Annotated in this window: 56 protein-coding genes and 2 tRNA genes (1 of these 58 running past the window's edge); 25 read left to right on the plus strand and 33 right to left on the minus strand. The window is 65.4% G+C overall.

Features of this window, described 5'->3' with window-relative positions:
• Positions 1-107: 107 nt before the first annotated feature.
• The 3 genes from QKY98_RS20680 (at position 108) to QKY98_RS20690 (ending at position 1777) form a co-directional block, all read left to right on the plus strand.
• Positions 108-183 (plus strand) — tRNA-Glu (locus QKY98_RS20680).
• Positions 184-311: 128 nt separating this feature from the next.
• On the plus strand, positions 312-1454 hold the full coding sequence (locus tag QKY98_RS20685) for a GNAT family N-acetyltransferase (RefSeq protein ID WP_284671510.1): 1143 nt from the start codon (positions 312-314) through the stop codon (positions 1452-1454).
• Positions 1448-1777, plus strand: coding sequence for a YnfA family protein (locus QKY98_RS20690; protein ID WP_007162734.1), 330 nt, complete (start codon positions 1448-1450; stop codon positions 1775-1777). Before QKY98_RS20685 ends, QKY98_RS20690 begins: the two co-directional genes overlap by 7 nt.
• Before the next feature lie 15 nt (positions 1778-1792).
• On the opposite strand, the gene QKY98_RS20695 is transcribed toward QKY98_RS20690, so the two are convergent.
• Genes QKY98_RS20695 through QKY98_RS20710 form a run of 4 tightly spaced genes read right to left on the minus strand, consistent with a single transcriptional unit; the run spans position 1793 to position 6787 of the window.
• Positions 1793-2023, minus strand: coding sequence for a YheU family protein (locus tag QKY98_RS20695; RefSeq protein ID WP_007162735.1), 231 nt, complete (start codon positions 2021-2023; stop codon positions 1793-1795).
• Between the two features lie 54 nt (positions 2024-2077).
• Positions 2078-3265, minus strand: a complete 1188-nt coding sequence (locus tag QKY98_RS20700; RefSeq protein WP_007162736.1) for an osmoprotectant NAGGN system M42 family peptidase — start codon at positions 3263-3265, stop codon at positions 2078-2080.
• A complete protein-coding gene (gene ngg / locus QKY98_RS20705; protein ID WP_284671511.1) occupies positions 3262-5001 on the minus strand; it encodes an N-acetylglutaminylglutamine synthetase in 1740 nt (579 codons plus the stop codon). Before ngg ends, QKY98_RS20700 begins: the two co-directional genes overlap by 4 nt.
• A gap of 13 nt (positions 5002-5014) precedes the next feature.
• Positions 5015-6787, minus strand: coding sequence for an N-acetylglutaminylglutamine amidotransferase (locus tag QKY98_RS20710; RefSeq protein ID WP_284671512.1), 1773 nt, complete (start codon positions 6785-6787; stop codon positions 5015-5017).
• A gap of 398 nt (positions 6788-7185) precedes the next feature.
• Here QKY98_RS20710 and QKY98_RS20715 point away from each other — a divergent pair, with 398 nt between their 5' ends.
• Positions 7186-7446 carry a type B 50S ribosomal protein L31 gene (locus QKY98_RS20715; protein ID WP_007162739.1) on the plus strand — a complete coding sequence of 87 codons (261 nt, stop codon included), beginning with the start codon at positions 7186-7188 and terminating at the stop codon, positions 7444-7446.
• 24 nt (positions 7447-7470) lie between these two features.
• Here the strand turns inward: QKY98_RS20715 and metR are convergent, their stop codons facing one another.
• From metR to QKY98_RS20740, 5 genes are all read right to left on the minus strand, one after another.
• Complete coding sequence (metR, locus tag QKY98_RS20720; RefSeq protein WP_007162740.1) at positions 7471-8388, minus strand: transcriptional regulator MetR; 918 nt, start codon at positions 8386-8388, stop codon at positions 7471-7473.
• 144 nt (positions 8389-8532) lie between these two features.
• The gene (gene glpD, locus QKY98_RS20725; RefSeq protein WP_284671513.1) at positions 8533-10062 is read right to left on the minus strand and encodes a glycerol-3-phosphate dehydrogenase; all 1530 of its coding nucleotides are present in this window, start codon (positions 10060-10062) and stop codon (positions 8533-8535) included.
• A 156-nt stretch (positions 10063-10218) separates the two neighbouring features.
• Entirely contained in the window at positions 10219-10983 is a 765-nt protein-coding gene (locus tag QKY98_RS20730) for a DeoR/GlpR family DNA-binding transcription regulator (RefSeq protein WP_007162742.1), read from the minus strand.
• Positions 10984-11153: 170 nt separating this feature from the next.
• Positions 11154-12662 (minus strand): glycerol kinase GlpK, encoded by a 1509-nt coding sequence (gene glpK, locus QKY98_RS20735; RefSeq protein WP_007162743.1) that lies wholly within the window; start codon positions 12660-12662, stop codon positions 11154-11156.
• Positions 12663-12692: 30 nt separating this feature from the next.
• Positions 12693-13565 carry an MIP/aquaporin family protein gene (locus QKY98_RS20740; protein ID WP_027601308.1) on the minus strand — a complete coding sequence of 291 codons (873 nt, stop codon included), beginning with the start codon at positions 13563-13565 and terminating at the stop codon, positions 12693-12695.
• Between the two features lie 296 nt (positions 13566-13861).
• Here QKY98_RS20740 and QKY98_RS20745 point away from each other — a divergent pair, with 296 nt between their 5' ends.
• The gene (locus QKY98_RS20745; protein ID WP_007162745.1) at positions 13862-14644 is read left to right on the plus strand and encodes a PhzF family phenazine biosynthesis protein; all 783 of its coding nucleotides are present in this window, start codon (positions 13862-13864) and stop codon (positions 14642-14644) included.
• A 48-nt stretch (positions 14645-14692) separates the two neighbouring features.
• Here the strand turns inward: QKY98_RS20745 and argF are convergent, their stop codons facing one another.
• Both argF and QKY98_RS20755 read right to left on the minus strand, forming a co-directional pair.
• On the minus strand, positions 14693-15610 hold the full coding sequence (gene argF, locus QKY98_RS20750) for an ornithine carbamoyltransferase (protein WP_007162746.1): 918 nt from the start codon (positions 15608-15610) through the stop codon (positions 14693-14695).
• A gap of 194 nt (positions 15611-15804) precedes the next feature.
• Positions 15805-16209 carry a DUF3597 domain-containing protein gene (locus QKY98_RS20755; protein WP_007162747.1) on the minus strand — a complete coding sequence of 135 codons (405 nt, stop codon included), beginning with the start codon at positions 16207-16209 and terminating at the stop codon, positions 15805-15807.
• A gap of 244 nt (positions 16210-16453) precedes the next feature.
• On the opposite strand from QKY98_RS20755, the gene grxD reads away from it, so the two are divergent.
• On the plus strand, positions 16454-16780 hold the full coding sequence (gene grxD, locus QKY98_RS20760; protein ID WP_007162748.1) for a Grx4 family monothiol glutaredoxin: 327 nt from the start codon (positions 16454-16456) through the stop codon (positions 16778-16780).
• Positions 16781-16839: 59 nt separating this feature from the next.
• Here grxD and bfr read toward each other — a convergent pair whose 3' ends face one another.
• The 4 genes from bfr to pyrC form a co-directional block, all read right to left on the minus strand.
• Positions 16840-17319: a bacterioferritin gene (gene bfr / locus QKY98_RS20765; protein WP_027601307.1), complete on the minus strand. Its 480-nt coding sequence runs from the start codon at positions 17317-17319 to the stop codon at positions 16840-16842.
• Between the two features lie 192 nt (positions 17320-17511).
• Positions 17512-17727 carry a bacterioferritin-associated ferredoxin gene (locus QKY98_RS20770; RefSeq protein ID WP_007162750.1) on the minus strand — a complete coding sequence of 72 codons (216 nt, stop codon included), beginning with the start codon at positions 17725-17727 and terminating at the stop codon, positions 17512-17514.
• A gap of 110 nt (positions 17728-17837) precedes the next feature.
• A complete protein-coding gene (gene rnt / locus QKY98_RS20775; RefSeq protein WP_371099723.1) occupies positions 17838-18509 on the minus strand; it encodes a ribonuclease T in 672 nt (223 codons plus the stop codon).
• Positions 18510-18511: 2 nt separating this feature from the next.
• Complete coding sequence (gene pyrC, locus QKY98_RS20780; RefSeq protein WP_042138456.1) at positions 18512-19555, minus strand: dihydroorotase; 1044 nt, start codon at positions 19553-19555, stop codon at positions 18512-18514.
• Between the two features lie 141 nt (positions 19556-19696).
• Between pyrC and QKY98_RS20785 the strand changes: the two genes are divergently transcribed.
• Positions 19697-20647, plus strand: a complete 951-nt coding sequence (locus QKY98_RS20785; protein WP_058792452.1) for a flagellar protein MotY — start codon at positions 19697-19699, stop codon at positions 20645-20647.
• A 117-nt stretch (positions 20648-20764) separates the two neighbouring features.
• Complete coding sequence (locus tag QKY98_RS20790; RefSeq protein WP_007162754.1) at positions 20765-21982, plus strand: argininosuccinate synthase; 1218 nt, start codon at positions 20765-20767, stop codon at positions 21980-21982.
• A gap of 50 nt (positions 21983-22032) precedes the next feature.
• On the opposite strand, the gene QKY98_RS20795 is transcribed toward QKY98_RS20790, so the two are convergent.
• From QKY98_RS20795 to QKY98_RS20815, 5 genes are all read right to left on the minus strand, one after another.
• A complete protein-coding gene (locus QKY98_RS20795; RefSeq protein ID WP_007162755.1) occupies positions 22033-22212 on the minus strand; it encodes a PA3496 family putative envelope integrity protein in 180 nt (59 codons plus the stop codon).
• Positions 22213-22353: 141 nt separating this feature from the next.
• On the minus strand, positions 22354-22992 hold the full coding sequence (nth, locus tag QKY98_RS20800; RefSeq protein WP_042138452.1) for an endonuclease III: 639 nt from the start codon (positions 22990-22992) through the stop codon (positions 22354-22356).
• Positions 22989-23963, minus strand: coding sequence for an RnfABCDGE type electron transport complex subunit B (locus QKY98_RS20805; protein WP_284671514.1), 975 nt, complete (start codon positions 23961-23963; stop codon positions 22989-22991). Before QKY98_RS20805 ends, nth begins: the two co-directional genes overlap by 4 nt.
• Before the next feature lie 42 nt (positions 23964-24005).
• Positions 24006-26045: a methionine--tRNA ligase gene (metG, locus tag QKY98_RS20810; RefSeq protein ID WP_144957192.1), complete on the minus strand. Its 2040-nt coding sequence runs from the start codon at positions 26043-26045 to the stop codon at positions 24006-24008.
• A 220-nt stretch (positions 26046-26265) separates the two neighbouring features.
• Positions 26266-27417 (minus strand): M14 family metallopeptidase, encoded by a 1152-nt coding sequence (locus QKY98_RS20815; protein WP_284671515.1) that lies wholly within the window; start codon positions 27415-27417, stop codon positions 26266-26268.
• Between the two features lie 122 nt (positions 27418-27539).
• Here QKY98_RS20815 and apbC point away from each other — a divergent pair, with 122 nt between their 5' ends.
• The 5 genes from apbC (at position 27540) to QKY98_RS20840 (ending at position 32091) form a co-directional block, all read left to right on the plus strand.
• Positions 27540-28634 (plus strand): iron-sulfur cluster carrier protein ApbC, encoded by a 1095-nt coding sequence (apbC, locus tag QKY98_RS20820; protein WP_027597613.1) that lies wholly within the window; start codon positions 27540-27542, stop codon positions 28632-28634.
• An 81-nt stretch (positions 28635-28715) separates the two neighbouring features.
• A complete protein-coding gene (dcd, locus tag QKY98_RS20825; protein WP_007162761.1) occupies positions 28716-29282 on the plus strand; it encodes a dCTP deaminase in 567 nt (188 codons plus the stop codon).
• A 116-nt stretch (positions 29283-29398) separates the two neighbouring features.
• Positions 29399-30328, plus strand: a complete 930-nt coding sequence (locus tag QKY98_RS20830) for a chemotaxis protein CheV (protein WP_007162762.1) — start codon at positions 29399-29401, stop codon at positions 30326-30328.
• Between the two features lie 72 nt (positions 30329-30400).
• A complete protein-coding gene (locus tag QKY98_RS20835; protein WP_284671516.1) occupies positions 30401-31204 on the plus strand; it encodes an MOSC domain-containing protein in 804 nt (267 codons plus the stop codon).
• On the plus strand, positions 31201-32091 hold the full coding sequence (locus QKY98_RS20840; protein ID WP_027597615.1) for a S66 peptidase family protein: 891 nt from the start codon (positions 31201-31203) through the stop codon (positions 32089-32091). The genes QKY98_RS20835 and QKY98_RS20840 overlap by 4 nt, the downstream gene beginning before the upstream one ends.
• Positions 32092-32112: 21 nt before the next feature.
• On the opposite strand, the gene QKY98_RS20845 is transcribed toward QKY98_RS20840, so the two are convergent.
• The gene (locus QKY98_RS20845; protein WP_284671517.1) at positions 32113-33966 is read right to left on the minus strand and encodes a pyruvate kinase; all 1854 of its coding nucleotides are present in this window, start codon (positions 33964-33966) and stop codon (positions 32113-32115) included.
• Positions 33967-34179: 213 nt separating this feature from the next.
• On the opposite strand from QKY98_RS20845, the gene nadA reads away from it, so the two are divergent.
• Positions 34180-35238: a quinolinate synthase NadA gene (gene nadA / locus QKY98_RS20850; protein ID WP_007162766.1), complete on the plus strand. Its 1059-nt coding sequence runs from the start codon at positions 34180-34182 to the stop codon at positions 35236-35238.
• A gap of 17 nt (positions 35239-35255) precedes the next feature.
• On the opposite strand, the gene QKY98_RS20855 is transcribed toward nadA, so the two are convergent.
• Entirely contained in the window at positions 35256-36695 is a 1440-nt protein-coding gene (locus tag QKY98_RS20855) for a M48 family metalloprotease (RefSeq protein WP_007162767.1), read from the minus strand.
• A 96-nt stretch (positions 36696-36791) separates the two neighbouring features.
• Here QKY98_RS20855 and QKY98_RS20860 point away from each other — a divergent pair, with 96 nt between their 5' ends.
• Positions 36792-37046: a sulfurtransferase TusA family protein gene (locus QKY98_RS20860; RefSeq protein WP_007162768.1), complete on the plus strand. Its 255-nt coding sequence runs from the start codon at positions 36792-36794 to the stop codon at positions 37044-37046.
• Here QKY98_RS20860 and QKY98_RS20865 read toward each other — a convergent pair whose 3' ends face one another.
• Entirely contained in the window at positions 37047-37520 is a 474-nt protein-coding gene (locus QKY98_RS20865; RefSeq protein ID WP_144946270.1) for a peroxiredoxin, read from the minus strand. It lies immediately after the preceding gene.
• A 22-nt stretch (positions 37521-37542) separates the two neighbouring features.
• Positions 37543-38103, minus strand: a complete 561-nt coding sequence (locus QKY98_RS20870; RefSeq protein WP_007162770.1) for a glycine cleavage system transcriptional repressor — start codon at positions 38101-38103, stop codon at positions 37543-37545.
• A 155-nt stretch (positions 38104-38258) separates the two neighbouring features.
• On the opposite strand from QKY98_RS20870, the gene dapA reads away from it, so the two are divergent.
• The 5 genes from dapA (at position 38259) to QKY98_RS20895 (ending at position 42071) form a co-directional block, all read left to right on the plus strand.
• Complete coding sequence (dapA, locus tag QKY98_RS20875) at positions 38259-39137, plus strand: 4-hydroxy-tetrahydrodipicolinate synthase (protein WP_007162771.1); 879 nt, start codon at positions 38259-38261, stop codon at positions 39135-39137.
• A 14-nt stretch (positions 39138-39151) separates the two neighbouring features.
• Complete coding sequence (bamC, locus tag QKY98_RS20880; protein WP_284671518.1) at positions 39152-40336, plus strand: NlpB/DapX family lipoprotein; 1185 nt, start codon at positions 39152-39154, stop codon at positions 40334-40336.
• Entirely contained in the window at positions 40275-41033 is a 759-nt protein-coding gene (locus QKY98_RS20885) for an MBL fold metallo-hydrolase (protein ID WP_284671519.1), read from the plus strand. The genes bamC and QKY98_RS20885 overlap by 62 nt, the downstream gene beginning before the upstream one ends.
• Before the next feature lie 156 nt (positions 41034-41189).
• Positions 41190-41900 carry a phosphoribosylaminoimidazolesuccinocarboxamide synthase gene (gene purC / locus QKY98_RS20890; protein ID WP_007162774.1) on the plus strand — a complete coding sequence of 237 codons (711 nt, stop codon included), beginning with the start codon at positions 41190-41192 and terminating at the stop codon, positions 41898-41900.
• Positions 41901-41981: 81 nt separating this feature from the next.
• A tRNA-Ser gene (locus tag QKY98_RS20895) sits at positions 41982-42071 on the plus strand.
• A gap of 59 nt (positions 42072-42130) precedes the next feature.
• Here the strand turns inward: QKY98_RS20895 and QKY98_RS20900 are convergent.
• Positions 42131-42409 (minus strand): hypothetical protein, encoded by a 279-nt coding sequence (locus QKY98_RS20900; RefSeq protein WP_284671520.1) that lies wholly within the window; start codon positions 42407-42409, stop codon positions 42131-42133.
• A 590-nt stretch (positions 42410-42999) separates the two neighbouring features.
• On the opposite strand from QKY98_RS20900, the gene QKY98_RS20905 reads away from it, so the two are divergent.
• On the plus strand, positions 43000-43470 hold the full coding sequence (locus QKY98_RS20905; protein ID WP_007162776.1) for a hypothetical protein: 471 nt from the start codon (positions 43000-43002) through the stop codon (positions 43468-43470).
• Positions 43471-43539: 69 nt separating this feature from the next.
• Here QKY98_RS20905 and QKY98_RS20910 read toward each other — a convergent pair whose 3' ends face one another.
• Together QKY98_RS20910 and QKY98_RS20915 are read right to left on the minus strand one after the other, a co-directional pair.
• A complete protein-coding gene (locus QKY98_RS20910) occupies positions 43540-43698 on the minus strand; it encodes a carbon storage regulator (RefSeq protein WP_284671521.1) in 159 nt (52 codons plus the stop codon).
• A gap of 88 nt (positions 43699-43786) precedes the next feature.
• Positions 43787-44047, minus strand: coding sequence for a hypothetical protein (locus QKY98_RS20915; RefSeq protein ID WP_042138434.1), 261 nt, complete (start codon positions 44045-44047; stop codon positions 43787-43789).
• Between the two features lie 260 nt (positions 44048-44307).
• On the opposite strand from QKY98_RS20915, the gene QKY98_RS20920 reads away from it, so the two are divergent.
• Positions 44308-45876 (plus strand): catalase, encoded by a 1569-nt coding sequence (locus tag QKY98_RS20920; RefSeq protein WP_284671522.1) that lies wholly within the window; start codon positions 44308-44310, stop codon positions 45874-45876.
• Positions 45877-45947: 71 nt separating this feature from the next.
• On the opposite strand, the gene rfbD is transcribed toward QKY98_RS20920, so the two are convergent.
• Both rfbD and QKY98_RS20930 read right to left on the minus strand, forming a co-directional pair.
• Positions 45948-46832: a dTDP-4-dehydrorhamnose reductase gene (gene rfbD / locus QKY98_RS20925; protein ID WP_027597622.1), complete on the minus strand. Its 885-nt coding sequence runs from the start codon at positions 46830-46832 to the stop codon at positions 45948-45950.
• Positions 46833-47082: 250 nt separating this feature from the next.
• Positions 47083-47928 (minus strand): sigma-54-dependent transcriptional regulator, encoded by an 846-nt coding sequence (locus QKY98_RS20930; protein ID WP_027597623.1) that lies wholly within the window; start codon positions 47926-47928, stop codon positions 47083-47085.
• 258 nt (positions 47929-48186) lie between these two features.
• Here QKY98_RS20930 and QKY98_RS20935 point away from each other — a divergent pair, with 258 nt between their 5' ends.
• The gene (locus tag QKY98_RS20935) at positions 48187-48579 is read left to right on the plus strand and encodes a hypothetical protein (protein WP_027597624.1); all 393 of its coding nucleotides are present in this window, start codon (positions 48187-48189) and stop codon (positions 48577-48579) included.
• Positions 48580-48585: 6 nt separating this feature from the next.
• Here the strand turns inward: QKY98_RS20935 and xth are convergent, their stop codons facing one another.
• A complete protein-coding gene (gene xth, locus QKY98_RS20940; protein WP_284671523.1) occupies positions 48586-49374 on the minus strand; it encodes an exodeoxyribonuclease III in 789 nt (262 codons plus the stop codon).
• A gap of 442 nt (positions 49375-49816) precedes the next feature.
• Here xth and QKY98_RS20945 point away from each other — a divergent pair, with 442 nt between their 5' ends.
• Both QKY98_RS20945 and QKY98_RS20950 read left to right on the plus strand, forming a co-directional pair.
• The gene (locus tag QKY98_RS20945; protein ID WP_284671524.1) at positions 49817-52501 is read left to right on the plus strand and encodes a glycoside hydrolase family 5 protein; all 2685 of its coding nucleotides are present in this window, start codon (positions 49817-49819) and stop codon (positions 52499-52501) included.
• Positions 52502-52725: 224 nt separating this feature from the next.
• Positions 52726-52914, plus strand: coding sequence for a hypothetical protein (locus QKY98_RS20950; protein ID WP_027597626.1), 189 nt, complete (start codon positions 52726-52728; stop codon positions 52912-52914).
• Between the two features lie 13 nt (positions 52915-52927).
• Here QKY98_RS20950 and QKY98_RS20955 read toward each other — a convergent pair whose 3' ends face one another.
• From QKY98_RS20955 to QKY98_RS20965, 3 genes are all read right to left on the minus strand, one after another.
• Positions 52928-53269 carry an FKBP-type peptidyl-prolyl cis-trans isomerase gene (locus QKY98_RS20955; protein WP_284671525.1) on the minus strand — a complete coding sequence of 114 codons (342 nt, stop codon included), beginning with the start codon at positions 53267-53269 and terminating at the stop codon, positions 52928-52930.
• A 59-nt stretch (positions 53270-53328) separates the two neighbouring features.
• On the minus strand, positions 53329-54189 hold the full coding sequence (locus tag QKY98_RS20960) for a pirin family protein (RefSeq protein WP_284671526.1): 861 nt from the start codon (positions 54187-54189) through the stop codon (positions 53329-53331).
• A 77-nt stretch (positions 54190-54266) separates the two neighbouring features.
• Positions 54267-54896 carry the 3' portion of a sigma-54 interaction domain-containing protein gene (locus tag QKY98_RS20965; protein WP_284671527.1) on the minus strand. Its footprint extends 456 nt past the window's final position, so the window shows 630 of its 1086 coding nt (coding positions 457-1086); its start codon lies beyond the right edge, outside the window; its stop codon occupies positions 54267-54269.

The raw sequence follows: 54896 nt of genomic DNA on the forward strand, positions 1-54896 counted from the left end.
GCTATAGCTCAGCTGGGAGAGCGCTTGCATGGCATGCAAGAGGTCGACGGTTCGATCCCGTCTAGCTCCACCAAATTCGTGATCCGCAAGGATTGCACCAGGGTATCGTCCCCTTCGTCTAGTGGCCTAGGACACCGCCCTTTCACGGCGGTAACAGGGGTTCGAGTCCCCTAGGGGACGCCACACTCGAAAGAAACCGCCTCACGGCGGTTTTTTTTCATCCGCACGAAAGCCAGCCGCCAGAGTCTTTCACAGGAGCCGTCCGGCTACTGTGTTAGATCTGTAGGCCGAGTCCAAGCAAGGGGAGTGGGATGATCGTCGAGTATCTCTACAGCCTGGCCCAGGTGCCTGCCGCCCAGTGGAACGCGCTGCTGGCGGACGATCAGCCCTTTCTGCGCCATGAATTCCTCGCCACCCTGGAAGACAGTGGCAGCCTCGGGCAGGGGACCGGCTGGCAACCGGCGCACCAGATCCTCAGGGATGAACAGGGGCAGCTGCGGGCCGCCATGCCGGCCTATCTCAAGATGCATTCCTATGGCGAATACGTCTTCGACTGGGCCTGGGCCGATGCCTGCCGCCGGGCCGGGATCGACTACTACCCCAAGCTGCTGGCCGCGGTGCCCTTCTCACCGGTACAGGGCGCGCGCCTGCTGGGCGATCCCGCCGCCTGCGCGACCCTGCTGGACGCCACCACCGGCAGCCTGGCCGGCCTGGAGCTCTCCAGCCTGCACGTCAACTTCACTGATCCCAAGGCCGATGCGCTGCTCGAGGATCGGGAGGGCTGGCTGGCGCGGCTTGGCTGCCAGTTCCACTGGCACAACCGCGGCTATGGCGACTACGGCGACTTCCTCGCCGCCCTGACCTCGCGCAAGCGCAAGCAGCTGCGCAAGGAGCGCGACCAGGTCGCCGGCCTGGGGGTGAGCTTCGAATGGCGCCAAGGCGGAGAGTTGAGCGAAGCGGAGTGGGATTTCGTCTATGCCTGCTACGCCAACACCTACGAGGTGCGCGGCCAGGATCCCTATCTGACCCGTGCCTTCTTCAGTCTGCTGGCCGAGCGGCTGCCTGCGGCGATCCGGGTGGTGCTGGTCCGCCAGGGCAGCCGGCCGGTGGCCATGGCCTTCTATCTCAAGGACGGCGACACCCTCTATGGCCGCTACTGGGGCTGCCTGCAGGAATTCGATCAGCTGCATTTCGAGACCTGTTTCTACCAGGGGATCGAATACGCCATCGCCGAGGGGCTGCAGCGCTTCGATGCCGGCGCCCAGGGCGAACACAAGCTGATTCGTGGCTTCGAGCCGACCCTGACCCGTTCCTGGCACTACCTGGTGCATCCGGGCCTGAGAGCGGCAGTGGCGGAGTTTCTCGAGCAGGAGCGCGACGGCGTCCAGGCCTATGCGCAGCGGGCTGCCGAGGCCTTGCCCTATCGCCAGGAGGACGGCGCGGCGCCATGCTGAACTATCTCTGGTTCCTGCTGGCCGCGCTGTTCGAGATCGCCGGCTGCTATGCCTTCTGGCTCTGGCTGCGGCTGGATCGCAGTCCCTGGTGGATAGCGCCGGGACTTGCCAGCCTGGTGCTCTTCGCCCTGTTGCTGACCCGTATCGAGGCGGCCTACGCCGGACGCGCCTATGCGGCCTACGGCGGCATCTATGTGGTGGCTTCGCTGGGCTGGCTGGCGCTGGTCGAGCGTACCCGACCGACCTGGACGGATCTGGCGGGCGGTTTGCTCTGCGTGGCCGGGGCGCTTGTAATCCTGCTGGCGCCGCGTGGCAGTGCCTAACAGGCGCGAGAGGCGCTAGTCGTCCAGCAGCTCGGGCGGCACGTCGCGGCGCAGCACCAGCTGGCAGAGGGCGCTGTCCGGATCGAAGAGGATGACGGCTTCGCCGGTTTCCAGGGCGCGGCGCGCGCGCTGGGTCCGGGTCGCCAGGGGCGTCTCGTCACCGTTGTCGGTGCCGTCGCGGGTGACGAAGTCTTCCAGCAGGTTGTCGAGGGTGGCAGCAGCGAGCTGGTCGTGGGGGATGATCATCGAGAGGTGCCTGGAAAAAGGCGCCCAGGATACCCCAGGCGCGTTGATCGAACGCTACTTGCTGCCGTCGCCGACGACCTCCTCCAGCGGCGGCAGGTGGGTCTGGTTGTCCATCTGGGTGTCTTCCGGCAGCAACTGGTGGCCGAAGCGGTCGAGGGAGCTGTCGGCCGGCTGGGCATCGCTGTCGAACACCGGCGGGCTGAGCATGTACCCGGTCAGCAGCTGGCTGAGCGCCGCCAGGCTGACGATATGGGTGCGCTCGTAGCCGTGGGTGGCGTCGCAGCCAAAGGCCAGCAGGGCGACCCGCACGTCCTGGCCGGAACTGATCGCCGAGTGGGCGTCGCTGTAGTAGTAGCGGAACAGGTCGCGACGCACCGGGATGTCGTTGCGTTGCGCCAGGCGCAGCAAATGTCGCGACAGGTGATAGTCGTAAGGCCCGGAGGAGTCCTGCATGGCCACGCTGACGCGGTGCTCGTCGGAGCGCTGGCCGGGCGCCACGGGGGCGATGTCGATACCGACGAATTCGCTGACGTCCCAGGGCAGGGCACCGGCGGCGCCCGAGCCCACCTCTTCGGTGATGGTGAACAACGGGTGGCAGTCGATCGGCGGGGTCTGACCGCTTTCCTTGAGCATCTTCAGGGCGGTGAGCAGGGCGGCGACGCCGGCCTTGTCGTCCAGATGGCGCGAACTGATGTAGCCGCTGTCGGTGAATTCCGGCAGCGGATCGAAGGCGACGAAGTCGCCGATCTGCACGCCCAGCTGCTCGGTCTCGTGGCGACTCTTGGTCACGGCATCCAGGCGCAGCTCGATGTGGTCCCAGGTCACCGGCATCTTGTCGATCTCGGTGTTGAAGGCATGGCCGGACGCTAGCAGGGGCAGCACGCTGCCCCTCAGGGTGCCGTCATCGGTGAACAGGCTGACGCGGCTGCCTTCGGCGAAACGGCTGGACCAGTGGCCCACGGCCGCCAGGCCCAGGCGACCGTTGTCCTTGATCTCGCGGACGATGGCGCCAATGGTGTCCAGGTGCGCGGAGACGGCCCGGTCCGGACTCTCCTTGTGGCCCTTGATGGTGGCGCGAATGGTGCCGCGGCGGGTCAGCTCGAAGGGGATGTCCAGTTCGTTGAGCCGTTCGGCGACGTACATGACGATGGTGTCGGTGAAACCCGTGGGACTGGGGATCGCCAGCATGTCCAGCAGGACCTTGCGCAGGTAATCCAGATCGGGCTCGGGCAAGCGATTCATAGCGGAACCTCCCGGGACAACGGGAACAGCAGGTCGATGAAGCGTTCGGCGGTGGGACGCGGTTCGTGATTGGCCAGGCCCGGCCGCTCGTTGGCTTCGATGATGACGTAGTCGGGCGCATCGGCGGCGGGCACCAGCAGGTCCATGCCGGTGACCGGGATGTCCAGCGCCCGGGCCGCCTGGACGGCGGCGTCGGCCAGCACCGGATGGAGGCTGTCGGTGACGTCCTCCAGAATGCCGCCGGTGTGCAGATTGGCGGTCTTGCGCACGGCCAGGTGGGTACCGGTCGGCAGGATGCTGTCCCACTCGTAGCCGGCGCTGCGGATGGCGCGTTCGGTTTCCTCGTCCACCGGGATGCGCGACTCGCCGCCGGTGGCGGCCTGGCGCCGACGACTCTGAGCTTCGATCAGGTCCCTGACGCTGTGCCGGCCATCGCCGACGATCTCCGCCGGACGGCGAATGGCGGCGGCCACCACCTCGTGGCCGATGACCACGACGCGCAGGTCGAGACCCTGGTGGAAGCTTTCCAGCAGTACCCTGTCGTCATATCGGCGCGCGGCCTGGATGGCCGCGGCGAGGTGCTCGGCGTCGCGGATGTCCACGGCCACGCCCTTGCCCTGTTCGCCGTTGACCGGCTTCACCACCAGGGCGCCGTGTTTCTCCAGAAAGGCGGCGTTGTCGTCGTCGCTGCCCGCCATTTGCTGTTCCGGCACCCGCAGCCCGGCCCGGGCCAGGGTACGGCTGGTCAGTACCTTGTCGGCGCAGAGGGTCATGGTCACCGCGGAGGTGAGGTCGGTCAGGGACTCGCGGCAGCGGATGCGCCGGTTGCCCTGGATCAGGGTGAAGAGACCGCCCTCGGCGTCATCCACCTGCACCTCGATGCCGCGCCTCAGGGCTTCGTCGACGATGATGCGCGCATAGGGATTGAGTTCGGCCGCCGGCCCCGGACCGAGGAACAGCGTCTGGTTGATGCCGTTCTTGCACTTGATCGCGAAGGTCTGCAGCGGCCGGAAGCCCAGCTTGTCGTAGAGCCGCTTGGCCTGCAGGTTGTCGTGCAGCACCGACAGGTCGAGAAAGGCCAGGCCGCGACTGGCGTAGTGTTCGATCAGATGGCGCACCAGCGCCTCGCCGACGCCGGGTCTGCTGCAGTCCGGGGAGACCGCCAGGCACCAGAGCGAAGAGCCGCCATCCGGGTCCTGGAAGGCCTTGACGTGATTGAGCCCCATCACCGAGCCGATGATGGCGCCACTGTCGTCGTCCTGCGCCAGCCAGTACACCGGGCCACCCTTGTGCCGCGGGGTCAGTCGCTCGGTGTCGACGGGCAGCATGTGACGCTGCTGGTAGAGGCGGTTGATCTCGCTCCAGTCCTGGGCGGAGCAGGCCCGGCGGATGCGAAAGCCACGATAGATCCGTCGGGCCGGACGATAGTCGCTGAACCAGATCCGCAGGGTGTCGCTGGGGTCGAGAAACAGCTGTTGCGGCGCCTGGGCCAGCACCTGGTGGGGCGCGGCCACATAGAGGGCGATGTCGCGCTCACCGGGCGTTTCGGTGAGCAGTTCCTTGGCCAGGCTGGCGGGGTCGGGATAGGTATGGCCGATGAGCAGCCGGCCCCAGCCGCAATGCAGGGAGAGCGGCTGGCAGGTCGGCTGGTCGCCTTCCGCCAGGCGCGCCTGCAGCCGTTCGTAGGAGGGCGTCTGGGCGCGTTGGAGGCGCTGGTTGTAGCTGGTCGCTTTCATGGGTGTTCCGCCCTTACAGTCCGTGCTCGCTCAGCCAGAGGTTGAGCGCCGCGAGTTGCCAGAGCTTGGAACCGCGCAGGGGGGTGATGCGGTCGGCCGGATTGGTCAGCAGGCGATCGATCTCGGCGGTCTCGAACAGGCCGCGATCCTGGCTTGGGTCCAGCAGCAGTTCCCGCACCCAGGTCAGGGTGTTGCCTTCCAGGTGCTTGAGGCCCGGCACCGGGAAATAGCCCTTGGGCCGGTCGATGACTTCCTGGGGAATGACCTTGCGCGCCGCCGCCTTGAGCACCTGCTTGCCGCCGTCGCCCAGCTTGAATTCGGCGGGGATGCGTGCCGAGAGTTCGGCCAGGCGATAGTCGAGGAAGGGCACCCGGGCTTCCAGGCCCCAGGCCATGGTCATGTTGTCGACCCGCTTGACCGGGTCGTCCACCAGCATCACGGTACTGTCCAGGCGTAGGGCCTTGTCGACGCCGGCGCTGGCGCCGGGCTTGGCGAAGTGCTGACGGACGAAGGCCTCGGCGGCGTCTTCCTCCAGGCGCACGCCGGCCTGCACGGTGGCGGCGTACTGGGCATAGTCGCGATCGAAGAAGGCGGCGCGGTAGGCGGCGAAGGGATCGGCCGCGCCATGCACCTGGGGATACCAGTGATAGCCGGCGAAGAGTTCGTCCGCGCCCTGGCCGCTCTGCACCACCTTGCAGTGCTTGGAGACCTCTCGCGACAGCAGGTAGAAGGCGATGCAGTCATGGCTCACCATCGGCTCGCTCATGGCCGAGAAGGCGCGCGGCAGCTGCTGGATGATCTCGTCCTCGGCGATGCGCAACTGGTGGTGGCGGGTGCCGTAGTGATTGGCGATCAGGTCGGAATACTGGAATTCGTCGCCGCGCTCGCCGCCGGCATCCTCGAAGCCGATGGAGAAGGTCAGCAGGTCCTTGACCCCCGAATCGTGCAGCAGGCCGACCAGCAGACTGGAATCCACCCCGCCGGAAAGCAGCACCCCCACCTCGCGCGCCGCCCGCTGGCGGATCGCCACGGCGTCCTTGAGGCCATGCAGGACCCGTTCGGCCCAGTCGTCCAGGGTGTAGCGACGCTCGTCTTCGTGGGGACCGTAGTCCAGGGTCCACCAGGTTTCCTGGTGCTGCTGGCCGGAGGCGTCCACGGTCATCCAGGTCGCCGGCGGCAGCTTCTGCACGCCCTGCAGGATGGTGCGCGGCGCCGGCACCACGGCATGGAAATTCAGGTAGTGGTTGAGGGCGACCGGATCGATGCGGGTGTCGATGTCACCGGCTTCCAGCAGCGCGGGCAGGCTGGAGGCGAATCTCAGGCGCTTGTCGGTAAAGGACAGGTACAGCGGCTTGATGCCCAGGCGATCCCGGGCGATGAACAGCCGACCGCTGTCGCGCTCCCAGATGGCGAAGGCGAACATGCCATTGAGCTTGGGCAGCATGGCCTTGCCCCAGGCGTGATAGGCCTTGAGCAGGATTTCGGTATCGCCGCCGGAGTGGAAGCGGTAACCCTTGGCTTCCAACTCGCTGCGCAGTTCCGGGTAGTTGTAGATGGCGCCGTTGAACACCATCGACAGCCCCAGCTCCGGCTCGATCATGGGCTGGCCTGAGGCTTCCGCCAAATCCATGATCTTCAGCCGCCGATGGCCCAGGGCGACCGGCCCCTGGCTATGGAAACCCCAGGCGTCGGGGCCGCGCTGTTCGAGGCGGTGGGTGATGCGCTCCACCGCGCTGATGGATGCAGGTTGACGATCGAAACGAAGCTCTCCGGCGATGCCGCACATGGTGCTGTGCCTCTTGAATCCTTGGGATGCGGCGCGGTGAGTTCAGTCCCGAACCCGGCGTGCGCATCCAATGCGTGTGGACTTCTCGCCATCCTTGAGAAGCCAATGCAGGGGCGCTGTGCGGGTGAACAGGGCAGGGGGCGGACAGTTCGTCTGTCTGGCGCCGCGGGCCTGAACGCACGCACCGACCGACAGCGGGTCTCAGAGAGGGTGGGGTACCGCCGGTCAGGGCCTCAGGTTACGAGCCCCGGGCGCGGCGGATGGTTCCATTGCAAAGGCCATGGCTGCCGTCACCGTCACAGGCGGGGCTGCAAAAACGACCTTTATATGTTATAATGTATCTTTAATCGGTGCGCAGGAGACATCCCGTCTCGGGCGCCCAGACCAGGAGACGCCTCATGAAACCCGGTATCCATCCCAACTATCGTCCCGTGCTGTTCCACGACACCACTTCGGACACCTACTTCCTGATCCGCTCCACCGCCGAGAGCGACCGTACCCAGGAATACGAAGGCGAGACCTATCCCTACATCAGCCTCGACGTATCCAGCGCCTCGCACCCCATCTATACCGGTGAGCAGCGCCAGATGAAGGTCGAAGGCCGGGTTTCCAGCTTCAACAAGAAGTTCGCCGGCTTCCCGGGCGGCAACAGCAAGTAAGCCCCTCGCGAGCAGCGCGCCGGCTCAGCGCGCGCTGCTGACCCCCTCCAGGGTGGCGAAGGAGGTGTCCTTGGCGGTCAGCAGGAAATCCTGCATGAAGGGCGCCTCCAGCATGTCTTCGCGGATCGCCGCATAGAGCGTTGCATAGAGCCCTTTCTCGCCCAGCCGCCGCGCGGTCACATAGCCGCGCGAGCTGTACTCGTGGATCGCCCAGTTGGGCAGGCAGCAGACGCCACGCCCCGAGGCCACCAGCTGCAGCATCATCACCGTCATCTCCGCCGTGCGCACCGACAGCGGCTCGACATCGGCCGGATCGAGGAAGCGGGTGAAGATATCCAGCCGATCGCGCTCCACCGGATAGGTGATCTGCGTTTCCTGGGCAAGATCCTCGGGGACGATATAGGGCCGTTGCGCCAGCGGATGCTGGTTGGCTACCGCGAGCAGGGCCTCGTAGGTGAACAGCGGCACATAGGTCACCCCCGAGAGGTCGACCGGATCGGCCGTCACTACCAGGTCCAGATCGCCCCGGGCCAGCGCCGGCAGGGGCGCGAAGGAAAAGCCGGAGGCCAGGTCCAGCTCCACTTCCGGCCAGGAATCACGAAACTGGTCAATGGTCGGCATCAGCCACTGGAAGCAGCTGTGGCATTCGATGGCCATGTGCAGGCGACCCGCCGTACCCCCGACCAGACGCGCCAGGTCCCGCTCGGCACTGCGCAGGTGCGGCAACACCGCGTCTGCGGTCTGCAGCAGCCGCAGGCCGGCACTGGTGAAGCGAATGGGTTTGGTCTTGCGGATGAACAGCGGGGTCCCCAGGCGCTCTTCCAGTTCCTTGAACTGATGGGAGAGCGCGGACTGGGTCAGGTGCAGTCGCTCTGCGGCTTCCACCAGGCTGGAGGATTCACGGAGAGCATGCAGGGTTTTCAGGTGACGGAGTTCGAACATGGCGCTGGTACTGGAGACAAAGGCGCATCATGAAGACTTTTCATGGTGCTGCCTATGCTCTGACGCCTCTGGCCAGTCCTTACCGGGTGAGTTCTGACCGTCCCCGAGCGGATTTGCCGCCCGGGAGACAACTCTTCTTGGGTCTCAGGCCGCGTTGCTGCCCTTGGTGGCCTGGGTCGGTTCCGAATGCGCCAGGAAGTCTTCCAGGGCCGCCCGCTCGGCGTCGGTGAACACCAGGCCCAGCTTGGTCCGCCGCCAGAGCACGTCATCGGCGCGAGTGACCCACTCGTGACGCTGCAGGTATTCCACCTCACGCACATGCAGATCGGCGCCTAGCACCGCACCCAGCTCCTCCACGGAGCGCGAACCACCCAGCAGGGTCCAGACGCGGCTGCCGTAGGTGGTCGCCCAGCGTTGTGCCAGGGCGGGCGTCAGGCCGCTGACCTTGTCCAGCAATTCGCGGGTCAGCGCCTGGGGCGTGGTCATCTGCTCGCCACCGGGCAGCGGTGCCGAGGCGGTCCAGCTGTTGCCCAGCTGCGGGAAGAAAGGCTGCAGCTGCGCCATGGCCGATTCGGCCAGCTTGCGGTAGGTGGTCAGCTTGCCACCGAACACCGACAGCAGCGGCGCGCCCTGTTCCTCGGCCAGCGACAGGGTGTAGTCGCGGGTGATGGCCGAGGGGTTGTCCGATTCGTCGTCGCACAGCGGGCGCACACCGGAAAAGGTGTGCAGCACATCGTCGCGGCTGAGCTGCTTGCGGAAGTGGGCGTTGGCCACCCCGAGGACGTAGTCGATTTCCTGGTCGGTGATGGTCACCTTGGCCGGATCGCCCTGGTACTCGCGATCCGTGGTCCCCACCATGGTGTACTGGCCGAGGTAGGGGATGGCGAAGACGATACGGCGGTCTTCGTTCTGCATGATGTAGGCCTGCTCGCCTTCGTACAGCTTGGGCACGATGACGTGGCTGCCCTGGATCAGGCGGATGCCATAGGGCGACTTCTGCTGCAGGTCCTGGCGGATGAAGCTGGCGACCCAGGGGCCGGCGGCATTGACCAGGCCCTTGGCGCGGATCTGCTGGCGGCCCTGGGGCCCCTCGACCTCGACTTCCCAGTGACCCTCGACGCGCCGGGCGCTGACGCAGCGGGTGCGGGTGAGGATGTCGGCACCCTTGTCGCGCGCCTGCATGGCGTTGAGCACCACCAGGCGGGCGTCGTCCACCCAGCAATCGGAATATTCGAAGCCGCGCTTGATCTCGGCCTTGAGCGGCCCCTGGGCATCGAACTTCAGGCCACGGGAGCCCGGCAGCTTTTCGCGCTTGCCGAGGTGGTCATAAAGGAAGAGACCGGCACGGATCATCCAGGCCGGACGCAGGTGCGGACGGTGGGGCAGGACGAAGCGCATCGGCTTGACGATATGGGGCGCCTTGGCCAGCAGCACCTCACGCTCGGCGAGGGCTTCGCGCACCAGGCGGAATTCGTGATGTTCCAGGTAGCGCAAGCCACCATGGATCAGCTTGCTGCTGGCGGAAGAGGTATGGCTCGCCAGGTCGTCGCGTTCACAGAGAAACACCGACAGACCCCGGCCGGCTGCATCGGCCGCGATGCCTACACCGTTGATGCCACCGCCGATGACGGCGAGATCGTAAGTCCGGGGAGTTGCAGTGGGTGCCTGGGCCATGATGCCTCCTGTGAAACGAACATAATTATTCGGTTTCGAACATAATAGCCCAGCAAAAACTCAGGTTCTAGCCAAGCCTGTGGCTTAAGACCGCTAAAACGAAAAAAAACGAATATAGACAGAGGCGAGGCGACGAATGGTCGTCGCCTCGAGGGATCAGCGCGGACGCGCCACTTCGACCTTGACCTGCCACTCGCGCAGGCAGCGTGCGAAGGCCGGGGAAGGCTCCTGCTCCGTGAACAGCTGGTCGATCTGTTCCAGGCTGCCCAGGCGGATCATGGCGTTGCGGCCGAACTTGCTGGAGTCGGCGGCGAGAAACACCTGGCGGGCGTTATGGATGATGGCCTGGGAGACGCAGACTTCCTGGTAGTCGAAGTCCAGCAGGGTGCCGTCTTCGTCGATGCCACTGATGCCCACCAGGGCGTAGTCGACCTTGAACTGCTTTATGAAGTCGGCCGTGGCCTGGCCCACCACGCCACCATCGCTGCGCACCTTGCCGCTGGCGATCAGCACGTCGAAGTCGTCCTTGGCGCTGAGGATGTTGGCCACGTGCAGGTTGTTGGTGATGACCTTGAGGCTGCGATGCCCGAGCAGGGCATGGGCGATGGCCTCGGTGGTGGTGCCGATATTGATGAACAGCGAGGCATGGTCGGGCACAGCCGCAGCCACGGCTTCGGCGATCAGGCGCTTTTCCTCGCGCATCTGGCCCGCTCTCATGCTGTATTCGGTGTTTTCCACGCTGGAGTCATGGGCGGCGCCCCCGTGGTAGCGCCGTAGCAGCCCGGCTTCGGCGAGCTGATTGATGTCACGACGGATCGTCTGGGGGGTGACGGAGAAATGCTGGGCCAGCTCTTCGATGCTGACGTAGCCGCGCTCACGGACCAGTTCGAGAATCTGCTGTTGGCGAGGCGCCAGGCTCATTACGGCTTCCTTGAGGTGATCGAGTAAATTCACAGAGGATGCCGTAGCTCTATCCAGGTGGAAAGCGCTTGTCGCGCAAAGCAAGACCGGCGTCGGAAGACGCCGGCCTCGTGGGGGAGCCTTGCGGGAAGCGGCCGGCAGGTGCCGGTCGCCTCCCGGTCGGATTCGACTCAGTCCAGCGCCCAGCCGCGGGTACGCTCGACGGCCTTCTTCCAGCCCTTGTACAGGCTGTCTCTCTTGGTCGGATCACAGGCCGGTTCGAATACGCGCTCGATGGTGCTCTTGCTGCGCAACTCGTCCAGGCTGCTCCAGAAGCCGGTGGCGAGACCGGCCAGGTAGGCCGCGCCGAGGGCGGTGGTCTCCTTCATTTCCGGCCGCTCGACCCGGGTGCCGAGCACGTCCGATTGGAATTGCATGAGGAAGTTGTTGGCGGTGGCGCCGCCGTCTACCCGCAGGGACTTCAGGGCTTCGCCGGCGTCCTGCTGCATGGCATCCAGCACATCGCGGGTCTGGAAGGCGATGGATTCCAGGGTGGCGCGAATGATGTGGTCCACCTTGACGCCGCGGGTCAGGCCGAACAGCGCGCCGCGGGCATAGGGATCCCAGTAGGGCGCGCCCAGGCCGGTGAAGGCCGGGACCAGGTAGACGCCGTTGCTGTCGGTCACCTTGGTGGCGAAATACTCGGAATCCAGGGAATCGTTGATCACCTTGAGTTCGTCGCGCAGCCACTGGACGGTGGAGCCGCCGTTGAAGATGGCGCCTTCCAAGGCGTAGTTGACCTCGCCGCGGGGACCGCAGGCGATGGTGGTCAGCAGGCCGTGCTGGGACTGCACCGCCTTCTCGCCGGTGTTCATCAGCAGGAAGCACCCGGTGCCATAGGTGTTCTTGGCCTGGCCCGGCTCCACGCACATCTGGCCGAACAGGGCCGCCTGCTGGTCGCCGGCGATACCGGCGATGGGGATGCCGGTGGTCTGGCCGCTGCCCAGGTGCGCCTGGCCATAGACCTCGGAAGAGGACTTCACCTCAGGCAGCATCTCGCGCGGGATGTCCAGCACCTCGAGCATGGTGGCGTCCCACTCGCGCTTGTGGATATCGAACAGCAGGGTGCGCGAGGCGTTGGTGTAGTCGGTCACGTGGGCCTGACCCTGGGTCATCTTCCAGATCAGCCAGGTGTCCACGGTGCCGAACAGCAGTTCGCCGCGGCGGGCGCGTTCACGGCTGCCTTCGACGTGGTCGAGGATCCACTTGATCTTGGTGCCCGAGAAATAGGGGTCGATCACCAGGCCGGTGGTCTTGCGGATATGGTCTTCCATGCCGTCGCGCTTGAGCTGGTCGCAGATCGCGGTGCTCTGGCGGCTCTGCCAGACGATGGCGTTGTAGATGGGACGACCGGTGGTCTTGTCCCAGACGATGGCTGTCTCGCGCTGATTGGTGATGCCGATGGCGGCGATCTGCTCGTTGCTGATGCTGGCCTGGGCCAGGGCCTCGACGAACACTGCGCTCTGGGTGGCCCAGATCTCCATGGGATCGTGCTCGACCCAGCCGGCCTGCGGATAGATCTGCGCGAATTCGCGCTGGGCGATGGTCACCACGTTGGCATTGCGGTCCAGCACGATGGCGCGCGAACTGGTGGTGCCCTGGTCGAGCGCGACGATGTACTGCTTGTTCTGGTCGGTCATGGTCTTGTTCCTTATTGTGATTCGCGGCGATCAGGACGCTTTGGAGGCGGAGGTCACTTCGGTGCGGGCACTGTCCTCGGCCTTGGCCGGAACGTCGCAGGCACCGGAGGCCAGGCCGGGCAGATGGCGGCAGATCAGCGCCTTGTAACCGGCGGCGCCCAGGCAGGCACCGACGATGGGGCCGAAGATGGGCACCAGGAAGTAGGGGATGTCACGGCCACCGGTGAAGGCGATCTCGCCCCAGCCGGCAAAGAAGGTCATCAGCTTGGGTCCGAAATCCCGGGCCGGGTTCATGGCGAAGCCGGTCAGCGGGCCCATGGAGCCGCCGATCACGGCGATCAGCAGGCCGATCAGCAGGGGCGCGAGCGGGCCGCGGGGCAGACCGTTGCCGTCGTCGGTGAGGGCCATGATCATGGCGAGCAGGATCGCGGTGATGACGGCTTCGACGAGGAACGCCTGGCCAATCGACAGGGAAGGATGGGGATAGGTGGAGAAGACGCCGGCCAGCTCCAGGCTCGCCTGGCTGCCGCGGACCATGTTGTGGGCCTGTTCATAATCGAAAAACAGGCTGCTGTAGAGGCCGTAGACCAGAGCCGCGCCGCAGAAGGCACCGGCGACCTGAGCCAGGATGTAGGCCGGCACCTTGCGTCTTTCGAAGCCGCCGAACAGCCAGAGGGCGATGGTGACGGCCGGGCTGAGATGCGCGCCGGAGACCCCGGCGGACAGGTAGACCGCCATGCTCACACCCACGCCCCAGATGATGCTGATTTCCCACAGGCCGAGGGTGGCACCGCCGACCTTCGCGGCCGCCACGCAACCTGTGCCGAAAAAGATGAGGAGGGCTGTGCCGAGGAATTCGGCGATGCATTGACCGCGTAGCGTTGGAGCGAGAAGAGTACTCATGGAGGAGCCTCGTGGTTGTTGTATTTATAGGTGGCCGGGGAGCCATTTGTTCGCAACCGAAAATCTAATTTCAAATATGAAAACTGTCAAAGCTCCTGAGCGCAAAAACAGTGACGACGTTCGACAATTCATTGCCGATGCGACGCCGCCTGCTATTTTGGTCATAGGACTTCTGGCGACAACCGGCCCGTTGGCAGGTCTCAAGAGGTAGCCGTCGCGGCCAGGGATCATCAGGGGTCTGGTGCCCGCGCGACGGCGACGCTCGCTGTTTTTCTTCTTCTGCTCAGGTAGCGCGCATGCCCCTAGAATTTCATCAGGTCGATGCCTTCACCGATCAGCCCTTTCGCGGCAATCCCGCCGCGGTCTACCGCCTGGACAGCTGGCCAGCCGACGAGCTGCTGCAGCGGATCGCCACCGAGCACAATCTTTCGGAAACCGCCTTCGTAGTGCAGGAGGGAGATACCTGGCGCATCCGCTGGTTTACCCCGCGGACCGAGGTGCCCCTGTGTGGCCATGCCACCCTGGCCGCGGCGCATGTCCTGTTCGAGGTGTATGGCGAGGCGGGCGACCGCCTGGCGTTCATCAGTCAGTCGGGCGTTCTGCGCGTGTTTCGCGAAGTGGACGGCCTGCTGGCGCTGGATTTCCCTGCGCTAGTGCCCACGGAGCTGGGGGTGACCCCCGAACTGGAGCGTGCCTTGCGGGTATCGCCGGTGGATGCCCTGGCGGCGGACAAGCTGCTGGTGCTGTTGGAATCGGAACAGGCGGTACGGGACTGCAAGCCGGATCTGGCGGCCATCGCCCGGCTGCCCTGGCAGGGCGTCATCGTGACCGCGCGTGGCCAGGAGGTCGACTTCGTGTCGCGCTTCTTCGCCCCGGCGGTGGGCGTGGACGAGGATCCCGTCACCGGTTCGGCGCACTGCAGCCTGATTCCCTACTGGTCGCGGCGACTGGCCAAACGGATGCTCACCGCCCAGCAGCTTTCGGCGCGGGGCGGGCAGCTCAGGTGTCGGCTGGAAGGGGATAGGGTCAGCATCGCCGGACGCGCGGTAACGGTCATGCGCGGGCAGCTGCTGCTGTGATGGTGAGACCTCGGCGGCCAGGGTGCGGCCGAGGTCTTCGGCTCCGGATCAGGCGTGCAGTGGCGGCTTGATGAGGAATTCGAGCAGCGCCTTCTGGGCATGCAGGCGATTTTCGGCTTCGTCCCAGACCACGGCGCGCGGGTCGTCCAGCAGGGTATGGCTGATCTCTTCGCCGCGGTGCGCCGGCAGGCAATGCATGAAGAGGACATCCGGCGCGGCGCCATCGAGCAACTCGGCGGTGACCTGGTAGGGCTTGAAGGCCGCCAGGCGCAGGCGGGTTTCCTCTTCCTGGCCCATGGAGGTCCAGACGTCGGTGCTGACCAGGTGCGCCTGGGCCACGGCCTCGCGCGGATCCCGGGTCAACCGGACGCGCTCGCCGGCGCGTTCGAGAAAGCGCGGATTGGGCTCGTAGCCTTCCGGGCAGGCGATGCGCAGATTGAAGTCGAGTTGTTCGGCCGCCTCGATATAGCTGTTGCACATGTTGTTGCCGTCGCCGATCCAGGCCACGGTCTTGCCACGGATATCGCCGCGGTGCTCGAAGAAGGTCTGCATGTCCGCCAGCAGCTGGCAGGGGTGCAGATCGTCCGACAGGCCATTGATCACCGGCACCTGGGAATGGGCGGCGAAGGTGGTCAGCATCTCGTGGGCGTAGGTGCGGATCATCACGCCGTCGAGCATGCTCGACATGACGCGAGCGCTGTCCGGGACGGGCTCGCCACGGCCGAGCTGGGTGTCCCGAGACGAGAGGAAGATCGCCTGGCCACCGAGCTGGATCATGCCGGCCTCGAAGGAGAGGCGGGTGCGGGTGGAGGCCTTCTCGAAGATCATGCCCAGGACGCGATTGCGCAGGGGCTCATGCAGCACGCCGCGGTTGCGCAGGGCCTTGAGCTCGATGCCGCGTGCGATGAGTTGCCGGAGTTCCTCGGGGGAACAGTCCATGAAAGAAAGAAAGTGGCGAACCGTCATTTCGTTACCCTAGCGTCCCGTCCCGGTAACGGCCGTCCATGGAGGGCGCGGCGAACCTGAGAGCATGCCGTTTCAAACGGCGGAAAGACCAAAGGCGAAATGGTATAAGTTCATGTCGCATTTTACCACCATCCCAGCCTAGGCCCTTCGTTTCGAGCGGCTAGCCTGGGACGGGGTAGCGAAGGGGCGGTGCCTTACAGCAGGTCAGCGGGGACGTTGCCGCCGTTGTCGGCCAGCTTCTGCAGAACGGCCTTGTGCAGCCACATGTTCATCTGGGCGGAGTCGCCCATCTTGTCGGCGGGGCAGTTCAGTTCCTTGGCCAGCTCCTGGCGGGCGGTCAGGCTGCTGTCCAGGTCGAGCAGCTTGAGCAGGTCGACGATGGAGGTCTTCCAGTTGAGCTGTTCGCCTTTCTGGGCGGCCAGACCGTCAAGCTTGGCGGCGACGTCCACCTGGCTCATGGGGGTGGCGCCGGTCGGGGCGGCCGGGCTGCCGGCGGGTGCGGCGGTATCGGTCGCGCCGGTGGTGGGCGCAGCGGCGGGGGTATCCGCATGGGCTTCACCAATGCCGAGCTTCGAGAGGATCTTGCTGAACAGGCTCATGGAGTTCTCCTGGGTCTTGGATCAGGCGCACCGAGCGGCGCCTACCCTTAACCTGACCACGGCCCGGGCGCCAAAGTTTTGCCTGGCGCCGCTCGGGATGGTCATGGTGCTGGCGAACGGCCGGGTCGGAACGTGGTCGATTGCCAGGTCGAGCCGCGCCTGTCACGGGCTGGACGTCGCGGAAATCCCGGCGTTCCACCGGCCTTTCCGTTACAATCGTCCCACCGTATTAGCGAGGTGCATCGTGGACATCATCGATACCATCAAAGACCAGATTGCCAACAATCCCGTGCTGCTCTACATGAAGGGTTCGCCGAACGCGCCTCAGTGCGGCTTCTCTTCCCGTGCCGCTCAGGTGCTGATGGCCTGTGGCGAGAAATTCGCCTACGTCGACATCCTGCAGAATCCGGAAATCCGCGCCAATCTGCCCAAGTACGCCAACTGGCCGACCTTCCCCCAGCTGTGGGTCGGTGGTGAACTGGTCGGCGGCAGCGATATCCTCGCCGAACTCTACGAGAAGGGCGAATTGCAGACCCTGATCAAGCAAGCCGTGGAAACCAAGGACGCCTGAGTCCCTGGTCCATAGAAAAAGCCCGCAATGTGCGGGCTTTTTTGTGGGCATCTGCCCGATCAATCGTCGTCGTCGTGCATCTGCGACTGGATGTAGTTCTCGATCCCGACACTGCCGATGAGGCTCAACTGGGTTTCCAGCCAGTCGATGTGCTCTTCCTCGGATTCGAGAATGTCCTTGAGCATGTCGCGGCTGACGTAGTCCCGTACGCTTTCGCAGTAGGTAATGGCTTCACGCAGGTCGGCCACGGCGCTGATTTCCAGGCGCAGGTCGCACTGGATCATCTCCTGGGTATTCTCGCCGATCATCAGCTTGCCCAGGTCCTGCAGATTGGGCAGGCCTTCCAGGAACAGGATGCGCTCGATCAGGCGATCGGCGTGCTTCATCTCGTCGATGGATTCCTTGTACTCGTGATGGCCGAGTTTGCGGATACCCCAGTCGTTGTACATCCGCGAATGCAGGAAGTACTGGTTGATGGCCACCAGTTCGTTGCCGAGGATCTTGTTCAAATGCTGGATGACGGTGATATCGCCTTTCATGGCCGGACCTGCGAATGGGGTGGGATTGCCGGCAGTCTGAGCGTAGAACAGCCCTTTGTCAAAAGCTTAAGTTGTTGAAAAATCGACGAAAATCGAACGGTAATCGGAAGCTTTTCCATCCTTTCCGTAAGCGTTTGATTAGACAATAAAAAAGCCGGACCCAGGGTCCGGCTTTTTTTACAGGGCTTGCGCTCAGGCGCGCGGCACGTCCAGCGCGTAGGCGAGCTGCTGGGCGCCGTGCAGTTCGCCGAGGGTTTCCTTGACCACCTGCTTGGCCAGGCAGGCGCACTTGCCGCACTGGGTGGCGCAACCGGTGCTTTCCCGAACTTCCCGATAACTGCAGCAGCCCTCGTAGATGGCTTCACGAATCTGCTTGTCGGTCACGCCACGGCAAAGACACACGTACATGGATCGCCTGCTGTATGAGTGGAGGTGCCGCCAAAGCTAATGACAATGAGAATGATTGTCAAAGTTGTAGGCGGCAAAATCTCATCAAAGGCAGGATCGGCGACGGACGGTCAGTCGAGATCGACCCAGCCGCCCATCTCCCGCCAGCGATTGACGATGCCGCAGAACAGCTCGGCGGTCTTCTCGGTGTCGTAGCGGGCCGAGTGGGCTTCGCGGTTATCGAATTCGATGCCGGCCGCCTGACAGGCCTTGGCCAGCACCGTCTGGCCATAGGCCAGGCCGGCGAGGGTCGCGGTATCGAAGCTGGAGAAGGGGTGGAAGGGATTGCGCTTCAGGCCGCAGCGCAGCACCGCGGCATTGAGGAAGCCCAGGTCGAAGCTGCTGTTGTGGCCGACCAGGATGGCCCTCTTGCAGCCGCTGGACTTGAGCGACTTGCGCACGCCCTTGAAGATTTCGCTGAGCGCCTGCTCTTCACCCACCGCCATGCGCAGCGGATGGTCGAGCTTGATGCCGGTGAATTCCAGCGCCGCTGCCTCGATGTTGGCGCCGGCGAAGGGCTCGACGCGGAAGAAGTAGGTGTGATCCGGATAGAGCACGCCTTCTTCGTCCATGGCCACGGTGGTGGCGGCGATTTCCAGCAGGGCATCGGTGGCGGCGTTGAAGCCGCCGGTCTCGACATCCACCACCACCGGCAGATAGCCGCGGAAGCGACGTGCCATGGGGATGCGCGAGTCGGACATCGGCTGGCTGGCGTCCAGTTCGTCGCTGAAGGTCTCGTCCATGCTCATGCACCCACCTCCAGGCGCCAGCGCAGGGTCTCGCCGGCGCGCAGCGGAATCACCTCGTGGTCACCGAAGGGCAGGGAAGCCGGCGCCTGCCAGTCCTCGCGCACCAGGGTGACGGTTTCGGCATTGCGCGGCAGGCCGTAGAAATCGGCACCGAAGTGGCTGGCGAAGCCTTCCAGGCGGTCGAGGGCATCGCGGCTCTCGAAGGCCTCGGCATAGAGCTCCAGGGCGCCATAGGCGGTATAGCAGCCGGCGCAGCCGCAGGCCGCTTCCTTGGCGTGCCGCGCGTGGGGCGCCGAATCGGTGCCCAGGAAGAACTTGGGATTGCCGCTGGTGGCGGCGTCCAGCAGGGCGCTCTGGTGGGTGTTGCGCTTGAGGATCGGCAGGCAATAGAAGTGCGGCCGGATCCCGCCCACCAGCATGTGGTTGCGGTTGTACAGCAGGTGATGCACGGTGATGGTGGCGCCGACGTTGGCCGGGGCCTCGCGCACGAAGGCCGCAGCGTCGCCGGTGGTGATGTGCTCGAAGACCACCTTCAGCGTCGGGAAGCGCTGGACGATGCGCACCAGGTGCTCATCGATGAATTTCTTCTCGCGATCGAAGACGTCCACCTCGGCATGGGTGACCTCGCCGTGCACCAGCAGCGGCAGGCCGATCTCGGCCATGGCTTCCAGGGTGGGGAAGAGGTTGTCCAGCGAGGTCACGCCGGAATCGGAGTTGGTGGTGGCGCCGGCCGGATAGAGCTTGGCGGCATGCACGAAGCCACTGGCCTTGGCGGCGCGGACGTCTTCCGGGCTGGTGCGGTCGGTGAGATAGAGCACCATCAGCGGTTCGAAGCGGCTGCCGGCCGGGCGTGCCGCCAGGATGCGCTCGCGATAGGCGGCGGCCTGCTCGGCATTGCGCACCGGCGGTACCAGGTTGGGCATGACGATGGCGCGACCGAATTCCCGGGCGGCGTCGGCGACGGTCTGCTGCAGGGCGGCGCCGTCGCGCAGGTGAATGTGCCAGTCATCGGGACGGGCAAGGGTGATCCGGTCGGTCATGCGGGATTCCAGGCTGCGGGAAAGTAGGGAAATGCTACCGGAAAAGGGGGTAGCCGGCACCCGTGCGGCGGGACCGCGCTCAAGTTTTCCGCGTCCTTGACCGATAAGAACCCCAGGTGCTTTTTCTTTCCGGAGTCCGACGTGCGCCCGCGTTACCTCTTCCTTTCCTGTCTGCTGCTCGCCGTTCCGGCCTGGGGGATGACCTTCCAGAGCCGGCTCGAGAGCGTGGAATGGAAGGTGGAGGGTGACATCTTCGCCTGTCGCCTGCTGCAGCCCATCCCGCGCTTCGGCAGTGGTGGCTTCCTGCGCCGCGCGGGCGAGTCCACGGTGTTCGAATTGCGGCCCAATGGCCAGTGGTTGCCGGCGGGCAGCGCCAGCCTGAAGGCGGCGGCGGTGCCCTGGAAGCCGGGGCTGGGCGATATCAGCCTTGGCTCGGTCAAGGTGGTTGAGGGCGAGCAGGCGCTGGCCACCAGCGCGCAGCAGGCGCAGCGCCTGCTGGCGGGGCTGATGGAGGGGCGCATGCCCCAGGTGAGTCGCTCGGGGGCCCTGGACGACCGCGTCGAGGTACGACTGCTGCCGGTGCGCTTCGAACCGGCCTACCAGCAATTCCAGGCCTGCACCCAGAAGCTGCTGGCGGTCAACTTCGAGCAGATCCGCCATTCCCAGGTCAATTTCCCAGGCGGTGGCGATACCCTCGACGACCTCGCCAAGGCCAAGCTCGACCTCATCGACGAATACCTGAACGCCGATCCGACGGTCAATCATGTCATCGTCTCCGGCTACAGCGACAACCAGGGCACCCGCCTGGACAACCGCCAGGAATCGCGGCTGCGCGCCATCGCGGTGATGGAGTACCTCAAGAGCAAGGGCTTCGCCGCGGAGCAGATCGAATTGCGCTTCTTTGGCGAGCAGTACCCCGTGGCGCCCAACACCAGCAAGGCCAATCGCGCGCTCAACCGCCGGGTGACCCTGGTGTTCTCGCGGGTCCCGCCGAGCGGCGAGCCGCCGGCTGCGCCAGCCACCAGTACCGCGGCCAATCCGCCCGAATCGCCGGCGCCCACCCCGGCACCGCCGGCCAAGCCCAAGGGCTGATCCGCCCCGGCCGCATGTCGCCCAGACATCAGAGTGCGTCGCGCCCCTGTAAAAGCAGCGAGGCGACCAGTAGAATTGTCGCTTTCCGACTCAACGCAATACACGGGAGCGAACGGCATGGCGGATGTGAAGAAGGTAGTCCTGGCGTATTCCGGCGGCCTGGACACCTCGGTGATCCTCAAGTGGCTGCAGGATACCTATAACTGCGAAGTGGTGACCTTCACCGCTGACCTCGGCCAGGGCGAGGAAGTCGAACCGGCCCGTGCCAAGGCCAAGGCCATGGGCGTCAAGGAAATCTACATCGACGACCTGCGCGAAGAATTCGTCCGCGACTTCGTCTACCCGATGTTCCGTGCCAATACCGTCTACGAAGGCGAGTACCTGCTGGGTACCTCCATCGCCCGTCCGCTGATCGCCAAGCGCCTGATCGAGATCGCCAACGAGACCGGCGCCGACGCTATCTCTCACGGCGCCACCGGCAAGGGCAACGACCAGGTGCGCTTCGAGCTGGGCGCCTACGCCCTCAAGCCGGGCGTCAAGGTGATCGCGCCCTGGCGCGAGTGGGACCTGCTGTCCCGCGAGAAGCTGATGGACTACGCCGAAAAGCATCAGATCCCGATCGAGCGCCACGGCAAGAAGAAGTCGCCGTACTCCATGGACGCCAACCTGCTGCACATCTCCTACGAGGGCGGCGTGCTGGAAGACACCTGGACCGAGCATGAAGAAGACATGTGGCGCTGGACCAAGTCGCCGGAAGCCGCGCCGGATACCCCGACCTATCTCGAGCTGACCTACCGCAACGGTGACATCGTCGCCATCGACGGCAAGGAACTGAGCCCGGCCACCGTGCTGGCCGAACTGAACCGCATCGGCGGCGAGAACGGCATCGGTCGCCTGGACATCGTCGAGAACCGCTATGTGGGCATGAAGTCCCGTGGCTGCTACGAGACCCCCGGTGGCACCATCATGCTCAAGGCCCACCGCGCCATCGAGTCCATCACCCTCGACCGCGAGGTGGCCCACCTCAAGGACGAGCTGATGCCCAAGTACGCCAGCCTGATCTACACCGGCTACTGGTGGAGCCCCGAGCGGCTGATGCTGCAGCAGATGATCGACGCCTCCCAGGCCAACGTGAACGGCGTGGTGCGCCTGAAGCTGTACAAGGGCAACGTCATCGTCGTCGGCCGCAAGTCCGACGAGTCGCTGTTCGACGCCAACATCGCCACCTTCGAAGAAGACGGCGGCGCCTACAACCAGGCGGACGCGGCGGGCTTCATCAAGCTCAACGCCCTGCGCATGCGCATCGCCGCAGGCAAGGGCCGCACCCTGCTGTAAGGGTCGCCCCGCACGACAGAACCCCAGCCTAGGCTGGGGTTTTTTATGGCTTACAGATCGAAGTCGTACTCGGAAATCTGCCGCTTCAGGCGGCGCTCTTCGAGCATGTTGTCGATCAGCCGCCGCTTGGTCAGGTTGGTCTTGCTGACGACGGGTTCGACGGTCTCGGGCGCTTCGCCATCGGTCTCGAAATCATCGTCTACATCGATATCGCTTTTGTCTTCGGCCATTGGTAACTCCTGCAAGGCTGGACAGGATCACACGCACTCATCGACAGGGCTGCGGGACCTTTTCGCGCACCTTATAACGACAAAGCAGGGGCCGGTAAAAAAGATTTTTTCAATCGCCAAAGGGCTTTGACAGGCCCTTTTTCAATCGTCAGAGGTTTTCGCCTTGTATTCGCAGAGATCCTCGATCCGGCAGCTGCCGCAGCGGGGCTTGCGCGCCTGGCAGACATAGCGGCCGTGCAGGATCAGCCAGTGGTGGGCATCCAGCAGGAAATCCTTGGGCACCACCTTGAGCAGCTTGAGTTCGACCTCCACCACGTTCTTGCCGGGTGCCAGATTGGTTCTGTTGCTGACCCGGAAGATATGGGTGTCCACTGCCATGGCGAGCTGGCGGAAGGCGGTGTTGAGCACCACGTTGGCGGTCTTGCGACCCACGCCGGGCAGCGCCTCCAGTTCCTCGCGGGTCTGGGGCACCTCGCCGCCATGGCGCTCCAGCAGCAGCCGGCAGGTCTCGATGACGTTCTTGGCCTTGCTGTTGTAGAGGCCGATGGTCTTGATGTACTCCGACAACCCTTCCACGCCCAGGTCCAGGATGGCCTGGGGCGTGTTGGCCACCGGATAGAGGCGGGCGGTGGCCTTGTTGACGCTGACATCGGTGGCCTGGGCGGAGAGGATCACCGCGATCAGCAGCTCGAACGGCGACGCGTAGGCCAATTCCGTCTTGGGATCGGGATTGTCCTCGTGCAGGCGGCGAAAGATCTCCAGGCGTTTGGCGGCGTTCATGGGCTGTTCGGGTTTTCCAGTGCGGCGAGACGGTGGGCAGCCTGCTGAGCGGCGCCGCGCAGGGTTGCCAGTTGAGCGCTCTGCTCGGGGGTGGGCGCGCTACCGAAGGCGCGCTCGGCCTTGGCCAGCTGGGCGCGCGCCAGGGTGGCGGCGATGCGTGCCTGCTTGAGGGCGGCGGGGTCGGTGGCTGGCGTCGTCAGGGCCGGCGCCCTGGCGGTGGCCGCCCCCCGCTGCGCGCTGTCCAGGGCCACCTGGGCCTGCTCGGCGGCTTCGCGCAGTTGCTGCACCTGGGCCTCCAGGGCGGACGTGCCGTACTGGGCCAGTTGCCGTTCGGCCTTTTGCAGGGCGACCCGGGCCATGGCGGCGGCGATCTTCAAGGGTTTGAGCGCAGCGTCCGCGGTGGCCGGCGTCTCCGCCGGCGTGCTGACTGCAGGAGGCACCTGCCGCCGCTGGCGTTCGGCCTCCAGGCGCTCGCGGTCGCGCTGCAGGCGCGCCTGGCGGGCGTCGAAGCGGCGGCGGTAGTACTGCGCGCGGCGACGCTCCGCCGGGCGATCGACCGGGGCCGGTACCGCCACCAGGTCGATGCAGTCCACCGGGCAGGGTGCCAGACACAGTTCACAACCGCTGCATTCGCTCTCGATGACGGTGTGCATCAGCTTGGCTGCGCCAAGGATGGCGTCGGTGGGGCAGACCTGGATGCACTTGGTGCAGCCGATGCAGTCGGCCTCGCGAATCACCGCACGCTGGCTGGGCGTCACCGGGTAGGGCGAGTCCAGGGGCAGCGCCGGACGCTGGAGCAGCGCCGAAAGCTCGAGGATGGTGGCCGTGCCGCCGGGTGGACACTTGTTGTGCGCTTCGCCCGCGGCGATGCCCGCCGCATAGGGCTGGCAACCGGGATGGCCGCACTTGCCGCACTGGGTCTGCGGCAAGAGGGCGTCGATGGCGGTGATGAGGTTGGTTTGGGCGTTCATGGCTTGCACTTGAAAGGACGGCGCCCTGGGGCGCCGTCGCTATCACATCACCCGCTGGCCGGGCTTGGCGCCGCTGTCGGGGCTGAGCAGGTGGATCTCGCTGCCGCCGGGGCCGGCGGCCAGGACCATGCCTTCGGAGACGCCGAACTTCATCTTGCGCGGCGCCAGGTTGGCGACGTACAGGGTCAGGCGGCCTTCGAGCTGGCTCGGCTCCGGATAGGCGCTCTTGATGCCGGAGAAGACGTTGCGCTTGGCATCGCCGATGTCCAGGGTCAGGCGCAGCAGCTTGTCGGCACCCTCGACGAATTCGGCCTTCTCGATCAGGGCGATGCGCAGATCGACCTTGGAGAAGGTGTCGAAGTCGATGGTCTCGGCCAGCGGGGCCTTGGTCAGTTCGCCGTTGCCGGTGGGCTGGGGTGCGGCCTGGGCGGCCAGGTCTTCCTTGGAAGCGTCGATCATGGTCTGCACCTTGGCGGGTTCGATGCGGGTGAGCAGGGGCTGGAAGGCATTGAGCTGATGATTGGCCAGGCGCGTGTCCAGGTCGGCCCAGGTCAGGGGGGCGACATTGAGGAAGCTCTCGGCGGCAGCGACCAGGTTGGGCAGCACCGGCTTGAGCAGGATCGCCAGCTGGCGGAAGAGCTCGATGCCCTGGGCGCAGATGGCCTGGACCTCATCCTGCTTGCCGTCCTGCTTGGCCAGACTCCAGGGCGCCTTATCGGCGATCCAGGCGTTGGCGCGATCGGCCAGGGCCATGATCTCGCGCATGGCGCGGCCGAAGTCGCGGGTCTCATAGGCCTCGGCGATGCTCGGCGCGGCGGCGCGGAAGGCGGCTTCCAGCTCGGGCGCGGCCTGGGCGTCCACCAGCAGACCGGCGTTGCCCTTGTGAATGAAGCCGGCGCAGCGGCTGGCGATGTTGACCACCTTGCCCACCAGGTCGGAATTGACCTTCTGCACGAAGTCTTCGAGGTTCAGGTCGATGTCTTCGACGTGACGCGAGAGCTTGGCGGCGAAGTAGTAGCGCAGGTACTCGGGATTGAGGTGATCCAGGTAGGTGCGCGCCTTGATGAAGGTGCCACGGGACTTGGACATCTTCTGGCCGTCGACGGTAAGGAAGCCGTGGACGTTGAGCGCGGTCGGCTTGCGATAGCCGGCGCCTTCGAGCATGGCCGGCCAGAACAGCGCGTGGAAGTTGACGATGTCCTTGCCGATGAAGTGGTACAGCTCGGCAGTGCTGTCCTTGTTCCAGAAGGCATCGAAGTCCAGGTCGTCGCGGCGATCGCAGAGATTCTTGAAGCTGGCCATGTAGCCGATGGGGGCGTCCAGCCAGACATAGAAGTACTTGCCCGGGGCGTCGGGAATCTCGAAGCCGAAGTAGGGCGCATCCCGGGAGATGTCCCACTCCTGCAGGCCGGCGTCCAGCCATTCGGCGATCTTGTTGGCGACCGATTCCTGCAGGGCGCCGCCGCGGGTCCAGCCCTTGAGCATGTCGGTGAAATCGGGGAGCTTGAAGAAGAAGTGCTCGGATTCACGCAGCACCGGGGTCGCGCCGGAGATGGCCGACTTGGGATCCTTCAGCTCGGTGGGCGCATAGGTGGCGCCGCACTTCTCGCAGTTGTCGCCGTACTGGTCGGCGCTGCCGCACTTGGGACAGGTGCCCTTGATGAAGCGGTCGGCCAGGAACATCTGCTTGTCCGGGTCGAAATACTGGGTGACCGGACGGGTGGCGATGTGGCCGTTTTCGCGCAGCTTCAGGTAGATGGCGCGCGACAGCTCGCGATTCTCTTCCGCATGGGTGGAATGGAAGTTGTCGAAGGCCACGCCGAAGTCGGCGAAATCGGCGCTGTGCTCGCGCTTGACGTTGTCGATCAGCTGTTCGGGCGTGATGCCCTCGCGTTCGGCGCGCAGCATGATGGCCGAGCCGTGGGCGTCGTCGGCGCAGACATAGAGGCACTGGTTGCCGCGCAGCCGCTGAAAGCGCGCCCAGATGTCGGTCTGGATGTACTCGACCATGTGGCCGAGGTGGATGGAGCCGTTGGCATAGGGCAGGGCGCTGGTGACGAGAATCTTGCGGGGCTCGGTCATGGTCTTGGCTGGATCGCGACGCTGATAAGGTGACCGACCATCATAGCGAAATGGCCGGTCGGTTTCATCCGTGAGGATGGGCGTTGAAAAGCGCGAAGTTCTGCGAGCTAGCGCCAGGCAAGGCGGAAATTGCCGAAGAAGCGCAGTTTACGCCGGGTAAATGAGCATTCTGAGGCAGTTTCCAACGCCGCCTGGCCGACGCGCAGCAGACGTCGAGCATTCAGATATCCGCCAGCTGCCAGTGCAGGGCACTGACCATGGCCGCGCCCAGGGCGGCGCTGCGGGCACCGTTCCAGCCGACGTCCGGACGGGGATCGTTGGCGTTGTCCTTGAACGGCAATTCCAGGGTCAGCGCCAGGCAGCCATGGGTATGACCGACGTACTTGGTGGCGAGCTTCAGGGTCTCGCTGCCGAAGTGGCCGCGGGGATAGCCGTATTGGGTCTGGAAGTCCGGGCTGGCGCGCTGGAAGCGCTGCAGGAAGGCCCGTTGCTCGGCTTCCTCGCGCTCGCCGAAGGTGGGCAGGCCGTTGCAGCCGTCGACGAAGACATAGGGCAGGGCTTCGTCACCGTGGATGTCGAGGAACAGATCGCAGCCGCTCGCCGCGATGGCCCGGCGTACCGCCAGCACCTCGGGACTGCGCTCTTCGTCCGGCTCCAGCCATTCCCGGTTGAGGTTGGCACCGGCGGCGTTGGTGCGCAGATTGCCCAGGGCCGAACCATCGGGATTCATGTTCGGCACCACGTGCAGCACCGCCTGCTCCAGCAGCTTGCCGCCCACCGGATCGCCCTGGTGTTCGCCCAGGCCCAGCAGCCGGCGCAGCAGGCCTTCGACGAACCACTCGGCCATGGGCTCGCCGGGGTGCTGGCGGGCGATGATCCAGAGGTTCTTTTTACCGGCGCCCGGCGTGCCGATGCGCAGCAGGTCTAGCGAACGCCCCAGCAGCGAACGGCCAACGGTTTCCAGACGGACGGCGGGATGCCGCTGGGCTTCGCCCATGAAGGCCAGGTGGCGGCTCTCCGGATAGGGCTCGAAATAGGCGAAGAACAGGCTGTCGTGTTCCGGGGTGACCGTCCAGCTCAGGGTCTTGCCGTCATAGCGGCTGGGGATGCGGAACCACTGCTGGCCGCAGTAGCTGGCGACCACGCCATAGTCGCGCCAACCTTCGGGGTAGGCGCACTCGCCGGCATTGGCGAAGCTCAGCTGGCAGGGCAGGCCGCGGGCGCCTTCGAGACGGAAATGGAACCACTGGGTGAAGGGCGAGGCGGTGTCTGGGCGGATGCGCAGGCGGATGTCGGCGTGGTCGGCCAGGGACAGCACCTCGACGGCGCCGCTGTCGAAGGTGGAACTGATGTGCAGGGAAGAGGCGTTCACGCAGGGCTCCACGGGCGAGGGGAAAGCCGGGAGTGTAGCGCCGCGTGGATAGGCTTTAGCAAGGACAGTGGGTAGCATAGGCCGCAGCTTCTCTTTCCTATCCGCTGTTTCCGGGAGTCTGCATGACCGCTCCGACTCGCGAGGCCATCGAGGCCGCGCTGCGCCAGTATCACGATCCCTATCTCGAACAGGACCTGCTCAGCGCCGGTGCCCTGCGCGACCTCGCGCTGGACGGTGGCCGGGTGCGCGCCCGCTTCGAGCTGGGCTATGCCGCCGGACTGTTCAAGGGTGGCCTGGCCCAGGTGCTCAAGACCGCGCTGGAGAACGTGCCCGGGGTCGACACCGCCGAGATCCAGGTCGACTGCATAATCGCGCCCCACGCCGCCCAGCCGCAGCTGGAAGCCATGGGCAACGTCAAGAACATCATCGCCGTGGCCTCGGGCAAGGGCGGGGTGGGCAAGTCCACCACCGCCGCCAACCTGGCGCTGGCGCTGGCCCGCGAAGGCGCCCGGGTCGGCGTGCTGGACGCCGACATCTATGGTCCCAGCCAGGGCATCATGTTCGGCTTCGCCGAGGGCACCCGTCCCGAGGTGCGCGACGAGAAGTGGTTCATCCCGCTGCAGGCCCATGGCGTCGAGGTCATGTCCATGGCCTTCCTCACCAACGACAAGACCCCGGTGGCCTGGCGTGGCCCCATGGTCTCCGGCGCCCTGATCCAGCTGATCACCCAGACCGCCTGGAATGACCTCGACTACCTGGTGATCGACATGCCGCCGGGCACCGGCGACATCCAGCTGACCCTGGCGCAGAAGGTGCCGGTGGCCGGCGCGGTGATCGTCACCACGCCCCAGGACCTGGCCCTGCTGGACGCCAAGAAGGGCGTGGAGATGTTCCAGAAGGTCAATATCCCGGTGCTCGGGGTGGTGGAAAACATGGCGGTGCACATCTGCTCCAACTGCGGCCACGCCGAGCACCTGTTCGGCGAAGGCGGCGGCGGCCGGCTGGCCGAGCAGTACGGCGTGGATCTCCTGGCCTCGCTGCCGCTGGCCATGGCCATCCGCGAGCAGGCCGACGCCGGGCGCCCCACCGCCATCGCCGATCCCGACAGCCAGATCGCGCTGATCTACCAGGAACTGGCGCGCAAGGTCGGGGCCCGTATTGCCCTGGGCGGTCAGGCCGGCGGCGGCATGCCGACCATCACCGTGAGCGACGACTGATTTCGTCCGTTCGCCTTTGAGACCGCGCTGCGATCCTCTAGAATGCGCGGTCAATTTTTTCGCCCCGGAGCCAGACCTGCCATGAGCATCAAATCGGACAAGTGGATTCGCCGCATGGCCCAGGAGCACGGCATGATCGAGCCCTTCGTCGAGCGCCAGATGCGCGGCGCGGACGACAGCCGGGTGATCTCCTACGGGGTGTCCAGCTACGGCTACGACGTGCGCTGCGCCAACGAATTCAAGGTGTTCACCAACATCCATTCGGCGGTGGTGGACCCGAAGAACTTCGACGACAAGAGTTTCGTCGACGTGGTCAGCGACGTCTGCATCATCCCGCCGAACTCCTTCGCCCTGGCGCGCACCGTGGAATATTTCCGCATTCCGCGCGACGTCCTGACCATCTGCCTGGGCAAGAGCACCTATGCCCGTTGCGGCATCATCGTCAACGTCACCCCGCTGGAGCCCGAGTGGGAAGGGCACGTGACCCTGGAGTTCTCCAACACCACCACCCTGCCGGCCAAGATCTACGCCAACGAAGGCGTGGCCCAGATGCTGTTCCTGCAATCCGACGAGGCTTGCGAGGTGTCCTACAAGGATCGCGGCGGCAAGTACCAGGGCCAGCGCGGCGTGACCCTGCCACGCGCCTGAGTCGACGCCATTCGAGCGAAGCCGCCTGTCTGGCGGCTTCGCCGTTTCCGGGCCTCAAGAAAAGTCCACGGCCGCCGATAGCCTGTGACCTGACTTATCTTTGGAGTGGACTTTCCATGGCCGGCATTCTCGACACCGTCGATCAACGCACCCAGCTGGTTGGCGAGAATCGTCTGGAAATTCTCATGTTCCAGCTGTCCAGCCGGCAGATGTTCGCCATCAACGTGTTCAAGGTGCAGGAGGTCCTCAAGCTGCCGCGCCTGACCCAGATGCCCAAGCGCCACCCGATGATCTGCGGCGTGGTCCACCTGCGTGGCCAGACCCTGCCGGTGATCGACCTGGCCGCCGCCATCGGCATGCGACCCATCACGCCCGACGAGAACAGCACCATCATCGTCACCGAGTACAACCGCTCGGTGCAGGCCTTCCTGGTCGGCAGCGTCGATCGCATCATCAACCTCAACTGGGACAGTATCCAGGCCCCGCCCGGCGGCGCCGGACGGCAGCACTACCTGACCGCCATCACCCGCATCGAAGACCGCCTGGTGGAGGTGATCGACGTGGAAAAGGTGTTGGCCGAGATCGCGCCCTACAACGTCAAGGTCTCCCAGGAACGCCTGGCCGATCCGCTGCTGGCCAAGGCCCGCGGTCGCGAGGTGCTGCTGGTGGACGACTCCAGCACCGCCATCGGCCAGCTGCGCGACACCCTGGTGCAGCTGGATCTGAAATTCCACGTCGCCACCGACGGCCTGCAGGCCCTGCGCAAGCTCAAGGCCTGGGCCGACGAAGGCGTGGTGCTGACCGAGAAGCTGCTGATGGTGCTGACCGATGCCGAGATGCCGGAAATGGACGGCTATCGCCTGACCACCGAGATCCGCCAGGATCCGCGCCTCGCCGACCTCTATGTGGTGCTGCACACCTCGCTGTCGGGCAGCTTCAACGAAGCCATGGTGAAGAAGGTCGGCTGCAACGCCTTCCTCTCCAAGTTCCAGCCCGATCAGTTGGTCGAGGAAGTCCGCCGCCGCCTGGCACTGGCCGAGGGCTGATCCCCGCGGTTTCGCCGCTCCGGCGCCTCCCTTACACTGACGGCCTTTGTCCGCCGCCAGGAAGCCGCGCCCATGTCGCACCTCAGTGCCCTCTATCGTTATCCCGTCAAGTCGACGGCCGTGGAATCCCTCGCCCAGGCCGAGGTGGATGCCCTGGGCCTGGTGGGGGATCGCCGCTGGATGGTGGTGGATGCCGACACCGGTCGCTTCCTGACCCTGCGCCAGCTGGCGCAGATGAATCACATCGAGGCGCGCTGGCTGGCCGCCGATCGACTGCGCCTGAGCGCGCCAGGGCGGACTCCGCTCGAGGTGGCGGTGCCCGATGCCACCGGTGAGCAGCTAGGCGTGACCATCTGGCGCGACACCCTGCAGGCGCCGGTCGCCGCCGAGGCCGATGCCTGGCTGAGCGACTTCCTCGGGCGCCGCTGCCGCCTGGTGTACATCGCCGAAAGCCATGCCCGCCAGATCAATACCGATTTCGCCGAGCCGGGGCAGAAGGTCCACTTCGCCGACGGCTTTCCCCTGCTGCTGACCAGCGAGGCCTCCCTGGCCGATCTGGCGGAGCGGGTGGGCAAACCGCTGGAAATGCTGCGCTTTCGGCCGAATCTGGTGGTGGAGGGCACTGCGGCCTATGCCGAGGACGGCTGGAAACGGCTGCGCATCGGCATGGTGGACTTCGCCGTCGCCTGTCCCTGCTCGCGCTGCATCGTCATCACCCAGGATCCGGTGACCGGCGAAAAGGATCCGGATCGGCAGCCACTGACCGCTCTGCGCGAATACCGCTTCCAGGACAATCGCATGCTGTTCGGCATGAACGTCATCCCCCTGGGGCGCGGTGTCATCGAGGCTGGCATGCCGGTGGAGGTGCTGGAATGACTCCCGTGCGGCGTGTGGCGCTGGTCAGTCCGGCGGGTGCGGTCAAGCAGGAGCTGGTCACGGCGGCGATCGAACAGCTGCAGGCGGCCGGCATCGAAGCGGTGCTGGGCGAGCAGGCGCTCAAGCGCCATCGCTATCTCGCCGGCACCGCCGAGGAGCGGGCCGCGGATCTGCACTGGGCCTTCAGCCAGGCGGACGTGGATGCGGTCTGGTGCCTGCGCGGCGGTTACGGATCCGCACAACTGCTGCCGTGGCTGGACTGGTCGCGCCTGTCCAGCAGCAAGGGCCGGCCCCTGATCGGCTATTCCGACCTGACGGTGCTGCTGGAAGCCTTCCATCGCCGCGGTCTCACCGCCATTCATGGTCCTGGCGCCCTGGACTGGGGGCGCCGCGACGAGGATCCGGCTACCCAGGCGGCCCGGACCCGCTCGCTGGAATCGGTCCTGGAGCTGTGCGCCGGTGGCCGTCCGGCCTGGCAGCTGGAGCGCCTCGCCGGTCCGGCCCAGGTGCCTGCCGGCGAGCTGATCGGCGGCAACCTGACCACGCTGGCCAGCGTGGTCGGCACCGCCGCGGCGCTGCGTCCCCACGATGGCGCCATCCTCATGCTGGAAGATGTCGGCGAGCCCTACTATCGACTCGAACGCAGCCTCTGCCAGTTGCTCGGCAACCTCACCGAGCACCGCATCGGCGCGGTCTGCCTGGGCACCTTCACCGACTGCCCGGCGCGCAACGTCGAGCAGTCGCTGGAAGAGATCTTCGCCGAATGGCTGGCGCCGCGCGGCATCGCCCTCTATCGCGGCCTGCCCAGCGGCCATGGCCCGGACAACCAGGCCTGGCCCTATGGCGCCCGGGTGCGCCTGGAAGCGGGTCGGCTGCAGGTGCTCTAGGCCCGACCGATCCTGGGCGGATCAGTCCGCCCAGGGCGAGGCCAGCTCCAGCTTGCGCAGCATCTGGCGCTTCTTGCTGTTGTAGCCCTGCATCCGCACCAGCAATTCATCCAGGGTGGCGACCGCCTTGAGGATGTGCGGGCCCTTGTTGAGCATCACGCATTCGGCGCGGACTCCGGTGGCGGCATCGGTGATCTCGGCGCGCGAAGGCGAACCCTTCTTGGCCAGATTCTCCAGCACCTGGGTCGCCCAGATCACCGGCACGTGGGCCGCCTCGCACAGGCAGAGGATATCTTCCTGCAGCGCCGCCAGGCGCTCGAAGCCGCCTTCCACCGCCAGGTCGCCGCGGGCGATCATCACGCCGAAGCCGCCGCGCTGCATGCCGGCCAGCAGCAGTGCGGGAATGTTGTCGAAACCGCGGCGGGTCTCGATCTTCAGTACCACACCCAGGTGCTCGGCCTGCAGGCGCTCGAGCTCCGCGAGCAGCGCACGGACGTCGTCGGCGCTGTTGACGAAGGACATCTCGATGGCGTCGGCGTGCTCGGCGGCAAACGCCAGGGCTGCGAGGTCCTGTTCGCCCAGCGCTGCCAGCCGCAGGTTGCTCTGGGGAAAGTTGATGCCCTTGTCGCCCTTGAGCTTGGCGCCGCCCGGCGCGTGGGTGATACGGACCTGCAGCGCATCCTGATCGGCGCCTTCGATCACCCCGCCGATCTTGCCGTCGTCGAACCAGACCGGCTCGCCGCCGCGCACGTCGGCGAACACCTGGGGCAGGGTGCAGCCCAGGGTGGCGGGTGTCAGCAGGCGACCGCCGCTGTCCTGGCTGGCGGGCCGGCCGGGCGTCTGGTCGGCAGTCAGGATCAGCAGATCATCCTCGGCGAGGCGCAGGGCACCCGGCTGCGGGGCGAAATCACCAATGCGGCTGTGTCTCTTGCGCCCCTCGCGCGCGACGCTCAGACGCAGTCCGGGCGCAAGGTAGGTGGTCTTGGTCGCCTCCGCCCAGCAGCCGCGGTCGCCGACCTCGACCACCGTCCAGCGCCGTTGCGCCTGCCGGGTGTCCACTAGGCGGATATGGTCGCCCACCTGCAGATCCTTCAGCCAGCGTTCGCCCGCTTGGACACTGGCGGCTGCCGGGGAGGGCGCCGGTCGCGGCTGGCGACGGCCGGTCAGCCAGATCCGCGCCGGCTGGCAGACACGGCCCTGGGCATCGCGTTCGGGCTTCACCTTCTGCACCGCCGCGCCCGTGGCGATGGGCCCGGTACGCAGCTTGGGGCCCGGCAGGTCCATGAACACCTTGCAGGGCCGGTCCAGCTCCGCGCTGGCACGGCGCACGTGCTCGATCATCCGCTTCCAGCTGGCCGGTTCGTCGTGGGCGCAGTTGATGCGCACGCAATCCATATGCGCCGCCAGCAGACCCCGCACTAGGGAATAGTTGTCCGCGGCCTCGCGCGGCAAGGTGACCATGATGCGCACCTCCCGCTCGGCGGCAGGGGAGCCGAACAGCATGCGGGCGTGATCCGCCAGCGGGTTGGCGGCCTTGGCCGTGGGGCGGGCCGCCGGGCTCCCGCCGAGCAGTCGCTCCAGGGTGTTGATAAGGGTCGCCACTGCCGGCAGCACCGCGGCTTCGGAACGACCCAGCGACGACAGCCCCAGGGCGGAGAGGCGCAGCTGCAGGCCGTGCAGATCGCCCTCGCGCAACGCCAGATAGGCGAGCAGGTTTTGGGCGCTGGCGAGGTAGGCAGGATTGAGCGCCTGCCGATCCAGGCGCGGATCCGCGCTGGCCTGGTGCAGGGCATCCTGGAGGGCGCGCAGTTCAGCGAGGAGGGTGGCGAGATCGTGATCGGAGGTCCGGGAACGCGAGGTCGAACGGGGCGGCACGATAGGTCTCCAGCAGCGGGGCCCAGGCGAGACGCTCACCGGGCGTTCCTGTCTCGGACCCGTGACCGCCGGAGAAGTGAAAAGCCAAGTGTTGCCAGACATTAGCGGCAGATGGCCACTCATCGCGCAGGCCGCCGCTGGCGCCCATAGGGAGTCGGCCAGGATGCTGCTATGATGCGCGGCCTTGACGACCCCCGTTTTCAGGTACCCGCCATGGTGCAGATTTCCGAACGTCTCCTGGTCCAGGCCCATCTGGCCGCCAAGCAGCCCAAGGCGCTCGGGCCGGACGAGATCGCGGCCTACAAGACCGCCATCGCCCGCGAGCTCAAGGCGCAGAACGCGGTGCTGCTCGCCCACTACTACACCGATCCGCTGATCCAGGCGCTGGCCGAGGAGACCGGCGGTTGCGTCGCCGACTCCCTGGAGATGGCGCGTTTCGGCAATCGCCATCCGGCGTCCACCGTGGTGGTGGCCGGGGTCAAGTTCATGGGCGAGACGGCCAAGATCCTCAACCCGGAAAAGCGGGTGCTGATGCCGACCCTGGAAGCCACCTGCTCCCTGGACCTGGGCTGCCCGGTGGAGGAATTTTCCGCCTTCTGCGACCAGCATCCCGAGCGCACCGTGGTGGTCTACGCCAACACCTCGGCCGCGGTGAAGGCCCGGGCGGACTGGGTGGTCACCTCAGGCTGCGCGCTGGACATCGTCGAGCACCTGATGGACAACGACGAGACCATCCTCTGGGCCCCCGATCGCCACCTGGGTCGCTATATTCAGCGCGAGACCGGCGCCGACATGCTGCTCTGGGAAGGCTCCTGCATCGTCCATGAGGAGTTCAAGGCGAGCCAGCTGGAAGACCTCAAGCGGCTTTATCCGGAGGCGGCCATCCTAGTGCATCCGGAGTCGCCCGAGGCGGTGATCGAACTGGCCGACCATGTCGGTTCCACCAGCCAGATGATCAAGGCGGCCCAGACGCTGCCCAATCGCCAGTTCATCGTCGCCACCGATCGCGGCATCTTCTACAAGATGCAGCAGGCCTGCCCGGACAAGACCTTCATCGAGGCGCCCACCGCCGGCAACGGCGCCGCCTGCCGCAGCTGCGCCCACTGCCCGTGGATGGCGATGAATACCCTGGAGCGCACCCTCAACTGCCTGCTCGACGGCTCCGGCGAGGTGCTGGTCGATCCGGCGCTCATCCCCCGGGCGGTCAAGCCGCTCAAGCGCATGCTCGACTTCACCCAGGCGCTGCAGCTGAAGGTCAAGGGCAACGCCTGAGGGCGCGGCCCAGGACGCTAGCGCAGGATTTCTTCGCTCAGCTTGCGCTGGGCGATCATCTCCTGCTGGCGGGCATCGATCCGCGCGGCCAGCTGATAGTTGCTGGCGGCGCGCTGCTTGGCGAAGCCCAGTTGCTGGATGGCCTGGTTGTAGTCACCGGTGAGGGCGAAGTACTCGGCGCGTGCCTGGTGTACGCCGACCAGGTCGCCGGCCTGACCGCGGACGTCCGCCGCCTGATTCCACAGATCCGGATCGATCGGCCGCTGCTTGAGCAGCTTGTCGAGCAGTTGGCTGGCGGCCTTGGCCTGCTTGGTGCGGCCAAGCAGGTCCACCTGGGCCAGGCTCACCGCCAGATCGTCCGGATAGAGCTCCAGCAGTCGCTGTACGCGTTTCTGGGCGTCGGGCAGGCGATTGGCGGTGATGTCCAGGTCGACCTGGGCGAGGTTGTAGCTGATCTCGTCCGGCGCCTTGCGCAGCAGCGGCGCCAGGGTGTCCCGCGCCTCGTTGAGCTGGCCCTGCTTGGTCAGGCCCATGGCCAGGCCGTAGCGGACCGCGTCGTTGTCCGGGTTTTCCTGCAGCTGGGCTCTATAGCGCTTCACCAGCAGGCCGGCGGTTTCCTCGAAATACATCTGAGCCCGCACCTTCATCAGCTGGAAGCGCTTGCTATCCTCGACGCCGCCCTTGGGAAAACGCTCGGCACGCGCCTGGGTATCGGCGATCCGGCTATCGGTGACCGGGTGGGTCAGCAGGAATTCCGGCGGGGTACGGTCATAGCGATACTGCCGGGCGAGCCGACCGAACATCTCCGGCATGGCGCGCGGATCGTAGCCGGCGCGCTCCAGATTGACGATGCCGACGCGGTCGGCCTCCTGCTCGTTGAGTCGGGAAAAGCGCAACTGGCTCTGGATGGCCGCCGCCTGGGTCGAGGCGATTGCGGCGATTCCCGCATCGCCGCCGCCTGCCGCGGCGGCCACGATGCCGGCGAGCAGGGCCGCCATCAGCGGCAACTGCATGCGCTGCTGGTTTTCCACCCCGCGGGCGAAGTGGCGCTGGATGAGGTGACCCAGCTCATGGGCCATGACCGCCGCGTATTCGGCTTCGGTCTCCGACTTGAGGAACAGCCCGCCATTGACCCCGATCACCCCGCCGGGCGCGGCGAAGGCGTTGATCTCGGGATCCTTGATCAGGATGAAGACCAGGCGGTGGTCCTGCAGGTCGCTGGTTTCGGCCAGCTTGTAGACGGTCTGCTCGACGAATTGCTTGAGCTGCGGATCGTTGATGGCCGGGACCTGGCCGCGCAACATGCTCAGCCAGGCGCGGCCCATCTGAAACTCCTGCTCGGGCGAGACGATCGAAGAGCTGGCATCGCCCAGTGACGGCAGATCGTTCGCTCCCTGCGCCAGATGGGGCGCGGCGAGCAGCGCCAGGGACAGCAGGGCAGGGCGCAGGACGTTCATGGCAAGACTCGTGGCCGCAAAAGGGCTACTTTAGCGGCCCGCCGTCTGGGTGCCTAGCAAACCCGGGCACTGACCTAGCCCCCAATGGAGAATCTCATGGCCGATCTGAGCCAACCCTACACCGGCGCGGTGACCGCCCAGCTGGACGCCAGTGGCCTGAGCTGCCCCATGCCGCTGCTCAAGGCCAAGCTGGAACTCAACCGCCTGTCTTCCGGCGAGGTGCTGGCCGTGGTGGCGACCGATGCCGGGTCGCAACGCGACTTCCGTACCTTCGCCAAGCTGTCGGGACACGCCCTGGTGGGCGAAGAGGTGGCGGGGGAAACCTTCCGCTACTGGCTGCGCAAGGCCTGATCAGGCCTTGTTCAGCGCCTGGGCGGCGGCCAGGACCTCGGCGACGTGCCCGGGAACCTTCACGCCGCGCCAGATCTGGCGCACCACGCCTTCCCGGTCGATGAGGAAGGTGCTGCGATCCACGCCGATGTAGTCCTTGCCATAGAGCTTCTTCTGTCGCATCACGTCGAACAGCTGGCAGAGGGTCTCGTCCTTGTCGCTGATCAGCTCGAACGGAAAGCCCTGCTTGGTGCGGAAATTCTCGTGGGTGCGCAGGCTGTCACGACTGATGCCGAAGACCTGGGTGTCGGCCGCGAGGAACTGCTCGTGCAGATCCCGAAAGCCCTGGCCCTGGGTGGTGCAGCCGGGGGTGTTGTCCTTGGGATAGAAGTACAGCACCGCCTGGCGACCGCGCAGGCTGGCCGGCGAGACCTCGAGGCCGCTGGTGGCCTGGGCCTGGAAATCCGGAAGCGGTTGGTCGAGGGTCACGCTCATGGGCAGCTCCTTGGGGGTTCCGTCAGTTGCTCTGCGGCCGCCAGGGCTCGATCAGGGCATCGAGATTGAGGGCGTCGGCGAAATCCAGGAACTGGTCGCGCAGCCAGCTGATCTGGGTGCCGGCGGGCAGGGTCACGGTGATGGTGGCGTTGAGCATGGTGCCGCCGGTCTGGGGCGCCTGGTAGGAATCGCAGACCAGGTTCTCCACTTCGATCTTGTGGTCGGCGAAGAACTGGCAGAGCTCGTTGAGGATGTCCGGGCGATAGGCGGCACTGACATAGACGACGTACGGCAGGGCCTGGGGGCGATTCTCCAGGGCGGCGCTGCGGGTGACGCCGACGGTGAAGCCGTGACGCTTGCCGAGGCCGGCGAGGCCGCCTTCGAGGCGCGCCAGGCCGTCCCAGTTGCCGGAGACCTGCAGGATCAGCGCGCTGTATTCCCCGTGCCGGCTCAGCCGGCTGCTGACCACTGCGCAGCGGTTGTCCATGCAGCTGCGGTAGAGCACGTTGGTCAGCTCCATGGGGTTGGCGCCCAGCGCGCTGATGACGAGAAATTGTTCGCGAATCGGGGGGGTGGCGGACATTAGGCTTCCTGGCAGGGGGGGAATTACAGACTGGCAAAGGCGAAAGGGTAGCGAAAAGCGCTCGCGGGGGGAATGCCCGTTGGGGGCGCGTTGCTTGTGCTGGCGCAGAGGCGTCAGTACCATTACCGCTCTCTTTTTCCGGCAGGAGCGGTTGCATGATTGCGGGGAGCATGGTGGCGCTGGTCACCCCTATGGACGCCCAGGGGCGTATCGACTGGGACAACCTGACCAAGCTGGTGGACTTCCATCTCGCCGAAGGCACCGACGCCATCGTCGCGGTGGGCACCTCGGGTGAATCCGCCACGGTCGACGTCGACGAGCACGTTGCCGTGATCCGTCATGTGGTCGAGCAGGTCAAGGGCCGCATCCCGGTCATCGCCGGCACCGGTGGCAATTCCACCCGTGAGGCCATCGACCTGACCCGCGCCGCCAAGGACGCGGGCGCCGACGCCTGTCTGCTGGTCGTGCCCTACTACAACAAGCCGACCCAGGAAGGGCTGTACCAGCACTTCCGCATGATCGCCGAAACCGTCGCCATTCCGCAGATCCTCTACAACGTGCCGGGCCGTACCGCCTGCGACATGCTGGCCGAGACCGTCGAGCGCCTGGCCAAGGTGCCGAACATCATCGGCATCAAGGAAGCCACCGGCGACCTGGCGCGCGCCCGCGACATCCTCTCCCGTGTGGGCAAGGACTTCCTGGTCTACTCGGGCGATGACGCCACCGCCGCCGAACTCATGCTGCTGGGCGGCAAGGGCAACATCTCGGTGACCGCCAACGTCGCGCCGCGCGCCATGAGCGAACTCTGCGCCGCCGCCATGCGGGGCGATGCCGACACCGCACGCGCGCTCAACGAACAGCTGATGCCGCTGCACAAGAATCTGTTCATCGAATCGAATCCGATCCCGGTGAAGTGGGCCCTGCATGAAATGGGCATGATCGACGCCGGTATCCGCCTGCCGCTGACCTGGCTGAGCTCGCGCTGCCACGAAGTGGTACGTCAGGCCCTGCGTCAGGCGGGAGTGCTGGCGTGATTAGGAAGCAGTCGATGAAACGTGTTCTGGGTTTGACGACGCTGGGTCTGGCCGTGGCCTCCGCCAGTGGCTGCAGCTGGGTGTGGGGCGAGCATGGTTATTTCCGCGATCGCGGCAATGACTATCTCGAAGCCCGCGAAACCGGCCCCATGCAGGTGCCGACCGATGTCCAGGCCAAGCCGATGGATCCGCTGCTGCCGATTCCGGCCAACGTGGCCGATACCCAGAATCGCTCCTATGGCTTCGAAGTGCCGAAACCCCAGGCGCTGGCCGTCCAGGGCAGTGGCAACGAACAGTTCAGCGTGCAGCGCAGCGGCAACGCCCGCTGGCTGGCCGCCCAGAAGGTCCCCGCCAGCGTCTGGCCGGTGGCCCGTCAGTACCTGACCGACAACGGCTTCCGCATTGCCGAAGAGCGTCCGCAGACCGGTGAGATCATCACCGCCTGGCAGGCGCCCACCGAGCTGTCGACCCCGCTGGCCCGCAGTCTGAGCACCAACGGCCGCCTGCAGCCGGGCAACGAGCTGCGCACCCGCCTGCGCATCGAGCCGGGCGTGCAATCGGGCAGCAGCGAAATCTTCATCCAGACCCAGACCCGCAGCCAGGGCAGCTCCAGCGAGCCGTCCTGGTCCAGCAGCCAGAACAGCTCGGCACTCGATGACGCCCTGCTGAATCAGGTGCTGGCCGGCCTGGACCGCAGCGAGCAGGGCAGTGGCTCGGTCTCGCTGCTGGCCGCCGGTGGCTACGACACCCCCGAGCGCGTGACCTACGAGGTCGACGGCAGCGGCGTGCCCATGCTGGTGCTGGAAAGCGATCTGAATCGCGCCTGGTCCAGCGTGGGTCGCGCCATCGAAGGCGCCGACATCCGCGTCGACGACATGGATCGCAGCCTGGGCGTCTACTACGTGAACATCGCCGAAGGCGCGCAGAAGCCCGAAGAGCGCAAGCCGGGCTTCTTCGGCCGCATGTTTGGCAAGGGCGAGACCAAGGAAGAGGAGGACGCCCGCGCACGGCGCTTCCAGGTGCGCCTCACCTCGGTAGGCAACACCGTCCAGGTCACCCTGGACAAGACCATCAACACCGCAGCACCCCAGGACATCGCCGAAGGCGTGCTGAAAAAGCTTCAGACGAGCATGCAGTATGCGCTTCGCAATCCTGGGCAGCGGCAGTCGGGGCAACTCGACCCTGGTGCACAGCCATAACAGCTATGTGCTGATCGACTGCGGCTTCTCCCTGCGGGAAGCCGAACGTCGTCTGGCCCGGCTGGGTGTAGTACCTGCCCAGCTGGATGCCGTCCTGGTCACCCACGAACACTCCGATCACGTGCAGGGCGTCGAGCTCCTGGCGCGCAAGCACGGGGTGCCGGTCTATTACAGCGCCGGTACCGGGCGCGGCCTGCGCAAGCCGGTGGCCGTCCAGGGCCTGCTGGTGGACGGCGAACGGCTGGTGCTGGACGCGCTGGAAGTTACCGTGGTGCAGGTGTCCCATGACGCCCTGGAGCCGACCCAGTTCGTCTTCGACGATGGCCGCAAGCGCCTGGGCGTGCTCACCGATCTCGGCGAGGCCACCCCTGGGGTGCTGGCGCATTACCGTGGCCTGGACGCCCTGGTGATCGAAGCCAACCACGACAGCAACATGCTCGCCGCGGGCCCCTATCCCTATCACCTCAAGGCACGGGTCGGCGGGGTGCGCGGTCATCTCAACAACCGGCAATCGGCCGAGCTGGTGATGGAGCTGGCCTGTCCGGGCCTGCAGCATCTGGTGCTCGCCCACCTGAGCGAGAAGAACAACAACCCCTGGCTCGCCCGCGCCTGCTTCAGCAATGTGCTGGGCTGCGATGCGGACTGGCTGCAGATCGCCGATCAGCAGCAGGGGCTGGAGTGGCAGGCCATCGCCTGAGGCGCTGACCGGCTTTCTTTCGCGGTCGGGCACTGCTGCACGGCCAAAAGATCCACGATCCTATGTAAACTGCGCTTCCCGGCTGTACTCGTCCCGAACCGGTCGTCTCACCTGCGTTCGTCCACAGCCTGCAAGCCCTTCGAACCGGAGTCCAAGATGGAAAAACGCGCAGAACTCTACCGTGGCAAGGCCAAGTCGGTATTCACCACCGACGATCCCGATCGCCTGGTCCTGTTGTTCCGCAACGACACCTCTGCCTTCGATGGCGAGCGCATCGAGCAACTCGAGCGCAAGGGCATGGTGAACAACAAGTTCAATGCCTTCGTCATGCAGAAGCTCGAAGCCGCCGGCATCCCCACCCAGTTCGAGCAGCTGCTGGGCGACAACGAATGCCTGGTCAAGAAGCTCGAGATGATTCCGGTGGAATGCGTGGTGCGCAACTTCGCCGCCGGCAGCCTGGTGCGCCGCCTGGGCGTGGAGGAGGGCCTGGAGCTGACGCCGCCGACCTTCGAACTCTTCCTGAAGAACGATGCGCTGCACGACCCCATGGTCAACGAAAGCCATGTCCAGGCCTTTGGCTGGGCCACTCTCGACCAGCTGGCCGAGATGAAGGCGCTGACCTTCCGCATCAATGACATCCTCAAGCAGCTGTTCGACGACGCCGGTCTGCTACTGGTCGACTTCAAGCTGGAATTCGGGCTGTTCCACGGCAAGGTCGTGCTGGGCGACGAATTCAGCCCGGACGGCAGCCGCCTGTGGGATAAGGAAACCCGCAAGAAGATGGACAAGGATCGCTTCCGCCAGGGTCTGGGCGGCGTGATCGAGGCCTACGAAGAGGTCGCCCAGCGCCTGGGCGTCCCGCTCTAAACGCAAGCCGCTGATACCAGAGCTTTTTTTTGCAATTGCTTGTTCGCTTTTGCACGCATGACTGGTATCATGCGCCGCGTTGGAGAGATGCCGGAGTGGTCGAACGGGACGGATTCGAAATCCGTTGAGTCAGCAATGGCTCCTAGGGTTCAAATCCCTATCTCTCCGCCAAATACGGAAAACCCCGAGCGTGCCAGGCACCTCGGGGTTTTTTATTGCCTGCGGATTGGCTAGTCGATCTTGCGGGTAGGGGAGGCTGCAGGCGTCTGCGCGGTCTCTGCATCGGCTGAGCCAGGAGCGGAGAATTCCTGGATCCGCTGGTAATGGGTCAGCCAGAAACCCAGCTCCAGGGCCAGCGTCTTCTGCTCCAGGGGGGAGAGGGCGTTCAGGCCCTGGCGGATGGCCCGTTCGGCATAGTCGATGGCCGCCAGCTGGTCCGTCGTGCGCGCGGGACAGTTTCTGATGGCATAACGGAGCGCCTCTTTGCAGTCGCTATCCAGGCCAGTCATAAAAGGTCCTTGAGTGGATAAGGGGTTCACCGAGGCGCCGCCTGGATGGCCAGGGCGGCTGCAGGCCCTGCTGCTGGCGATTCGCGAAAAGGCGTTCAGCCAGTCAGGGATCCGAACGCGACCAGGCGCGGTTGCCTGGGCACCGGGACCGTCCAAGTCCTTGTCAGGGCTGCGATTTCGACCACTCCTGGCGATCACGGTTGGCCGAATACTAGTTCGCCGGAATCGTCTTGAGCAGCCAATATCGCCTTGCCTGATGGGCGGTACCAGAACTTGTACTCACGTTGTATCCGGCTCTGGAATGGCGGTCTTGCGTGATCTTGAGGCGATAAAGCGGCCGGCAGACCCGACATCATCTTGTATGGAAGTTGGACGAAGCCGCGGCGCTTCATGGACGCATCCAGGGCCGTTTGCGGTAGCTGCGTACCGTCGAGCGGTAGGGTCCAGCGCCCGGGAATGGCTGGACGCCTCAGGCAAATGGAGCGATGCTGGAAAGGCACGCCTCAGAGCGTGCGACCTCCGATGGCCGAGCAACAAGCGGCAGCCATAGGACGGTGGCTTCGGCGCATAACAATAAGAGGAGTCGAGCGATGTTCTACAAGGTCAGCGTGTATTCCCGGCCTGAAGATCGTGGGCTGCTGGTATGGCGGTGGAAGAAGCAGTTTCTCGGTGAATGGGTGGAGTCGCGTCAGGAATTCGAGGACTGCGACCACTGCGTCCACCATGCCCTGCAGGATGCCAAGGGGCAGAGCGTTCACCTCGAGACCGATCGCTGCACTCTCTATCGTTACCGCTTCGAAAGCATGCTGCATCAATATGGCAGCTGCTATTGCCTGAGCGGCGGCCGCTCGGCCGAAGCCGTCCTGGATCTCATCGCCCAGATCGAAGAGCGCCACAACGTCATCGTCCTGCGCGACGGCCAGCCGTTCTTCGCCCACTATCGAGCGGATCTGCAGGCCGAAGGCACGCTGGCGCCGGAACTCTGGCAGGGCGTTGAATGGCGGGGTCTGGAGGGGCGCTTCGAGTACGTGCGCAACCGCAACTCGCCCTGGTTGCGGTAGCGACGGTCGGTCAGCGGCGACTCAGAAGGGCAGCAATTCCTGCCGCATCACGCTGATGTCGGTCGGCGCCTAGATGCCTACCTGCACGCGGTCGCCCTGCACCTTGAGGATGCGGATGTTGATGCCGCCATTGAATAGCAGATCCAGCACCTGTTCTTCATCGGCCCCCGGCTTCAGGGAAAGATTGATGATTTCGTCGGTGCGACGGGTCAAGACCAGATAAGACATGAGCATCCCTGCCATGATTTCAGGGCGCCGATGATAAACAGTTCCGCCTCTGGTGAGAATCAGTAGGCAGATTGTTGGGCTCCGCCGGTTATCTGGCGCGATGTACGGAGCGATACCGACGCCCCAGTTGCCAGCGCCGTCCAACGAATCCCAAAGCGCCCGCGAGGACCACCAGCAGGTTGATGACATTGGTCGGACCACTGCCGTGATAACCCGCGAGCAAGGCAACTAGGGTGGTCAGGGCCCAGACGGAGATGGCGGCGGCGACGGCGGCAGCCATTTCGTTGAAGTCGGAGTGCCCCGCCGGTTTCGAGCAGGGGTGCGGATCGCTTTCGTATTCTTCTGGCATGGGAAGCTCCGGCTGCTGTTCTTGTTGGAGAGTATCGCCGTGAGTCTTATCGACTGCTGATGAACAGTCTGGATGGGATCGATAGCGCGATCAGCGATTTTTTCCGCCGAACGGACGAGAGGTAGCGGCTAGAGCTCCGGGTGGTCAGCGCAAGCGGCCCGGGCGCCGTTTCGTCTCCGGACAGCTCGTCTGACGGCAGACAACTGCCGCGGACAGGCCCGGTCACTGCAGTGTTCGACGTGACTAGCCTGGAGACCACCATGAGCGACGACAAGATCACTCTCACGACCCGCCAGGGTCATCCGGTACGGGACAACCAAAGCCTGCGCAGCGTGGGCGAGCGGGGCCCCGCCACGCTGGAAAACTACCAGTTCATCGAGAAGATCACCCATTTCGATCGGGAGCGGGTGCCCGAGCGAGTGGTGCATGCCCGGGGCACCGCCGCCCATGGCTGGTTCGAGGCCTATGGCACCATCGGCGACGAACCCGCCAGCCGCTACACCTGTGCCAAGGTGCTGACCAAAACCGGGGTGAAGACGCCGGTCTTCCTGAGGTTCTCCACCGTCATCGGGGCCAAGGAGTCGCCCGAGACCGCGCGCGATCCGCGGGGCTTCGCGATCAAGTTCTATACCGAGGACGGCAACTGGGATCTGGTGGGCAACAACCTGAAGGTGTTCTTCATTCGCGACGCCATCAAGTTTCCCGACATGATCCATGCCTTCAAGCCCGACCCCATCACCAATCGCCAGGAGCCCTGGCGCTTCTACGATTTCGTCCAGCATCACCCGGAAGCGCTGCACATGGTGACCTGGGTGAAGAGCCCCTGGGGCATCCCGGCGGACTATCGGCACATGCAGGGTTCCAGTGTGAACACCTACAAGCTGGTCAACGACCAGGGCGTGGCGGTGCTGTGCAAGTTCTCCTTCGAGCCCAAGCAGGGCATCCGGAATCTCACCAGCGAGCAGGCGGCCGAGATCCAGAAGTACGACGTGGGCCATGCCAGTCGGGATCTCTACGACGCCATCGAGCGGGGTGACTATCCCGAGTGGGAGATGTGCGTGCAGATCATGGCGGACGAGGCGCACGACGAATTGCCCTTCGATCCCCTGGACGACACCAAGCGCTGGCCGGAAGACCAGTTTCCCCTGCTGCCGGTGGGCCGGCTGGTGCTGGATCGCAATCCCTCGAACGTCTTTGCCGAAACCGAGCAGGCCGCCTTCGGCACGGGGGTGCTGGTGGAGGGCATCGACTTTTCCGACGACAAGATGTTGCAGGGGCGGACCCTGTCCTATTCCGATACCCAGCGCTATCGGGTCGGCGCCAACTATCTGCAATTGCCGATCAACGCGCCCAAATGCCCCTACGCCACCAATCAGCGCGATGGCCAGATGGCGCTGCAGGTGGATCGCAGCGGGAGCAATCCCCACGTCAATTACGAGCCCAGTTCCCAGGGTGGCCTGAGCGAGGCGCCGCGGCCGCAGCACGAGTATCGTCAATGGATCGAAGGCCATCTGGGGCGCTATCAATCCCGCAAGACGGCTGCCGACTACCAGCAGACCGGTGCGCGCTATCGCAGCTTTGAAGACTGGGAAAGGGACGATCTCATCGCCAACCTGGTCGCCGACCTGCAGGCCTGTCCCGAAGACATCCAGTTGCGCATGGTCTGGCACTTTTGGCACTGCGATCCGGACTATGGCACCCGGGTGGCCCAGGGCGCCGGCATCGACTTGGAAAGGGCCAAGGCGCTACCGAATCTGCCGGCCCATCCAGCGCCCAACGAGGACGTGGCTGAGCCCACCTACCAGGGTGGGGAACGGGAAAGGCATTGAGGGGGGACGCCATCGCCTGCGGCTGAAGCCGAGGCGACCCGGCGGGCAGGCGCCGCCGGGGTCCGGCCCGCTCAATTCAGCGTTCTATCGCGTTCGAACCGCGCCCAGCAGCGGTCGAAGTCGGCCTGCCAGTCCGGCAGGGCGTTCGGCAGGACCGCTTCGACCTTGCTGCAGTCGAGGCAGGAATAGAGCGGTCGCGTCGCCGGCGTGGGGTAATGTGCGGTCGTGGTGGGATAGAGGCGGGCGCGTAGTTCGCCGCGTCGCTCCAGGCGCGCGGCGATGGCGGCGGCGAAGCCGTACCAGGAGGTCTGGCCCGCATTGGTCAGGTGATAGAGACCGCCGACATCCCCGTGCTCCAGCAGACGTTCGACCAGCTGGCGGGTGGCCGTGGCGATCGTGGGCGCCCAGGTGGGGGCGCCGAGCTGATCCTCCACTACGTGGAGTTCGTCGCGCTCGGCCAGCAGCTGGCGCATGGTGTTGAAGAAGCACTGGCCATCATGGGAGTAGACCCAGGAGGTACGCAGCACCAGGGCGCGGCCACCGGCCGCCAGTACCGCCTGTTCGCCCGCCAGCTTGGAGCGACCGTAGACGCTCAGCGGCGCCGGCGCGCAAGCCTCGGTGTAGGGCTGATGCCCCCGGCCATCGAAGACGTAGTCGGATGAATAGTGCACGAAGGGGATATCCCGCTCACGCGCCAACTCGGCCAGGATCTGCGGTGCCCGGGCGTTGATCGCCTCGGCGCGTTCGATTTCCGCCTCAGCCTGATCCACGGCGGTATAGGCGGCGGCGTTGAGGATGAGGTCGGGTTCCAGCCGGTCGAAGGCTGCGCGCAGTTGCCCGGTTTGGGCCAGATCGAGATCCGCCTGACCCAGCACGGTCAGTTGATGGGTGCTACCGAACTCGCGCTGCAAGGCGCGCGAAACTTGGCCGGAACGGCCAGTGATCACAATATTCATGAAAGCATGCCTGAACGTCTTCAGCGGAAGACGTACGTCCTGTCGATCGATTCCTGAAAAGCCCTGGGCTTTTCCCACACGAATCAACGCCTGCCGCGCGAGGCGACAAAACGAGGATTCCGATCATCTTTCCTGGGGAAAGATGGCCGCCGCAGACTATGGCGGAGTGGGCATCGACAGGATGGACAGGGTGGTCATGCTGGGACTCGAGCAAGGGTACGCGGCTAGGACTGCCGTCTGTCGGCAGAGTTCAGCGGGGTACCAGGGACAGTGGCAGCAGCTTGCCAAGCTGGAGTCCGGACGTCGAGGCAGTTAGCAGCGCGGTATGGAGAACCTGTTCAAGTTCGCGAATGTTTCCCGGCCAGGGATAGGCGATCAGCGCGGCTTCGTCCTCAGCCGTCAATTCCGGGGGTGTCCGGTCGAGACGTTCGGCATGCAGTCTGAGGAAATGCCGGGCGAGGGGGAGCAGATCGGCCGGTCGCTCGCGCAGGGGCGGTACCGCCACCTGCCCCGGCGCGAGGCGTTGCCAGAGGCGTTCGTCGAAGTGGCCGGCTGCGACGGCCAGCGCCAGATCGATACTGGAGCCGGCGATCAGGCGGACGTCCACCGAGGTGCGCTGACTGCTGCCGAGCCGCAGGATGCTTCCGTCGGACAGGACCTCGACCAGCTCCTCCTGCAGCGGGCGGGAGAGGTCGGCGATCTCGTCGAGATAGAGGCTGCCCCCGTGGGCGGTACCGAACCAGCCCACCCGACTGCCCGAGGTGCCGGCATAGGCGCGTGGGACATAGCCAAAGAGTTCGGCCGCAGCATGCCGACGACTGAGCGAGGCGCAGTCGAGGCTGCTGAACAGTCCGGTGCGGCCGCTGCGCTCGTGGAGCCGTCGCGCCAGCAATTCGCGCCCGGTGCCCCATTCGCCCGTCAGCACCACGGGGGAGGGGCGCGGCGCCAGGGCATCCAGGTGCTCGAGCAGTTGCCGCGAACGCGGGTCGGCGAAGGCCAGGGCCTTGGCGCGGATGGTCAGGGAGCTTTGTTGCTCCGCGGGCACGATCAGGAGGTCGGAGGAGAGCGTCGGCATGGCGATATCGCGGGCAGTCAAAGCCTCATCCTAGCGGCCATTTAATATATCTAAAAATAAGCTTTAGCTATTTTTTAATATCGATTGGTTTTTTGGGCGGAGCGTGATCCCTGGGTACTCGGCATGCGGGGAATCCCTGTGTCGGCCACGGGGTCTCTTGAACGGCCGGGAGACTCACTGTCTGGACGTTCTGTCGTGTCGCCCACTCGGCACCGCCGTCGTCAGAGTGAGGCGATCGGCGCTATCCTGCCGCTCCGGAACGAGAGGAAAAGACGTCACATGGCTTCCTTGCGTGCGCCCTGTCCGCCTGGCGTCTGTACCTGCGAGCGCGACGCCGTGCTGGCCGATCCGGCCGCCGATGCGCGGGCGCTGCTGCTCAATCGCCAGGAAGAACAGCGACTGCTGGAGCGCCTGGAAAACGTCACAAGCGTGACCGATCTGCAGCGCCTGCAACGGCGCCTGCAGGAGCAACTCGGCATCCAGCTGGAGATCGAGCCGGGACCGGGAGAGGTACGCAGCGCGCGTGGCATGCTCATCGAGCTGCAGCCACGCCCGGGACTGTGTCGCAAGCTCCATCAGACGATACCGGCCGCGGTGCGCCGCGGTCTCAATCAGCGTCCGGAAGTGCTCTTCGCCCTGCTCAACGCCAACGACCTGCTGCGCGACGCTTGAACGCCTTCAGTCAGGCGCCTTGAAGCGGATCCAGGTCGGCGCATGGTCGCTGGTCTTCTCCAGGTCGCGTACCCAGCGATGCACCCCGGCTTCCTGCAGGGACTTCTGCAGCGCCCGACTCAGCAACAGATGATCGATACGCAGACCGGCGTTGCGCTGCCAGCGTTGGCGGAAATAGTCCCAGTAGGTGTAGATCGCCTCATCCGGATGGCAGGCGCGCAAGGCGTCCAGCCAGCCCTGGTCCAGCAGCCGTTCGAAGCAGGCGCGACTCTCGGGTTGCAGCAAGGCGTCCTTGCGCCAGGATTTCGGGTCGTAGATGTCATGGTCAGTCGGCACCACGTTGTAGTCGCCTGCCAGCACCATGGGATGCCCACTCGCCATCAGTCCCTGGGCATGCTCGATGAAACGCTCGAACCAGGCCAGCTTGTAATCGAACTTGGGGCCCGGCCAGGGATTGCCATTGGGTAGATAGAGGCTGGCGACGACCACGCCCTTGACCGCGGCTTCCAGATAGCGGCGCTGGGGATCGTCCGTCATTCCCGGCAGGCCCCGGCGAACCTCCAGTGGCTGGTCATCCCGCGCCAGGATGGCGACCCCGTTCCAGGAGGGCTGGCCGTCCCAGAGCGCACCGTAGCCCGCAGCTTCCAGCTCCGCCTGCGGGAAGTCGGCAGACTTCGCTTTCAGTTCCTGCAGGCAGACGATGTCGGGCTGCTCCCGCTCCAGCCACTGCAGGAGGATGGGCAACCGGGCACGAATGCCGTTGACGTTATAGGTCGCAAGGGTAAGGGAGGTCATGAAGTGCTCCGGAAGCGGTTATAGCCATGACCCGAACGAGATATGAGCAGTTCCTCAGCCATATTTATGTGATCTGTTTCACGTTAATTTGCGACTTACTTTTTTTGGCACCTTCGGGAACTTTTGGTCGGTTGTCGGATTGTTCCGGAAATAAATTTGACGGCGGACTTGCATCGACGCGCGGATGATTGGTGGTGAATGGATTCACCCGTCGGAGTCGATGAACGGTAGTTATAGAAAAGCCTTTAAAATCAATGGCTTTGGAAACTTCTCAATGATGTCTAAATAGTGGCCATAGTAAAGCACTATGAAGTTGGCATGTGGCTTGTATAGCTGGACATGCCTGGAGGCAACGTCGCGCTTGGCAACATGGCGCGACTCTTCTCTCACTTCATATCGGCCAGTGTTCAGGGAGCGGGCTGTCGATTTAGCGCAGTTGGTGATGATGAATCCATCCTTCCTGAAGTTCTCCCGCAGAGCAGCCCAGGTGCTGCCCTTCGTTGCCGCCCTGACCCTGGCTACCGGTGCCAAGGCCGAGCAGGTCAATCTGGTCGGCCTGAACCTGTCCGGCGCCGGTTTCGCTGGCCAGGTACTGCCGGGCGTCAACGGCACCCACTACATCTTTCCTGTCGAGGCCTACTTCAAGCAGTGGAGCGGCAAGGGCATCAAGCTGATCCGCTTCCCGATCATCTGGGAGCGCCTGCAACCGGTGCTGGGCGGTCCGCTGGACCCGACCTATGCGGCGCTGGTGGACCAGACCTTCGCCAATGCGCAGAAATACGGCATGCGCATCATCCTCGACCTGCACAACTACACCTTCTATCGCGGATCGGTGATCGGCAGCGCGGCGGTTCCCTATGACCGCTACCAGGAGATCATGACCCGGATCGCCCAGCGCTGGAGCAGTCAGCCGTCGCTGTACGCCTACGACATCATGAACGAGCCCCACGATTCCATGGCCCAGTGGCCGATCGCCGCCCAGTACGGCATCAACGGGGTCCGCGCGGTCGACAAGACCAAGCCGATCATGATCGAAGGCAACGGCTGGTCGGAAGCGACCCGCTGGCCGCTGTGGAACGACTCCCTGCTGGCGCTCAAGGATCCGTCCGACAACCTGATCTTCCAGGCGCATTCCTATTTCGATGAAAGCGCCGGCGGCAATTACACCGGCATCGATGTCGGCAAGCTGAGCCAGGACTATGGCGTGGAGCGGGTCCGTCCCTTCGTCGAGTGGCTGAAGAAGAACAAGAAGAAGGGCATGATCGGCGAATTCGGCGTGCCGGATAACGATCCCCGCTGGCTGCCGCTGATGGACCGCATGCTGGCCTATCTCAAGCAGAACTGCATTCCCGCCACCTACTGGGCCGCCGGCCCGGGTTGGGGCAACTATTTCCTGTCGGTAGAGCCGATCAATGGCGTCGACCGGCCGCAGTGGCCGACCCTGAATAAGTACATCGATGACAGCAGCTGCACCGCCATCGGCCCGCTGGCCAGTGGGTCCGGCAGCACGCCAGCCAGCGGCACCGGTGCCTCGGGCGGCTCCAGCGGCTCCACCGGCAGCAGCGGTGGCTCCACCAGCGGCAATACCGGCTCGAACAACGGTGGCAGCTCGGGCACCGGCGCCTCCACGGGCACCGGCAACACCGGCGGTTCGACCACGACCGGGGTGACCACCTCGATCAACGATTTCACCAACGAGGACTGGCTGCACGGCGTCTATCGCAAGGCGGCCGGCTTCTCCATTCCGGCGTCGGCGGCCAACGTGGGCGCCTTCAAGGTGGGCGCGCAGATCACGCCGGCCGATGGCAAGAGCTACAAGGTGACCTATGCCCAGGTCGTCGGCAGCAACATGAGTGTCTTCATCGAGAGCCCGCAGCTCGATGGCAATGCCTACGGCTATCCCAAGACCCTGAAGACCGGGACCACCACCTCCGGCACGCCGACGACGGTGCCGGGGACCACGACGGGCTCTACGGGCAGTACCGGCAGCACCGGCAGCGCCAGTTCGGGCAGCAACTCGGGCAGTGCGACGCCGGCCGTGACGACGCCAGTGGCCGAGGTGAAGCCTGCGACCGGCAGCGGCAGCACGGGCTCCTCGGGTGCCACCACGCCCGCCACCGGTTCGACGACCACACCCACGGGATCGACCGGCACGCCCGCCAACAGCGCCAAGCTCAACCTGGTGGGGCTGAATTTCTCGGGTGCCGCCTTTGCACCCCAGACGCTGCCCGGGGTTCTCAACGTCAACTACATCATGCCGGGCGAGGCGAATTTCCAGCAGTGGAGCGCCAAGGGCGTGCGGCTGATCCGCTTCCCGGTGATCTGGGAGCGCCTGCAGACCCGCTTCTTCGGTAGCCTGGAAGGGGCCTACACCCAGCAGGTCACCCAGGTGCTGGAGCTGGCCAAGAAGTACAACATGAAGGTGATCCTGGCGCTGGACAACGGCGGCCGCTACAAGGGCACCCTGATCGGCACCGGTACCGTCACCAACTTCAACTACTGGGATCTGATGTACCGCCTGGCCTACCAGTGGGGCAACCATGCCGCGCTCTATGGCTATGACATCATGGGCAAGCCCAATGGCGCCGACAGCAGCTGGCCGGTGACGGCCCAGTCCGGCATCGACGGCGTCCGCACCATGGACCGCACCCACCCGGTGATCGTCCAGGGCAATGCCTGGGGTAGCGCGGCCAACTGGCCCGGGGTGAGCAATGCCTTGCTCAATCTGAAGGATCCGGCCAACAACATCGTCTACGCGGCCAACGTCTACCTCGACGAGGACGGCAGTGGCACCTATGCCACCCAGAATCCGAGCACCATCGATCCGCAGGTCGGGGTCAATCGGGTCAAGCCCTTCGTCGAATGGCTCAAGCGCAATGGCAAGCGGGGCATGATCGCCGAGTTCGGCGTACCCGCAGGCGACAGCCGCTGGCTGACCGCCACCGACAATATGCTGGCCTATCTGCAGCAGAACTGCATGCCGCTGACCTACTGGGCGGCAGGTCCCGGCTGGGGTGCTTCCGCGCTGGCGGTGGAGCCGGTCAATGGCGTGGAGCGTCCGCAGTGGCCGACGCTGAAGAAATATGTCGATGCCAGCAACAGCTGCACGGCGGTAGGCCCGCGTTAGCTTTTACCGCGTGTGTCCTGAAGGCGACGAACCTCCTCGGGTTCGTCGCCTTTTTTCTTGATCGTTCGGTGAGGAAAGATGCGCTTTTCACGCCTTGCACTGATGCATTCGCGAGACGAAACGGCTCTGCAGCGGTGGTCTAAGGGACGACGAACGGCTATAGCTCGACTTGTCGGGGCACGGTTAGAGTCCATTTGACACCCCAAGCACAAGGAGTAGGTGCCATGACGCAAACCACCCAGCAGCGGCTGCAGACGCTTGAAGAGCAGATCCGCAGTCATCGACAGGACCTTGCCCGGAGCCGTCAGAGCTTTCAGGAGCAATTCGTCATCTACACCCGCCAGTTCGCCCGGCTGAGCGTGCTCGAAGCCCAGCTCGAGTTGGTGCGCCGCAATACCAAGACGCCGAGCTGAAGTCGGCCAGACCTCAATCGTCGCGTGTCAGGACTTCCAGCAAATCGATTTCGAACCTCAGGTTGGCATGTGGCTTGATCAGCGCTCCGACCTGGCGTTCGCCATAGGCGAGCGCCGCCGGTACCTCCAGGCGCCGCTTGCCGCCGACCCGCATGCCCATCAGGCCCTGATCCCAGCCCTTGATCACCCGGCCAGTACCGATGACGCACTGGAAGGGCCGTCCCTTGGCGCGGGAGGAATCGAACAGGGTGCCGTCGTCCAGCCAGCCCTCATAGTGGGTGGTGATCAGGGCGCCCTTGACCACCGCCTTGCCGTCGCCCACCACCAGATCCTCTATCCGCAATTCGTCACTCATCGCCATGCTCCAGGCAAAAGCCGGATTCTAGCCTGGGCGCGGCGTCCTGGCGGGGCGACTTACTCCGGTACGTCACCGAACAGGCCGGCCTGGTAGTCGCGGATCGCCTGACGGATCTCCTCGGCGCTGTTCATCACGAAAGGGCCGTGGGCGACGATGGGCTCGGCGAAGGGCGCCGCATGGCCATAGAGCACCACGGCGCCGTCGCGGCTGGAGACGTCGATGTGGTCGCCGTCATCGGCGAATTCGAACAGCTGCCATGGCGCTTCGTCCTGGCCGGCGATCTGCACGGTGCCGCGCACGCCATAGCAGAACACCGAGTTTCCGGCCGGGGCGGGCAGGGTGACGCGGCCACCCGGGGCGATCTCGACGGTCATCAGGGTGATGGGTGTCGGGCTGGCCACGGCGCCCTGGATACCCTCATGGCTGCCCGATGCCAGGTGCAGGCGCACCCGGCCGTCGTCGGCTTCGATCAGGGGCAGGTCCGCGGCGGAAACGCCGTGGTAGGCCGGAGGGGTGAACTTGAGCCGGGCCGGAAGATTGACCCACAGCTGCAGGATTTCCAGGTCGCCACCATCGCGCTTGAAGGCGGCGGGGGACAGCTCGGCATGCACCAGGCCGCTGCCCGCGGTCATCCACTGGATGCCCCCGGCTTCGATGACGCTCTCATGGCCGCCGCTGTCGCGGTGGGCGAGCGAACCGGAGAGGATGAAGGTCACCGTCTCGAAGCCGCGATGGGGATGAGGACCAAAGGGCAGACCGGCATTGTGCGGCGGATAGACCTGGGGACCGTGGTGATTGAGGAACAGGAAGGGGTCCAGATGGGGCAGGCCGGGGCCGGGTAGCGGTCGCCGGGTCTGGAGGTCGCCGATGTCGTCACGCAGGGCGGGATGGCGGTGCAGCAGGGTACGGGCGGTCATGCGGAGGCCTCGCGGAGCAAAACCCCAGTGTAAGGCGCTCCATGGCCTGTCGGTACCCCGCCGGGTATGGCCACCCTTCAGATGGAGAAGCGGACCTCGCGTTCCGGCCGGGGCGCGAGCGGCCGACGGTGATTGACCACCAGTTCGCCGATACGGATCAGGTGGGCACGGGTGACGTTGCGGCTCAGCCCCAGCAGGCGGGCGGTGTGGACCTGGTTGCGATGGCAGAAGCGGTAGGCGGCGCGGACCAGGGCATCTTCGACGCGCTCGTGCAGGGCCTCCGGTTGCTCTTCGAACAACTGGGCGAAGGCGTCGGTCAGCAGGCTGTCCACCGGCGCCGCCTCGGTCGGGCGCGGCGCCGCCGGGACCAGGCTGGGACGCTGGACGAACGACAGGTCACCGGCATCCAGCAGGCCCTGGGGCTTGAGCAGCAGGGCGTGCTGCAGGGTGTTTTCCAGTTCGCGGATATTGCCCAGCCAGGGGTGCTCCAGCAGGCGCCGTTCGGCCGCGGGACTCAGGGACACCGCCGCCTGGGCATAGGCATGGAGGAAGTGCCGGGCCAGCGGCAGGATATCGCCCTGGCGCTGGCGCAGCGGCAACAGCGGCAGACTGACCACATTGAGGCGGTACCAGAGGTCTTCGCGAAAGGTGCCTTCGGCCACCGCCCGCTCCAGCGGGACATTGGTGGCGGCGATGATCCGCACGTT

The organism is Pseudomonas sp. HR1 (genome assembly GCF_030175875.1).
In the GTDB taxonomy this organism is placed as follows: domain Bacteria; phylum Pseudomonadota; class Gammaproteobacteria; order Pseudomonadales; family Pseudomonadaceae; genus Chryseomonas; species Chryseomonas oryzihabitans.

Bases quoted from the DNA above. Each gene is read 5' to 3' on its own strand.
- QKY98_RS20685 (WP_284671510.1), top strand. From the start codon at position 312: ATGATCGTCGAGTATCTCTACAGCCTGGCCCAGGTGCCTGCCGCCCAG.
- QKY98_RS20690 (WP_007162734.1), top strand. From the start codon at position 1,448: ATGCTGAACTATCTCTGGTTCCTGCTGGCCGCGCTGTTCGAGATCGCC.
- QKY98_RS20695 (WP_007162735.1), bottom strand. From the start codon at position 2,023: ATGATCATCCCCCACGACCAGCTCGCTGCTGCCACCCTCGACAACCTG.
- QKY98_RS20700 (WP_007162736.1), bottom strand. From the start codon at position 3,265: ATGAATCGCTTGCCCGAGCCCGATCTGGATTACCTGCGCAAGGTCCTG.
- ngg (WP_284671511.1), bottom strand. From the start codon at position 5,001: ATGAAAGCGACCAGCTACAACCAGCGCCTCCAACGCGCCCAGACGCCC.
- QKY98_RS20710 (WP_284671512.1), bottom strand. From the start codon at position 6,787: ATGTGCGGCATCGCCGGAGAGCTTCGTTTCGATCGTCAACCTGCATCC.
- QKY98_RS20715 (WP_007162739.1), top strand. From the start codon at position 7,186: ATGAAACCCGGTATCCATCCCAACTATCGTCCCGTGCTGTTCCACGAC.
- metR (WP_007162740.1), bottom strand. From the start codon at position 8,388: ATGTTCGAACTCCGTCACCTGAAAACCCTGCATGCTCTCCGTGAATCC.
- glpD (WP_284671513.1), bottom strand. From the start codon at position 10,062: ATGGCCCAGGCACCCACTGCAACTCCCCGGACTTACGATCTCGCCGTC.
- QKY98_RS20730 (WP_007162742.1), bottom strand. From the start codon at position 10,983: ATGAGCCTGGCGCCTCGCCAACAGCAGATTCTCGAACTGGTCCGTGAG.
- glpK (WP_007162743.1), bottom strand. From the start codon at position 12,662: ATGACCGACCAGAACAAGCAGTACATCGTCGCGCTCGACCAGGGCACC.
- QKY98_RS20740 (WP_027601308.1), bottom strand. From the start codon at position 13,565: ATGAGTACTCTTCTCGCTCCAACGCTACGCGGTCAATGCATCGCCGAA.
- QKY98_RS20745 (WP_007162745.1), top strand. From the start codon at position 13,862: ATGCCCCTAGAATTTCATCAGGTCGATGCCTTCACCGATCAGCCCTTT.
- argF (WP_007162746.1), bottom strand. From the start codon at position 15,610: ATGACGGTTCGCCACTTTCTTTCTTTCATGGACTGTTCCCCCGAGGAA.
- QKY98_RS20755 (WP_007162747.1), bottom strand. From the start codon at position 16,209: ATGAGCCTGTTCAGCAAGATCCTCTCGAAGCTCGGCATTGGTGAAGCC.
- bfr (WP_027601307.1), bottom strand. From the start codon at position 17,319: ATGAAAGGCGATATCACCGTCATCCAGCATTTGAACAAGATCCTCGGC.
- QKY98_RS20770 (WP_007162750.1), bottom strand. From the start codon at position 17,727: ATGTACGTGTGTCTTTGCCGTGGCGTGACCGACAAGCAGATTCGTGAA.
- rnt (WP_371099723.1), bottom strand. From the start codon at position 18,509: ATGGACGAGACCTTCAGCGACGAACTGGACGCCAGCCAGCCGATGTCC.
- pyrC (WP_042138456.1), bottom strand. From the start codon at position 19,555: ATGACCGACCGGATCACCCTTGCCCGTCCCGATGACTGGCACATTCAC.
- QKY98_RS20790 (WP_007162754.1), top strand. From the start codon at position 20,765: ATGGCGGATGTGAAGAAGGTAGTCCTGGCGTATTCCGGCGGCCTGGAC.
- QKY98_RS20795 (WP_007162755.1), bottom strand. From the start codon at position 22,212: ATGGCCGAAGACAAAAGCGATATCGATGTAGACGATGATTTCGAGACC.
- nth (WP_042138452.1), bottom strand. From the start codon at position 22,992: ATGAACGCCGCCAAACGCCTGGAGATCTTTCGCCGCCTGCACGAGGAC.
- QKY98_RS20805 (WP_284671514.1), bottom strand. From the start codon at position 23,963: ATGAACGCCCAAACCAACCTCATCACCGCCATCGACGCCCTCTTGCCG.
- metG (WP_144957192.1), bottom strand. From the start codon at position 26,045: ATGACCGAGCCCCGCAAGATTCTCGTCACCAGCGCCCTGCCCTATGCC.
- apbC (WP_027597613.1), top strand. From the start codon at position 27,540: ATGACCGCTCCGACTCGCGAGGCCATCGAGGCCGCGCTGCGCCAGTAT.
- dcd (WP_007162761.1), top strand. From the start codon at position 28,716: ATGAGCATCAAATCGGACAAGTGGATTCGCCGCATGGCCCAGGAGCAC.
- QKY98_RS20830 (WP_007162762.1), top strand. From the start codon at position 29,399: ATGGCCGGCATTCTCGACACCGTCGATCAACGCACCCAGCTGGTTGGC.
- QKY98_RS20835 (WP_284671516.1), top strand. From the start codon at position 30,401: ATGTCGCACCTCAGTGCCCTCTATCGTTATCCCGTCAAGTCGACGGCC.
- QKY98_RS20840 (WP_027597615.1), top strand. From the start codon at position 31,201: ATGACTCCCGTGCGGCGTGTGGCGCTGGTCAGTCCGGCGGGTGCGGTC.
- nadA (WP_007162766.1), top strand. From the start codon at position 34,180: ATGGTGCAGATTTCCGAACGTCTCCTGGTCCAGGCCCATCTGGCCGCC.
- QKY98_RS20855 (WP_007162767.1), bottom strand. From the start codon at position 36,695: ATGAACGTCCTGCGCCCTGCCCTGCTGTCCCTGGCGCTGCTCGCCGCG.
- QKY98_RS20860 (WP_007162768.1), top strand. From the start codon at position 36,792: ATGGCCGATCTGAGCCAACCCTACACCGGCGCGGTGACCGCCCAGCTG.
- QKY98_RS20865 (WP_144946270.1), bottom strand. From the start codon at position 37,520: ATGAGCGTGACCCTCGACCAACCGCTTCCGGATTTCCAGGCCCAGGCC.
- QKY98_RS20870 (WP_007162770.1), bottom strand. From the start codon at position 38,103: ATGTCCGCCACCCCCCCGATTCGCGAACAATTTCTCGTCATCAGCGCG.
- dapA (WP_007162771.1), top strand. From the start codon at position 38,259: ATGATTGCGGGGAGCATGGTGGCGCTGGTCACCCCTATGGACGCCCAG.
- bamC (WP_284671518.1), top strand. From the start codon at position 39,152: ATGAAACGTGTTCTGGGTTTGACGACGCTGGGTCTGGCCGTGGCCTCC.
- QKY98_RS20885 (WP_284671519.1), top strand. From the start codon at position 40,275: ATGCGCTTCGCAATCCTGGGCAGCGGCAGTCGGGGCAACTCGACCCTG.
- purC (WP_007162774.1), top strand. From the start codon at position 41,190: ATGGAAAAACGCGCAGAACTCTACCGTGGCAAGGCCAAGTCGGTATTC.
- QKY98_RS20900 (WP_284671520.1), bottom strand. From the start codon at position 42,409: ATGACTGGCCTGGATAGCGACTGCAAAGAGGCGCTCCGTTATGCCATC.
- QKY98_RS20905 (WP_007162776.1), top strand. From the start codon at position 43,000: ATGTTCTACAAGGTCAGCGTGTATTCCCGGCCTGAAGATCGTGGGCTG.
- QKY98_RS20910 (WP_284671521.1), bottom strand. From the start codon at position 43,698: ATGTCTTATCTGGTCTTGACCCGTCGCACCGACGAAATCATCAATCTT.
- QKY98_RS20915 (WP_042138434.1), bottom strand. From the start codon at position 44,047: ATGCCAGAAGAATACGAAAGCGATCCGCACCCCTGCTCGAAACCGGCG.
- QKY98_RS20920 (WP_284671522.1), top strand. From the start codon at position 44,308: ATGAGCGACGACAAGATCACTCTCACGACCCGCCAGGGTCATCCGGTA.
- rfbD (WP_027597622.1), bottom strand. From the start codon at position 46,832: ATGAATATTGTGATCACTGGCCGTTCCGGCCAAGTTTCGCGCGCCTTG.
- QKY98_RS20935 (WP_027597624.1), top strand. From the start codon at position 48,187: ATGGCTTCCTTGCGTGCGCCCTGTCCGCCTGGCGTCTGTACCTGCGAG.
- xth (WP_284671523.1), bottom strand. From the start codon at position 49,374: ATGACCTCCCTTACCCTTGCGACCTATAACGTCAACGGCATTCGTGCC.
- QKY98_RS20945 (WP_284671524.1), top strand. From the start codon at position 49,817: ATGATGAATCCATCCTTCCTGAAGTTCTCCCGCAGAGCAGCCCAGGTG.
- QKY98_RS20950 (WP_027597626.1), top strand. From the start codon at position 52,726: ATGACGCAAACCACCCAGCAGCGGCTGCAGACGCTTGAAGAGCAGATC.
- QKY98_RS20955 (WP_284671525.1), bottom strand. From the start codon at position 53,269: ATGAGTGACGAATTGCGGATAGAGGATCTGGTGGTGGGCGACGGCAAG.
- QKY98_RS20960 (WP_284671526.1), bottom strand. From the start codon at position 54,189: ATGACCGCCCGTACCCTGCTGCACCGCCATCCCGCCCTGCGTGACGAC.